This window comes from Streptomyces sp. NPDC001985, from assembly GCF_040296845.1.
Taxonomy (GTDB): Bacteria; Actinomycetota; Actinomycetes; order Streptomycetales; family Streptomycetaceae; genus Streptomyces.
This window is the reverse complement of sequence record NZ_JBEOYB010000043.1, coordinates 1-56158: the sequence shown is the minus strand read 5'-3', so window position 1 is coordinate 56158 and position 56158 is coordinate 1. Positions and strand designations below refer to the sequence as shown.

Here is a 56158-nt window from a genome sequence, read left to right as displayed (position 1 = left end):
ACCGCTCGATCCCGAGCCGCTCGCGCAGCCGCTCCATGTCCGCGATCAGATGGGGTGTGGTGTTGTGCCGCATATCGGTGGCGGGGTCGCTCGCGTGCGGAGTGCTGCGCCCGCACCCGCGCTGGTCGAAGAGGACGATCCGGTACTTCGCCGGATCGAACAGCCTCCGCATACCGGCCCGGCACCCGGACCCGGGCCCGCCGTGCACGACGAGCGCGGGCTTGCCCTCGGGGTTGCCGCAGACCTCCCAGTAGACGTGGTTGCCGTCGCCGACATCGAGCATGCCCTGGAGATGGGGCTCGATGTGGGGGTGCGTCTCGGTCATGAGGCGTACCGGGGAGGGGTGTTGGGGGTGGCGGTGGTGCCGGCGGGTGTCATGGGCCCATCATGGCCGACCGGACGCACCCGGGCAGGCGGATTTCCGGAGAGGGAATCACCCTCTCCGGACCGTGGACTCCCCCGGGGAACGCCGGAATGGCCCGGCGCTTCCCGGGGAATACCCGTCCACCTTTCGGCGCGGATCACTTGCTCACACGACGAGTACGTCAATATGAAGAACTCGGTGGATTGATCGGGGGATCAGAGCACCTCGCCCCGGCTGCGGGCATTCGCATAAGCGTTCACCGCGCTGATCCTTTCGGTGGGAGTGGCGATCCGTACGGCCTCCGGCTCGCAATCCCATTCCAGCCCGCCGCCGAGCGGCCTGAGCTGCACATAAGGCCCTTCCGTGTCCATGACCACCCCCACCCGGCCGGTATGGGTGTCGACGGCGTACGCGCCGATGGCCACGGCGGACACCGCGTTCACCGGTCGGCTCCGCTTTCGTCCCTCCGCAGGGCGGACGTGAGCCTGCGCACCACATCGATGGAGGCCCGCCCCAGCTCAACCAGGGGGCAGGGAGCCTCCCGGGCATAGGACGAGGCTTCGACGCACAGGGACGGGAGAGTGATTCCGCTTCGTTCCAGGGCGCCGCGCAATTCCGCCACGGCGTCTTCCGCGTCGGTCATGCATTCCCGTGCGTGGCGCATTTCCCTGCCTGACATGGCACACCTTCTTCCGGCCGGGCCGATTTCACACTTCGTATTGCGACAGTGACAGCGGGGCCGCTACCTTCGCCAGAGGCCGGCGCTCTACAACGCGTCGGCTGCGGAAGGGAGTTACGCCATGGCCAAAGGTCAACAACAGGCCGCGTGGGAGTTCTTCGGTACGGAGCTGAAACGGCGCCGGGAGGACGCGGGCCTGACGCAGGCGGAGGTGGGGATGGCGGTGTTTGTATCCGGGGGATACATCGGCCAGTTCGAACAGGCGATCAGGAAGCCGCAGCTGGATGTGGCGATGCGGCTCGATGATTTACTACAAACCGGAGGTCTTTTCGAGCGGCTGTGGAGGAAGTTGATCGACAGCTCGCCGCATGCGAGTTACTTCACGGCAGCGGCGGAGCTGGAGGCGCTGGCAACCCACATCTCCGAGTGGGAGCCGGGCTTGGTGCCGGGCCTGATGCAGACCGCCGAGTACACCCGCGCACTGGTCCTCGCGGACAACCCCTTCGCACCGGAGGAGGAGGTCGAGTCCAAGGTAGCCCTGCGCATGGAACGGGCACAACTGCTCCAGGGCCCGTCCAACCCCGAGTACTGGGCGATCCTGCACGAGGGAGCACTGCATGTACCGATGGGCGGACCCGAGGCCATGGCCCGGCAGCTCGACCACCTCGCGGACCTCATGGGCAGCCGCAAGGCGGTGATACAGGTCATCCCCTTCAGCGCCGGGGCCTACCCGCTCATGGGCATGAATGTGCGGCTCATGGAGTTCGAGGACACACCGCCAACGGTCTATACAGAGGCGGTGTATTCGGGGAACCTGCTGGACGATCCGGCTGTGGTGAAGCGCGCACAGCGGGCATACGATCTGCTCAGGGCCGCCGCTCTGTCTCCGGAGGCGTCCCTCGCCCTGATCGAGTCGGTAGCAGAGGACCACAGACGATGCGCGAGTACGACCTGAGCACGGCTCAGTGGCGTAAGAGCAGCTTCAGCGACGCAAACAACGGCAACTGCGTCGAGGTCGGTTACGACTTCCCCGGCGCGGCCCCCTGGCGCAAGAGTACGTACAGCGACACCAACAACGGCGACTGCGTCGAGGTGCTCGACGACATCCCCGGAGTCGTCCCCGTCCGCGACAGCAAAACCCCGTCCGGCCCTGTCCTCGTCATCCCCGCCCCCGCCTGGCAGAGCTTCATCACCCACGTGCGGGCCTGACCACCACCACCCACACGGGCCCGACTCCGTCGAGTCGGGCCCGTCCCTTTCACGTACCGTCGATCCGCTCCTGGACCTCCGGCGGCAGGCTCTTCTCGGAGCCGGCGGAGGTGAACTCCTCGCGGAGGAGGCGGGCCAGGGTGATCAGTTGGGGGGTGGTGCGGTCCGTGCGCCAGATCAGGGCCAGTTGGGAGGACTCCTCCAGCCCTTCCACCGGGACGTACCGCACATCACCCCGGACCGCGCGGTCCGCCAGCGGGCGGCAGACCAGCATCGAGTGGGCACCGGAGGCGACCAGGGCCAGCCCCTCCTGGACCGTGGTGATGCCGGCGGTGGAGCGGATGGGGGTGCCCTCGGGGGTGGTGCGGGGGACGCGGGCGGTCATCCAGTAGTCGGGGGCGTCGCCGACCGGGTGGACGAGGTCCAGGGCGGCCAGGGTCTCGACGGGGACGCGGCCGGCCGCTGCCAGGGGATGGGAGGCGGCGACGGCCAGCAGGCGGTCCTGGGGCGGGAAGCGGTAGCCGGTGGTGAGGGCGGGCTCGTCGACGGGGAGTTCGACCACGGCCGCGTCGATACGGCCGTCCAGCACCCCCGAGAAGGGCGAGCCGAGCGGGATCTCGCTCAGCGCCATCGTGACCTCGTGGTCCGCGCGGAGCCGCCGGAACGCCTCGGTGATCTCCTCGTAGACGCTGCCGTGGAAGCCGATGCTCAGCCGGCTCAGGGTGCCGCTGCCCGCGCGCTCCCGGGCCCGGCCGATCACCGTGGACAGGGACTCGTACGCCGGGCGCACCTCGTCGACGAACTGCGCGCCGAAGCGGCTGAGCGCCACCCGCCGGCTGGTGCGGTCCACGAGACGCACCCCCACATGGCGCTCCAGGGCGGTGATGAGCTGGCTCACCCGGCTCTGGGAGAGGCCGAGGCGCTCGGCCGTCCGGCCGAAGTGCAGCTCGTCGGAGAGGACGAGCAGACACTCGATCTGCTGGATGTGCACCTGGTTCATCGCGGCCTTCCCGGCGCTGCGGATCGATTACCTCAGCTCATCGAACCGTGAGCGGATCGCCGTTGTTCCCGCCCCGGCCCGCTGGTTGTTTGGGGGCATGGTTTCGCACACGACCCCACCGAAGACCGGCACCGATCCGGCCCGCACCACACCGTGGCAGTGGGTGACGGTCGTGGTGCTGGCGCTCAGCACCTTTGTGATCGTCACCTCCGAGATGCTGCCGGTGGGGGTGCTGACCCCGATGGCCGACGGCCTCGGCACATCGACCGGCGCCGCCGGGTCCAGCCTGACCATCACCGGTCTGGCGACCGCCGTCACCGCCCCGGCGGTGCCGCGGCTGCTGGGGGCGTTCGACCGGCGGGCGGTGCTCGCCGTGGCGATGGTGGTGGTGGCCGCGGGCAACGCGCTGACGGTCCTGGCGGACGGCTTCGCCCTGCTGGTGGTCGCGCGGATCGTGCTGGGGGCCGGGATGGGGGCGGTGTGGGGGCTGGCGTCCGCTGTCGCGGGGCGGCTCGTGGCGCCGCGCGGGGCGGCGCTGGCGGTCTCGGCCGTTGTGAGCGGGGTGGCGGCGGCCTCGGTCGTCGGGGTGCCGCTGGGCACCCTGGTCAGCAACGCCTTCGGGTGGCGCGCCGGGTTCACCGCCCTCTCCGCCGCCGCGCTGCTCCTCGCCGCCGCGCTGGCGCTGGCGCTCCCCCCGCTCCCCCGGCCGGCCGCCCCGGCGGACGGCCCGGACGCCGGGGCCGCCCGGGAGCCGCTGTCGCGGATCGCGCCGGTGACCACCGGCCTGGTGCTGATCCTCCTCCTGGTGACGGCGCACTTCGCCGCGTACACCTATGTGCGGCCGATGCTGGAGGAGCGCACCGGGCTGGCCCCGGGGCCGATCGCCCTGGTCCTGCTGGTCTACGGCGTCTTCGGACTGATCGGCAACTTCGCCACCGGCGCCCTGGCGGCCCGCCGCGCCCGGTCCACGGTGCTGGGCCTGGCGGCGGGCATCACGGCGGCCGTCGCCCTGCTCGCGCTCTTCAGCCCGCTGACCGTGCCCACCGTCGTCTCCATGGCCCTGTGGGGTCTGGCGTACGGCGGGATGTCGGTGGGCGGCCAGCTCTGGATGTCCCAGTCGGCGCCGCACCGGATCGAGCAGGTGACCGGGGTGTACGTGGGGGTCTTCACCGGCTCCATCGCCCTGGGGGCGTTCCTCGGCGGGGCCGTCGTGGAGACGGGCGGGATCACCGTGCTGCTCTGGGGCGCCGCCGGGCTCGCGGCCGTGGCCCTCGCCGTGGGACTGGCCGGCCAGGGGCCCCGGCCCCGGCACTCGTCCCCGTAGCGGGACCGCCGGAGGCGTGCACCGGACCCAGGAGTCGTCCGTCTCGATGCTGATGCGGCGCCGTGACGCCCGGGTGGATGTCACCTGCGACCCGGAGGAACCGACCCGGGTGCGCGGCGGACGGGCCGTGGGACACCTGGCGGCGGGGGTCGTCCTCGGGCTCCTGGGGCTGGGCGGGGTACTGCCGTCGGTGGCCGTGTTCGTGAGCGTCACGGTCGGGGCGCTGCTGCCCGGCTGAGGGGCCCGGCCCCCGCCGGAGGGCGATGCCCGCTGCCCGCCAACACCCGCCTCACACCCCGCAGTTGCGTTGCCCTTGTCACACCCTCCCCGCTCAACCTCTGCGCGCGTCACACCGTCCCCCCGTGCGTAGACGGACTGGACGAGGAGGACAGCGCATGCGCAGAACGCTCACGGGGATGGTGTCCCTGGCCGTGCTGATGGGCACGGTGACGGCGGCCGGGGCCACCGCCGCCGAGATACCGGAGCGGGCGGCGGGGCAGGAGAGCCGGGCGGCGGATCTCAGGGACCGGCTGCTGGCGATCCCGGGGATGACCGTCATCAGCGAGGAACAGGTGGGGAAGCACCGGTACTTCGAGCTGGGCTACGAGCAGCCCGTCGACCACCGGAACCCCTCCAAGGGCACCTTCCAGCAGCGCCTCACCCTGCTGCACAAGGACGTGAACCGGCCCACCGTCTTCCACACCTCGGGCTACTTCCTGTGGGGCAGCCCGGAGCGGTCCGAGCCGGCGCGGATCATCGACGGCAACGAAGTGAACATGGAGCACCGCTTCTTCCCGCCGTCGCGGCCCTCGCCCGCCGACTGGTCGAAGCTGACGATCAAGCAGGCGGCGGACGACCAGCACCGGCTGTTCACCGCGCTCAAGTCGGTCTACACCAAGAAGTGGATCTCCACGGGCGCCTCCAAGGGCGGGATGACCGCGACCTACTACGAGCGCTTCCACCCGAACGACATGGACGGCGTGGTCGCCTATGTGGCGCCCAACGACGTCCACAACAAGCAGGACACGGCGTACGACCGCTTCTTCCGGAAGGTCGGCACCGAGAAGTGCCGCGGCCTTCTCGCGGGGATGCAGCGGGAGGGGCTGATCCGGCGGGCCGCGCTGGAGAAGCGGTACGAGAGGGAGGCGGCCGAGGCCGGGGAGACCTTCACCGCGTTCGGCGGCGGCGCCAAGCAGGCGTACGAGAGCGGGATCGTGGGCATGGACTGGGGGTTCTGGCAGTACGCCGGGATCGACCTGTGCGACTACATCCCCGCCAAGCCCGCGAAGCTGTCATCCGACCAGCTCTACGACGCGCTGAACGAGCTGGGCGGCATCGGCGGGGGCGACTCCTCCCTTCAGGACTTCGTGCCGTACTACTACCAGGCCGGGACCGAGCTGGGGTCGCCCTCGCTGAAGACCCCGCCGCATCTGCGGGGGCTGGTGCGCTACCCCGAGATGGGGCCGCGCGACTTCGTGCCCAAGAGCATTCCGATGACCTTCAAGCCGAAGGCGATGGCCGATGTGGACCGCTTCGTGCGGGACAGCGCGCGGCGGATGCTCTTCGTCAACGGCGAGTACGACCCGTGGGCGGCGGAGCCGTTCCGGCTGGGCCGGGGCGCGAAGGACAGCTATGTCATGACCGCGCCCAAGGCCAGTCATATGGCCGATATCAGCATGCTGGGGGCCAAGGACAGGGCGCTCGCCACCGCGAAGATCCAGGAGTGGGCCGGGGTGGCCACGGCGGCCGTGCGGAAGGAGCCGTCGCGGGCCGAACCCCTGGCGGCGTACAGCGCTCAGCTCGACCGGAAGGACACCCGGAAGGAGCGGTCACTGCGGCCGTGACCGGCTGAGAGGGGTGGGGGCGGGCACGGGCCGCGCCCCCACCCCGGGCCCGGAGAGCACCTGAAGAGCCCCGGGAGGTCTCGCGCGGATCAGGGCGAGGGGGTACGGGCCGCCGAGAGCAGCCGGTCGGTCTCGGCGGGCCGGAGCCGCAGGGCCGCCCCCACCGTCGCCAGGACCTCGCGCTCGGCGGGGCTGTAGGGCGCGTCCGCGAGGGCGATCCGGGCCCCCTGGAGCAGGATCGACTCCCGGCCCGCCGACGCCAGATGCGGCGCCAGCGGCTCCAGCGCCTCGTGCAGCTCGATCGCGAGGGCGGCGCCGTAGGGGCCGACATCGGCGACGAAGCGGCCGGTGTCGGCCGCGAGCGCCTCGATCAGCCCGGTGAGCTGGTCCTCGGTGCAGTCGTGCAGGCCGGCCGCGCGGACGGTGGCGACCGCCGTCTCCCGCACCTGGCGCGAGGAGGTGCCGCCGGAGGCGAGCACCGCGAGGGTGACCGTGTGCACGGCGTCCCGGAGCATCGCCGAGAAACGGGCGGTGGTGGGGTGGTCCAGCGCGTCCATGCCGAAGTGGCCGTGGCACGCGGCGCACTCGACCACCGGTCCGGCGTCCCCGCGCGGCAGCAGCGGAACACCGAGCAGGGTGAAACGGCGGCGGCCCGTGCGGCGGCGGTAGTTCCGGTCGCCTCCGCAGTCGGGGCAGAAGAACTCCCCGTCCCCTACCGTGTTCCACGAGGTATGAATGCCACAGACCAGCAGCTTTCGGCCAAACAATCCCCGGTCTGCGCGCACCGCGCACCTCCGTAACGCTCCGGCAACTTTCCCGCGTTGACGTGATGTTAGCCACACCGCAACCGTGCCGTCAGCACCCGGGCGGCAGTACGCCGACACATGGCCGATTCCCCGCCCTGCGATCCGCACACGAAACCCCGCGAACCGCCCGGCTCACGGGGCCGTGTCCACCAGGAAAGTCCGGGGAGGGACCCGCTCCCGCGCGATGGCCGGGGACAGCCGTGCCCCCGGCACATCCATCGGGGAATGTGCCGGGGGCACGGCGCAAACAGAACCCGGTTCAGCGACTGGCGCGGTTGACGGCGGAGACAACCGCCTTGAGCGACGCGCGGGTGGTGTTGGCGTCGATGCCGATGCCCCACAGGACCTTGCCGTCGATGGCGCACTCGATGTAGGAGGCGGCCTGGGCCGACGCGCCCTCACTCATGGTGTGCTCGGTGTAGTCCAGCAGCCGGGCGTCCACACCCACCGCGTTCAGCGCGGCGAAGAACGCGGAGATCGGTCCGTTGCCCGACCCGGACAGCACGGTCTCCGCCCCGTCCACCACCGCCTCGACGGTCAGGGTGTCGATGCCGTCGGTGTCGGTGGTCGACTGGCCCGAGCGGAGCTGGACCCGGCCCCACGGGTTGTCCGGGTTGGGCAGGTACTCGTCCTGGAAGACCGACCAGATCGCCGCCGGGGTGACCTCGCCGCCCTCGGTGTCGGTCTTGTGCTGGATGATCCGCGAGAACTCGATCTGCATCCGGCGCGGCAGGTCCAGCTTGTGGTCGTTCTTCAGGACGTAGGCGATTCCGCCCTTGCCGGACTGGGAGTTGACCCGGATGACCGCCTCGTAGGAGCGGCCCACGTCCTTGGGGTCGATCGGCAGGTAGGGGACGTTCCATTCGAGGTCGTCGACGGACTTCCCGGCCGCCGCCGCCTCGCTCTCCATCGCGTCGAAGCCCTTCTTGATGGCGTCCTGGTGGGAGCCGGAGAAGGCCGTGTAGACCAGATCGCCCGCGTAGGGATGGCGCGGGTGGACCTCCATCTGGTTGCAGTACTCACTGGTGCGGCGGATCTCGTCGATCTGCGAGAAGTCGATCTGCGGGTCCACGCCCTGGGAGAACAGGTTCATGCCCAGCGTCACCAGGTCGACATTGCCCGTGCGCTCGCCCTGCCCGAACAGGCACCCCTCGATCCGGTCCGCGCCCGCCATCAGCGCCAGCTCGGCCGCCGCCACCGCCGTGCCCCGGTCGTTGTGCGGGTGGACGGAGAGGCAGACGTACTCCCGGCGGGAGAGGTTCCGGCTCATCCACTCGAACCGGTCCGCGTGCGTGGAGGGCGTCGAGCGCTCCACGGTCGCCGGCAGATTCAGGATGATCTCCCGGCCCGCCTCCGGCTGCCATACGTCCATCACGCCCTCGCAGACCTCCAGGGCGAAGTCCAGCTCGGTGTCGGTGAAGATCTCGGGGCTGTACTGGTAGCCGAAGACCGTCTCCGGGCCGAGGATCTTCTCCGCGTACTCCACCACCAGCCGGGTGCCGTCCACGGCGATCTGCCGCACCTGCTCGCGCGACCCCCGGAAGACGACCCGGCGGAAGGTGGGCGCGGTGGCGTTGTACAGGTGCACGGTGGCGCGGTGGGCGCCGCGCAGCGACTCCACCGTCCGCTCGATCAGCTCCTCGCGCGCCTGGGTCAGCACCGAGATCGTCACGTCCTCGGGGATCGCGCCGTCCTCGATGATCGAGCGGACGAACGCGAAGTCCGTCTCGCCGGAGGAGGGGAAGCCGACCTCGATCTCCTTGTAGCCCATCCGGACCAGCAGATCGAACATCTCCCGCTTGCGGGCGGGGGACATCGGGTCGATCAGGGCCTGGTTGCCGTCCCGCAGATCCGTGGACAGCCAGCGCGGGGCGGCCGTGATCCGGTTCTCCGGCCAGGTGCGGTCCGGGATGTCGACGGCCTCGTACCCGCCGTACTTGTGCACCGGCATGCCGGACGGCTTCTGGGTGTGCGTCGCGTTGGTGATCGGCGTCGGGCGGCCGACGGAATTCTCGGACATCTGCGCAGGGCTCCTCGGGGGTCCAGAAGTGTGGACGGCCGACGATTTCGAAGCAGCACCAGATCCCGCGGGGAGGGAGTCGGCCTACGACTACAGGCCCTCGCCGCGGCAGCTAAGGAGAAGCAGCCCGAAACGCATGATGCGCGGAAGCGTAACCGAGAAATCGGGGATGCACCGCTCCGTATCAGTATGCGGGATGTCCGTGTTCCGGCTGTGCGGGATACTTCACTCCATTTCACTAATCATCGTCGCAACTAGTGACAGTGGAGTAACTCAGTGCCACATTGCCGGACATGGCAGACACGCACGCAGTTTCCCACCCACGCCACCCCGTCTTCTGCACGATCATCCCGCCGCACCTCCTGGACACCCTGGCCCGGAGCGCGGACGAGCTGCTCGCGGCGGTCGCGCAGCGCACTCTGGAGCTGGACGCCGCCAACCGCACCCGGCGCCGGATCACCACGGTCCGGGGGCTGACCGGCTCCGTGGTCTCCGCGCTCACCGGGGCCGCCCCCGAGGAGCCGGACCGCACCATCCACGACTGTGAGCACCGCACCCGGCTGCCCGGGAAGAAGGTCCGCGCCGAGGGCTCCCCGCCCGGACAGGACTCCACCGTCAACCGTGTGTACGCGGGCCTGGGCGCCACCTTCGAGCTGTTGCAGAAGAGCTACGGCCGCAGCTCGCTGGACGGCGAGGGGCTGCCGCTGATCGCGAGCGTCCACTACGACCAGAACTACTCCAACGCCTTCTGGGACGGCGAGCAGATGGTGTTCGGCGACGGGGACGGGGAGATCTTCCTCGACTTCTCCCTCCCGGTCGACGTCATCGCGCACGAGCTGGCCCACGGCCTCACCCAGTACACGGCGAAGCTGGAGTACTTCAGCCAGTCGGGCGCGCTCAACGAGTCCGTGTCCGATGTCATCGGCTCGCTGGTCAAGCAGTCGACGCTGGGCCAGACCGCCGACGAGGCCGACTGGCTGATCGGCGCCGGGCTGCTGGCCCCGCGCGTCCAGGGGGTGGCGCTGCGGAGCATGAAGGCGCCCGGGACGGCGTACGACGACGATGTGCTCGGCAAGGACCCGCAGCCCGCGACGATGGACGACTATGTCCGCACCGGGCAGGACAACGGCGGCGTCCACATCAACTCCGGCATCCCCAACCACGCCTTCTATCTGCTGGCGACCGAGCTGGGCGGGAAGTCGTGGGAGCGCGCCGGGCAGATCTGGTTCGACACCCTGACCGGGGGCGAGCTGTCGCCGGACGCCCGGTTCGCCGAGTTCGCGCGGCTCACCGTGGAGGCGGCACGGGCCCGTTACGGCGAGGGCGAGGAGCACCAGGCGGTGCTGAAGGCGTGGTCGACGGTGAAGGTGCCGACCGACTGAGAGCCCCGGCTGAGAGCCCTGACCGACCGCCCCCGGGTGACCGCCCCGAGGCGCCGGTGACCGGCACCCGGGGCGACCGGCGCCGGGGCGTCGGTCCGGCCGTGGCCGTGCTACCGCGCCGGACCGATCCGTACTAGAACGGAACGCATGCGCATCCAGGTACGACGTACGGGCGGCTTCGCCGGGATCGAGCGGTTCGCCGAGGTGGACACCGCGGACCGCGACGACCCCGGCAGCTGGGTCGCCCTCGCCGGGCAGGCCCTGACCGAGGGCCGTGACACGCCCCCGGTGGGCGTGCCCGACGGATTCAGCTACCAGATCACGGTCGACGGGCGGACGGTCTACTGCGCCGACCCCCGGCTGACACCGGAGCAGCGCGAGCTGATCTCCCGGGTGCTGAAGGAGGGGTCATGACCGATCCCGGCTGGTGAGACCGGCGCCGGCGGCGGGGCCCGGCGCCCGGCCCGGTATCCGTACCGCTCAGAAGCCGAGCCTGCGGAGCTGCTTCGGGTCCCGCTGCCAGTCCTTCGCGACCTTGACGTGCAGATCCAGATAGACCGGGGTGCCGAGCAGCGCCTCGATGTGCTTGCGGGACTTGGTCCCGACCTCCTTCAGGCGCTTGCCCTGGGGGCCGATGATGATGCCCTTCTGGCTGGGGCGCTCGATGTACACATACGCGTGGATGTCCAGCAGCGGCCTGTCCGCCGGGCGGTCCTCGCGCGGGATCATCTCCTCGACGACGACCGCGATCGAGTGCGGCAGCTCGTCCCGGACGCCCTCCAGGGCGGCCTCGCGGATCAGCTCGGCGACCATGACCTGCTCCGGCTCGTCCGTGAGGTCGCCCTCCGGGTAGAGCGCGGGGCCCTCGGGGAGCAGCGGCACCAGCAGATCGGCCACGAGCCGCACCTGCTTGTCGCCGACGACCGAGACCGGGATGATCTGGGCCCACTCGATGCCCAGCTCCCGGCCGAGCTGGTCGATGGCGATGAGCTGCTCGGCGAGGGTCTTGGAGTCCACCAGGTCGGTCTTGGTGACGATCGCGACCTTGGGGGTCTTGCGGACCTCGGCCAGCTCCTTGGCGATATAGCGGTCGCCGGGGCCGAGCTTCTGGTCGGCGGGCAGGCAGAAGCCGATGACATCGACCTCGGCCCAGGTGGCGCGGACCACGTCGTTGAGCCGCTCGCCGAGGAGGGTGCGCGGCTTGTGGAGCCCGGGGGTGTCGACCAGGATCAGCTGCGCCTCGGGGCGGTGGACGATGCCGCGCACGGTGTGCCGGGTCGTCTGCGGCCTGCTGGAGGTGATCGCCACCTTCTGCCCGACCAGAGCGTTCGTGAGCGTGGACTTGCCCGCGTTGGGACGGCCGACGAAGCAGGCGAAGCCCGCCCGGTGGGACGCGGGCTCGGAGGAGGGGGTACGAACACTCATGCCGCCCATTGTCGCTGATGCCGGACGCCCCCGTGGCCTCAGGCCCGGCCGGGTGCGCCGCCGGGCCCGGCGGGAGCCCGGGTGCCGGTCCCGGCGAAGGCCCGGCCCCGGTGCCGTATCCGCAGCCGGACCCCCGTACCGGCCGCGGCGGCGAGCAGGGCGGCGGCGAGCAGCCAGGGCAGGGCGAGGAAGGAGACCCCGGCGGACTCCCGCACCTCCCGCGCGGTCGCCGTCAGCTCGATCCGGCCCCAGTCGAGCTGGGGCGAGTCCGGCCACCGCTCGGTGAGCCGGATGCGCTGGCGGGGCAGCAGCTCGGAGGGGACCTTCGTGAGGTTCCGGCGGAGCAGCTCGCGGCCGAAGAGCCCCTCGGCCCTGAGGGCGACCCTGGGGTTGAGGGTGACATTGCCCCGGTTGTGCAGGGTGTACGAGATGAGGGCGCCGGCCTCGCGGGTGCCGGGGATCAGGGGCCGGTCCTGGGTGAGGGAGACGGACTCGACGGAGAGCGCGGGCACGGTCGGCCCGTTCACCCGGAGGTGGACCCGGGCGCCGACCGCCTGCCGGACGCCGACGGCGACCCCGCCGTCCGCGCCCCGGGTCCGGGCCACCCGCTCGTCGAGGGCGACCAGCGCGCCGGGGTGGTCGCCCGGTTCGGCGGACTCGGGGACGGTGAGGGTGTACGGGACGGTGACCGAGGAGCGGGCGGGCACGGTGACCGTGTCGCGGTGGGGTCTGGCCCAGGCGCCGACGCCGCGCTGCCGCTCGCCCGGGGAGCGCACGGCGAAGCCGCCGTCGCGCGCGGTGTTGTAGGCGTCGGCCGCGTAGAGCCGGAAGGTCAGCGGCGCGGTGGTGCTGTTGCCGACGGTGACCCTGTCGGTGATGGTCTGGCCCGGGTCGGCCACGAGGTGGAAGTACGGGCGGCTGCCCGGCTCCGCCGCCTGCGGGAAGACCGACCACTGCCCGTTGTCGGCGGCGCGGGCCGGGCCCGCGCCGAGGAGCGGTGCCAGGAGGAGGGCGGGGAGCAGGGCGTACAGCGCGGGCTTGGAGGGCATGGGTGCGGACCCCGGTCGTTCGGCGGGGCGGACCGGGCGGGACCCGGTCCGCCGGGCGGTCGGGTGAGGGCGGTCAGGTGAGGGTGAGCGTGAGCACGCCGGAGTACTCGCCGGGGGCGGTGAACGCCGGGACCTTCAGCGACATCCGGGCGTCGACGGTGAACTCGCCGCCGGTGCGGGTGCCGTTCGGCGCGGACGCGAGGGTCGCGCCCTCGCTGCCCACGGCGCCCTCGGAGCCGGCCGCGCAGGTGCTGGGGCTGCCCTCCTTGGTGGTGCAGGCGGGGACCCACCGGAGCTTTCCGGCGTCGATGGTGCCGGGGCCGGTGAAGTCGGTGACCTTGCCGGTCAGCGACCAGCCGGCGGCGCCGCCCCGGTAGTCCTTGACGGTGACCGTCCGGAGATCGCCGTCGGCCCCGCCGCCGGTGCCGTAGTCGACGGAGGAGAGGGCGACGCTCTCCCCGGCCTGGGACATGGAGAGGGTTCCGGCGGTGACGGACGCGGTGAGCTTCTGGCTGTTCCCGGGGACCGGGGTGTCGTCGGTGACGGTGTACGCCACCGGGCCCGCGCCCTTCGATGAGGACCAGGAGGCGCCCTCGTACGCCACGATCCCGGTGGTCGCCCGGTCGTTCACCTTCAGCCGGCCGGTGAAGCCCCCATCGGCGCCGGAGGTGAAGGTCAGCTTGTCGGCGGTCTGGGCGGCGCCGGCGCGGCCGGCCAGGGTGATGCCGGTGAGCGCGGTGAACCCGGTACCGGTGACGGTGACCCGGTCGCCGGGCCTGCCGGAGGAGGTGGCGAGGGTGATCGCCCGCTCGTTGGCCCCGGGCCCTCCGGTCGCGGTGACCGTCTCGGAGACGGGGGCGGGCGGGTTGCTCACGGTGCAGGGGGTGTCCAGCTCCATGATGTAGCTGGTGTGGATGTTGTAGTCGCCGGGCGAGAGGGTGATCGCGCCGGCGGCGGTGACCTTGAAGGTGCCGGTCATCGAGAACGACGGGAACTCGCCCTTGCCGGGGACGGGCGGGTTCTTCTTCGGCCCGGTGACGGAGAGCTTTCCGCTCTGGGCGCCGCCGATGGCCACTTCCCCGGTGGGGGTCATGATGTCGGCGGGCAGGGCCAGGTCGACGGGGTTGCCGGCGGCGGGCTTGGTCACCTGGTAGGTGACGGTGACGGTGTCGCCGACCTTCGGGGCGGACGTGTCGACGCTGATCCGGGCGGTGGTGGTGCCGTTGACCGGCGGGATGCCGGCGATCGGCGGCGGGACGCAGCGGGTGGCGAAGTCGACGGCCTTCGACGCGGTGGTCCGGTCGGTGGTCCGGTCGGTGGCCTGGGCGGTGGACTGGGCGGTGGACTGGGCGGTGGTCCGGTCGGTGGCCTGGGCGTTCGCGGGTGCGGTGAGGGCCGCCGTACCGGCGATGAGCGCGACCGCGCCGAGGGCCGCGGTCCAGCGCCGGGGCCCGCGCCGGCGGCGGGGAGATGGCCTTCGTACGGCTGGATTCCTGCTTGCCGATGCCATGAGGGTGCCCCCTTCGGAGGTGTGCTGGGGGCCATTGACGGGGGGTGGCGCGGAGAAGTCAATGGAGCCGAAATCCCCTGACTGATGACCCATCGGACAGTGGCAGGATCGGGGCGGCGGTCCGGCGCGGAGAGCGCCACCGCCCGGGGCGGTGGCGCCGGTCGCGCGTGGGGCGGTCGGGGTCAGAAGACGAACGGGCCCGGGGTCTGGGAGGTCAGGGCGTCACAGTTGACCGGGACGCCGAAGATGGTCATCGACAGGGCCGTACCGGCGAAGTACGAGTCGAGGACGTTGCCGGAGGCGACGGTGCCGTTGAGCGGACCGATCGTCACCGCGGAGTTGGCGGGGAGCGCCGGGTTCCGCTTGCCGGTGAACTTGACGGTCCCGCCGCCCCGTTTGGCGAGGGTGAGGGTGGCGTTGATCTGGTTGGCGCCGACGGCGATCGGGGTGGTGACCGCCGAGTTGATGGTGATGGTGGCCGAGGTGCCGCTCTGGGTCGCGGACAGGGTCGCCGTGCCGCCGCCCCAGGAGCCGCAGTCGTAGTTGGCCTGGGCCGAACCCGGGGTGACGGCCGCGGCGGCCGGGGCGAGGGCCAGGGAGGCGGCGGCGAGCGCTCCCGCCGCCAGGGCCGTGCCGATCAGTGCTCTGCTGCCTCGCATGGGGGATTCCCCTTCCCGTTTCGGGGATCGTGGTGGAGACCCGCGCCGGGCCCGGGACCCGGGCACCGCCGCAGCCGGTCCGGGTCAGGGGCACCCGGGCGGACGGGCGGGCAGGGCGGGGCACGGCGGAGGCCGGTGACGAAGGCGCGCGTGGACCGTCGGGAGAACTCCGCGGGCGGGGTGCGCACGCCACACGGACGGAGGAACGCGGACGGCTCGGCACGGGACCGCGACTCGGGTCCGGGTCCGGGCCGCCCAGTGGAGCTGACGGTCCGTCGGTTGAGCTGAACTGCTGTTCATTGAGGCGCACGCGAGCGGCGATGGCAAGACACAGGGGCGTGATTCTTCGGCGGGGCCGTGGATCGGTACGGCCCCGCCCCGGCGGGAGGGGGGCGGCGCGCGGGGCGGGAGAAGGGCGGCGCGCGGGGCGGGAGGAGGGCGGCGCGCGGCGGACGAGGTGCGGCGCCCCCGGGGATCAGCCGGCCGTGACCGCCGACTTCAGGACGCCGTCGGGGCCCGCGAGCAGCACCGGGGTGGCGGGGCCGCCCAGGTCCCGTACGGCAGCGCGGTCGGCGTCGGACGCGGAGTCGGCGTCCGAGACGACGACGGCGGCCTCCAGGGACCGCGCGCCGCTGGCCACGGCCATGGCCACGGCGGTCTGGAGGGCGCTGAGCGCCAGGGACTCCAGGGCGACGGTGCCGGCCACATAGGTGCGTCCGGTCTCGTCCCGTACGGCCGCGCCCTCGGGGACACCGTTGCGGGCCCGGGCGCTGCGCGCCAGCGTGATGATCTTGCGGTCCTCGGGACCGAGGTCGCCGGGGTCGGTGCTCTGCGTCATGCCCCGAGCATAGGACGCCCCCGCGCGGCCGTCGGCGAGGACCCCGGTCCCCCGCCGACGGGGGCCCTGGGAGGGGCGGGACCTGCGGGCGGGCCGGGCTCACGGGCGGGAGGGCCCGAGGCCGACAGGCTCAGGGCAGGCAGGGTCCGAGGCGGCAGCGCTCAGGGGCGGGCGGGGCCTGCGGGCCGGGCGGGGCGGGCGGGGCCTGCGGGCCGGGCGGGCGCGCCGGGTTTGTCCGGGTCGCCCGTCACCCGGGCGAACCCAGCCCTGCCGGCGAGCTGAGGCACAGAATCCAGCCTCGCTGGGGGCACCTCCCGGAGGTAGCTCTGGGGGAGATTGAGGCTCGGGGGGCGCGGGGGCGCGGGGGCGCGGGGGCCGGCCCCCGACCGTGGCCCGCACCGTGCGGGCAGAGCCTGCCGGGGCGGCCGGGTTCAGGTGTCGGCCCGGCTCACGGGCGGTCCAGGCGGAGGCGGGCCGCCTTCGGGAGGCCCGCCACCACCAGGTCGTAGGAGTCCTCGATCAGCTCCCGGACCATCGCGTCCGGGAGCAGCCCGACGGTCACCGTGTTCCAGTGGCGCTTGTTCATGTGCCAGCCGGGGGCGATGGCGGCCGGATGGTCCGCGCGGAGCCGGACCGCGATCTCCGGCTCGCACTTCAGATTGACCGTCAGGGGATCGGCGTCGAGGGCGCAGAGCGCGAACATCTTCCCGGCGACCTTGAAGACCGAGGTCTCCGGACCGAAGGGAAACTCCTCCGCCGCGTCGTTGAACTCCAGGCAGAACGCCCTCAGCCGCCGCGCCCTCATGCCGCGTGCTCCCCCTCCGGACGGGAATCGACGGGCTCCGCGAGCACCGTGACGATCTTGTTCCGGCGGCCGGCCGGGGACTCGGCGGTCAGCCGCAGCGCCCGTCCGTCCGGAAGGTCGACCACGGCGCTCGCCCCGGAGATGGGCACCCTGCCCAGGGCCTTGGCGAGCAGCCCGCCGACGGTCTCCACGTCCTCGTCGTCCAGCTCGTCCAGGCCGTACAGCTCGCCCAGATCGCCGATGTCGAGCCGCGCGGTCACCCGGTAGCGGCCCCCGCCCAGCTCCTCGACGGGGGGCAGCTCACGGTCGTACTCATCGGTGATCTCGCCGACGATCTCCTCCAGGATGTCCTCGATGGTGACGATCCCGGCCGTGCCGCCGTACTCGTCGATGACCACGGCGACATGGTTCCGCTTCTGCTGCATCTCACGGAGCAGATCCCCGGCGTTCTTGGTGTCGGGGACGAAGACGGCGGGGCGCATCGCCGTGGAGATCAGATCGTTCTCGGCGTCACGGTTGACATGGGTCTTCCGCGCCAGGTCCTTCAGATAGACGATGCCGACGACATCGTCCTCGTTCTCCCCGGTGACGGGGATGCGGGAGAAACCCGAGCGCAGGGCGAGGGTGAGCGCCTGACGGACGGTCTTGTACCGCTCGATGGAGATCAGGTCGGTGCGCGGCACCATCAGCTCGCGGACGAGGGTGTCGCCCAGCTCGAAGACCGAGTGCACCATCCGGCGCTCGTCGTCCTCGATCAGGGACTCCTGCTCGGCCAGGTCCACCAGCGCCCGCAGCTCCGCCTCACTGGCGAAGGGGCCCTTGCGGAACCCCTTCCCCGGGGTGAGCGCGTTGCCGATCAGGATCAGCAGCTGGGGAATGGGGCCCATGATCCGGGCCAGCGGCAGCAGCACATAGGCCGCCGCGGTGGCGGTGTTCAGCGGATGCTGACGGCCGATCGTGCGCGGGGAGACCCCGACGGCGACATAGGAGACCAGGACCATGACGCCGATGGCGACGGCCAGCGCCTCCCAGGTCTCGGGGAACTCCTGGAGGCAGGCGTAGGTGACCAGCACCCCCGCCGCCATCTCGCAGGCCACCCGCACCAGCAGGGCGACATTGAGATAGCGGGTGGGGTCGGCGGCGACCTGCTCCAGCCGGGCCGCGCCGCGCCTGCCCGCCCGTACCGCCTCGGCGGCGCGGAAGCTGGAGACCCGCGCGATGCCCGCCTCGGCGCACGCCGCCAGCCAGGCGACCACGACCAGCAGGACCGCGCCGAGAACCAGGGGGGCGCTCATGAGAGGGTCGGCGCCGGCGAGGGACCGGTGAGGCCCGTCTCCGCCCGCCAGCCGTCGATGATCGCCGCCTGGAGGCCGAACATCTCGGCCTTCTCGTCCGGCTCCTCGTGGTCGTACCCCAGCAGATGGAGCACGCCGTGGACGGTGAGGAGCTGGAGCTCCTCGTCCATGGAGTGCTGGGTCGGGGCCTGCTCGCCCTGCTGCCGGGCCACCTCGGGACAGAGCACGATGTCGCCGAGGAGCCCCTGCGGGGGCTCCTCGTCGTCCTTGACCGGGGGACGCAGTTCGTCCATCGGGAAGGACATGACATCGGTGGGGCCCGGCAGATCCATCCACTGGATGTGGAGCTGCTCCATGGCTTCGGCGTCCACGACGATCACCGACAGCTCGGAGAGCGGATGGATGCGCATCCGGGCGAGGGCGTAGCGGGCGACATCGAGGATCGCCCGCTCGTCGACCTCGGTTCCGGACTCGTTGTTGACGTCGATCGACATGGTGTGCTGTACCGCTACTTCCCGGTTCCGGTCCCATGGCCGTGGCGGGCACCGCTGCGGGTGCCGCCCGCGCCGCTGTGCTGGGCGCCCTGGCCGTCGTACTTCTCGTACGCGTCGACAATACGGCCGACGAGCTTGTGCCGTACGACGTCATGGGACGTGAGACGCGAGAAGTGGACGTCCTCGACGCCGTCCAGGATGTCCTGGACCTGGCGCAGACCGCTCTTGGTGCCGTTGGGCAGGTCGACCTGGGTGACATCGCCGGTGATGACGATCTTCGAGTCGAAGCCCAGCCGGGTCAGGAACATCTTCATCTGCTCGGCGCTGGTGTTCTGCGCCTCGTCGAGAATGATGAAGGCGTCGTTGAGGGTCCGGCCGCGCATGTACGCCAGGGGCGCGACCTCGATGGTGCCCGCGGCCATCAGCCGGGGGATCGAGTCGGGGTCGAGCATGTCGTGCAGCGCGTCGTAGAGCGGGCGGAGATAGGGGTCGATCTTCTCGTAGAGCGTGCCGGGGAGGAAGCCGAGGCGCTCGCCCGCCTCGACGGCGGGGCGGGTCAGGATGATCCGGTTGACCTGCTTGGACTGGAGGGCCTGGACCGCCTTGGCCATCGCGAGATAGGTCTTGCCGGTGCCCGCGGGGCCGATGCCGAAGACGATGGTGTGCTTGTCGATGGCGTCGACATAGCGCTTCTGGTTGAGGGTCTTGGGGCGGATGGTGCGGCCGCGGCTGGAGAGGATGTTCTGGGTGAGCACCTCGGCGGGGGTCTCGGCGGTGCCGTCGGCGCCCGCCTCCCCGCTCGCCCGGAGCATGGCGATCGAGCGTTCCACTGCGTCCTCCGTCATCGGCTGTCCGGTGCGGAGCACCAGCATCATCTGATCGAACAGTCGCTGGACGAGCGCGACTTCCGCCGCGTCACCGACAGCGCTGACCTGATTGCCCCGGACATGGATGTCGGCCGCCGGGAAGGCCTTCTCGATCACGCGCAACAGGGCGTCACCCGAGCCGAGGACGGTCACCATGGGGTGCTTGGCGGGGACCGCGAACTCGGCTCGTGCCTGCCCCGTCGCCGGGGGGCCCGCCGCGCCCTGGGGCTGCGGGGGGAGGGTGTGGGCTGTGGGTGTGTGAGTCATGGGCCGGCTCTGTGGCCTGCACATACCTCCCGTTGCAGGGTTCTCGCCGCTCGACAACCTCTGGACATCAAGCGTACGACGCCGCACCGACAACGACCGAGGGCTTTTCGCCGCCCGTGCCCCCGGGTCCGGGGCGGGGAGGGTCAGGCCGGGCTGCGGAAGCCGATGGTCGGGACGGCGCGGCGCAGCGGCCACGGGCGCGCCGGGGCGGGGAGCAGCCGCTCCAGGAAGGCGTACCGGCCGAGCGCGCCGCCGGTCTGGCCGCGCACCCCCTGGACCTGGCGCCACCAGGAGGCGATCTCCATCCAGCCGGGGGCGGAGAGCGAGCCGCCGAACTCCTGCACGGAGAGCGCGGCGGTGAGCCCGGCGAAGGCGAGGCGGTCGGCGAGGGGCCAGCCGGCGAGCGTCCCGGTGACGAAGCCGGCGACGAAGACGTCCCCGGCCCCGGTCGGGTCGAGCGCCTCCACGGCGATGGCCGGGACCCGCGCGCTCTCGCCGGTGGCGCCGTCCACGGCGCAGGCGCCCTCGGCGCCGAGGGTGACGACGGCGACCGGGACCCGCTCGGCGAGGGCGTGGGCGGCGGCGAGCGGGGTGCGGGTGCGGGTGTAGCGCATGGCCTCCTCGGCGTTGGGGAGGAAGGCCTCGCAGTGCTCCAGGTCGTCGAGGTCGGCGGGGTCCCAGCGGCCGGTCTCGTCCCAGCCGACATCCGCGAAGACCCGGGTGCCGGTGCGGGCGGCCTGGGCGATCCACTCGTCGCGCCGGCCGGGGGTGAGGGAGGCGACGGCGGCGCGGGCGGGCGGGGGCCGGTCCGGGGCGGGCTCGGGCGGCGGGGCCTCGTGGCCGTGGGAGACCATGGTGCGCTCGCCCTCGTACGCCATGGAGACGGTGACCGGGGAGTGCCAGCCGGGGACGGTGCGTGAGAGGGAGAGGTCGATGCCCTCGCCCTGTTCGAGGGCGTCCCAGCAGTAGTCGCCGTAGTGGTCGTCGCCGAAGGCGGCGGCGAGTGAGGTGCGCAGCCCGAGCCGGGCCAGGGCGGTGGCCATGTTGGCGACCCCGCCGGGGCTGGAGCCCATGCCGCGGGCCCAGGACTCGGTGCCGCGGACGGGGGCGGAGTCGAGGCCGGTGAGGATGATGTCGAGGAAGACGGTGCCGGTGAGGTAGACGTCGCAGCCGGGGTCGGTGGGGGTGCGGAGGTGGGAGAGGGGGTCGAGGCAGGGGGGCCTGCGGTCGGGGGGTGGTGCGGGGTGGTGATGGGGGGTGTGCCTTGTGCTCACTGGGCCGCCGCTTCTGTGCGTGGTGCGATCCGGCCAGTCTGCCAAACCCGCCCGCGCGCCGAGAGCCCGCACATCCCCGCCCCGCCCGCTACCACCGCCTCGCCCGGCAAACCCGGCCCGCCCGCTACCTCCAGCCCGTCCGGCGCTTGAGGACGGACCCCGCACCACGGGTGGCCCGAGCAAACCCAGCGGGTCCGGCACACCCAGCCCGTCCGGCGCTTGAGGACGGACCCTGTGCCACAGGACCCCGCACCCTGCGGGCCACGGTCGGGGGCCAGCCCCCGAACCCCCGCGCCTCAATCGCCGGAGGGGCTGGAGTGGTGCGGCTCAAACGCCGGAGGGAGGGGTGGTGCTGCCTCAGGTCGCCGGAAGGGCCGAGGGGTGCTGCCTCGGGTCGCCGACCGGCTGGATTTCGTGCCTCGGGTCGCTCAGGTTGGGCGAGGGGTGAGGGGGAGGCGGGCGTACTGGCGGCAGGTGCGGGCGGTGGAGGCCAGCAGTGCGTGGGACGCGGCGGCCAGGGCGCCGGCCAGAGCCGTCAGGGGCCAGTTCCGGTCCAGCACCGCCACCGCGACGAACCCCAGCGCACCCACCCCCATCGCCATCGCCGCCCCCGTCCCGCTCCAGGCCACCACCAGGGGCAGCCGGGACGGGACGCGCAGCCGCCGGCCCGGGCTGCCGGTCGCGGCCAGCGCCCCCGCCGCGAGCAGCGCCGCCGCGACCGAGACCCCCGCCAGATGGAGCCCCAGCACCCCCCACCCGTCGTCCACGGCCCCCCTCAGCAACAGCAGGCACACCACCAGCAGCGGCACCGTGAGCCCCGCCGCGCGTGCCGTGTGCCGGGCCTGGGCGATGGTCAGTTCGCGCTGCCAGCTCGGCGCCAGCTCCTCCGGCGTCCCGAACTCCCGCACCGCCCGCCGGGCGGCCTCCTCGCGGGACAGCCCGCCGCGCGCGTACGCCTCGACCGTGTCCGTCAGCCCTTCCCTGATCTCCTCGATCAGCCGGGACTTGACCCGGGCCGGCCCGTGAACGGCCGCCGCCAGCTCCGCCACGTACCGCTCCACGGGGTCGGACGAGGGCCGTCCGGCGCTCACAGCGCCCGCGCCGGGTTCAGGACCGAGCCGATCGCGTCCGTGAACTCCTGCCAGGCCGTGCGCTCGGACGCCAGGCTCCCCCGCCCCGCGTCGGTGAGTTCATAGACCCGGCGGCGCCGCTCCCCCGTCGTCTCCCAGCTGCCGCGCAGCAGCCCCAGCCGCTCCAGCCGGTTGAGCGCCGGGTAGATCGTGCCCGTGCGCAGCTCCAGCACACCGCCGCTGCGCCGCTGTACGGCGGTGATGATCGCGTAGCCGTGCAGCGGGCCCGGTTCGAGCACGGCCAGGAGCAGGCCGTCCAGGTGGCCGCGTACCGCATCTGTCCTCATGGATTGGCAGCCTATCCATAGGAAGCCTTGGCATGCTATCTATTGGCAGCCAACCTATTCAGCCTCCGGAGGGTCGTCCCGGTGACCACGTTCCTGCTGTCCGTCCACGTCCTCGCGGCGATCCTGACCATCGGTCCGGTCGCGGTGGCGGCCTCCCTCTTCCCCCGTTACGCACGGGCACAGCCGGAGGAGCCGGGCGAACGGACGCCGCCCGCCACGGCCGCGCTGCTGCACCGGATATGCCGGGGCTACACCATCGCCGGGCTGAGCGTCCCGGTCTTCGGGGTCGCCACCGGCGCCGCGCTCGGGGTCCTCACCGACGTGTGGCTGCTGGTGTCGATCGTGCTCACCGCGATCGCCGCGGGCATCCTGGCGCTGGCCATCCTCCCCGGCCAGGAGCGGGTGCTCGCCGGCGGGGAGGGGACGGCGCGGACGGCGGCCCGGCTGTCCGGGCTCACCGGGATCTTCAATCTCCTCTGGGCGGTCGTGGTGGTCCTGATGATCGCCCGGCCGGGCTCCACGACGGGGGCCTGAGCCCCGCGCTCACCAGCGCGGGCCCCGGGGCGCCGCCCACCCCGGCTCCGCGCGGCGCATCGCGCGGGCGTCGTCCCGGTCGCGCAGGGCGCCGTCGTCCTCCACCCAGCGCCGGTGCAGCGCCGCCAGCCGCTCCCGGTCCAGCTCGACCCCCAGCCCCGGCAGATCGCCGACCGTGAGCCGCCCCTCCCGGAAGGTGTGGCGTTCGGTGATCACGTCCTCCGTCTGCCACGGGTAGTGGCTGTCGCAGGCGTAGTCCAGTCGCGGCACCACCGCCGCCGCGTGGGTCATCGCGGCCAGGCTGATCCCCAGATGCGTATTGGAGTGCATGGACAGCCCCACCCCCCAGGTGCGGCAGATCGCCGCCAGCTCACGGGTGTTGCGCAGCCCGCCCCAGTAGTGGTGGTCGCAGAGCACCACCTGCACGGCGCCGAGCGCGAACGCCTCCGGGATCTCCGCGAAGGTCGTCACGCACATATTGGTGGCCAGCGGCACCGGTGTCCCGGCCGCCACCCGCGCCATCCGCCGCACCGACCCGGCCGGGTCCTCCAGATACTCCACCACGCCCCGGAGTTCCCCGGCCACCCGCAGCGAGGTCTCCACGGACCAGGCCCCATTGGGGTCGAGCCGCAGCGGGGCGCCGGGGAAGGCCGCCGCGAGGGCCCGTACGGCCGCGATCTCCTCGTCGGGCGGGAAGACGCCGCCCTTGAGCTTGAACGAGCCGAAGCCGTGTTCGGAGGCGAAGCGCCGGGCCTGCGCGACGATCCCGGCGGGGTCGAGCGCCGCGCCCCAGTCGTCGGGCTCCCCCGCGCCCTCCGGGTGCCCGGCCCAGCGGTAGAAGAGATACGCGCTGTACTCGACGGTGTCCCGGACCTTCCCGCCCAGCAGCGCGTGCACGGGCAGGTCCAGCACCTTGCCGAGGACATCGAGCAGCGCGACCTCGAAGGCGGAGACCACCGAGAGGCGCAGCTTCTCCGAGGTGCGCACCCCGCGCAGCCCGCGCGCGTCCACCCCGTCCCCGTCCCCGTCCCCGTCCGTGGCTTCTCCCCCATCCGCGCCCGCGGCCCCCGGGGAGAGCGCGCCCGGGGAGACGGCACCGGGGTCCCCGCACACCAGCTCCGCGAGCCGGTGGAGTCCGTTCACATCGGTGACCCGGTGACCGGGCAGGGCGCGCGCCAGCGGCGCGGCCAGCGCGAGGTACTCCGTGTCCCCGTAGGTCTCACCCACACCGGTGGTCCCGTCCGCCATCACCACCTCGACGATCAGACGAGGGGTGTACGGCTGGTGGACACCCTGCGTATTGAGGAGAGGGGGGTCGGCGACGAGGACCGGGGTGAGCCGCACCTCGCCGATCGTCAGATCCTGGGTCATGCCATGCTCCTGCCGGTCTCAGACATGGACGGCGTGCACAGACAGGAATGGAGACTAGGGAGATGGGCATGCCCCGGTCAATGGGACCGGGGCACACGGGACCGGGGCACACGGGACCGTACCCGCGCGACCCGCCCGGGTGGGCCACCCGCACGGGCCGCCTACTCGGGCCGCTCCGAGGCGAAGTCGTACGCGTCGACCTCCGCGATCAGCCGCGCCCGCCGCTCCTCGTCGTCCTCCAGGAACGACACCAGGAAGGAGTTGCGCGCCAGTTCCCGCAGCCGCTCCTCCTCCAGTGACAGCGCCTCGCGCACCGCGTGGAAGGTGTCGCCGACATAGCCGCCGAAGTAGGCCGGATCGTCCGAGTTGACCGTGCAGACCAGACCCGCGTCCATCATCGCGCGCAGCGGGTGGTCCTCCAGGGTGTCGATCGCCCGCAGCCGTACGTTGGAGAGCGGGCAGAGCGTCAGCGGCACCCGCTCGCGGGCCAGCCGCTCGACCAGCTCGTGGTCGTCCATACAGCGCAGGCCGTGGTCGATCCGCTCGACCCCGAGCACGTCCAGGGCCTCGGTGATGTAGGAGGCGGGACCCTCCTCGCCCGCGTGGGCGACCTTGCGCAGACCGAGCGCGCCGGCCGCCTCGTACACCTCACGGAACTTCGCGGGCGGATTGCCCACCTCCGCCGAGTCCAGGCCCACGGCCGTGATCCGGTGCAGATGGGGCCGCGCCTCCTCCAGGGTGGCCAGCGCCGATTCGGCGCTCAGATCCCGCAGGAAGCACATGATGAGCCGGGTGGAGATTCCGTGCCGCTCCTCGCTCGCGTCCAGCGCGCGGGCCAGGCCGCCGATCACCGTGGCGATGGGGACGCCCCGCGAGGTGTGCGCCTGCGGGTCGAAGAAGATCTCCGCGTGCCGGACGCCCTGGGCGGCCGCCCGGGCGAGATACGCGTCGGTGAGGTCCGCGAAGTCGTCCTCGGTGCGCAGCACCGCCATCAGACCGTAGTAGAGGTCCAGAAAGGACTGGAGATCCTCGAAGTCATAGGCGCGGCGGAGCGCCTCGGTGTCCGCGAAGGGCAGGTCGACGCCGTTGCGCGCGGCGAGCGCGAAGGCCAGCTCGGGCTCCAGGGTCCCTTCGATGTGCAGGTGCAGTTCGGCTTTGGGAAGTGGCACGGGTCCAGCTTTGCTCATGGGTGACGTGGGGGGAGGGGGACGCGCAGAAGGTCGGACGCCACGGTCAGCTCGGCGTCGAACCCGGCCGCGCGGGCCTGCCGCTCGAATTCTCCCGCATCGGGGTAGCGCTGCGAGAAGTGGGTGAGGACGAGGTGGCGCACCCCCGCGTCGCGCGCCACCCGGGCCGCCTGCCCGGCGGTCAGATGGCCGTGGTCGGCCGCCAGCCCGGCGTCCTCGTCGAGGAAGGTGGACTCGATGACCAGCAGATCGCACCCGTCCGCGAGGGTGTGCACCCCGTCGCAGAGCCGGGTGTCCATGACGAAGGCGAACCGCTGCCCCCGGCGCTCCTCGCTGACCTCCTCCAGGGTGACGCCCCGCAGCTCCCCGGTGCGCTGGAGCAGCCCCACATCGGGTCCCGCGATGCCGTGCGCGGCGAGCCGCTCGGGGAGCATCCGGCGCCCGTCGGGCTCGGTGAGGCGGTAGCCGTAGGACTCGACGGGGTGCGAGAGCCGGTGGGCTTCGAGGGTGTACGCGGGAGTGCGCGCCAGGACCCCGTCGGCGGCGACGGGGGCCTCGGTGAGCCGGACGGTCTCGCGGTAGGCGGTGGCGTACCGCAGCCGCTCGAAGAAGTGCTGCCCGCTCGCCGGGTAGTGGGCGGTGATCTCGTGCGGGACCCGGTCGAGATTGATCCGCTGGATGACGCCGGCCAGCCCGAGGGAGTGGTCACCGTGGAAGTGGGTGACGCAGATCCGGTTGAGGTCGTGGGCCGCCACCCCGGCGCGCAGCATCTGGCGCTGGGTGCCCTCCCCCGGGTCGAAGAGGATGCCCTCGGCGCCCCAGCGCAGCAGATAGCCGTTGTGGTTGCGGTGCCGGGTGGGCACCTGGCTGGCGGTGCCGAGGACCACCAGTTCTCGTACGGACACGGTGTGCGGCGCTCGCTATCCGGGGGGCCATTCGAGGCCGCGGCCACCGAGGATGTGGGCGTGCGCGTGGAACACGGTCTGTCCGGCGCCGGAACCGGTGTTGAAGACGATCCGGTACCCCTTGGCGACGGTGCCCTCCAGCTCGGCGACCTCGCCCGCCTCCCGCAGGACGTCGGCGGCCAGCTCGGGCTCGGCGGCGGCCAGTGAAGCGGCGTCGGGGTAGTGGGCCTTGGGGATCACCAGGACATGGGTGGGGGCCTGGGGGTTGATGTCGCGGAACGCGACGACGGTCTCCGTCTCGCGCACCACGGTGGCGGGCACATCGCCGGCGACGATTTTGCAGAACAGGCAGTCAGCCTGGGGTTCTCCCGCCATGCCGGGGTTCCTCCTCGCGTTGATCGGCCAGTGGTTGATCAGCCAGTATCCGAGCATGCTACCGAGGGCACGGCTCCCGGGGGCCCGAGGGCTCCCGGGGGCCGTGCACCGGGCCCTAGGGAAGGGACGGAGGCGATTTCGGCGGGTTCTCCGCGAGGACGGCCAGCGCCATGCGGACGGCCTCGTCGAGCTGGGGATCGCGCCCGGCGGCGTGGTCCTGGGGGGTCGTCACCACCTCGACGTCCGGGTCGACCCCGTGGTTCTCCACCCCCCAGGCGTACCCCTCCAGCCAGAACGCGTACTTGGGCTGGGTCACCAGCGTCCCGTCGACCAGGGAGTAGCGGCTGTCGATGCCGATCACCCCGCCCCAGGTCCGGGTCCCGACCACCGGGCCGATGCCGAGGGCCTTGATCGCCGCGTTCACGATGTCGCCGTCGGAGCCGGAGAACTCATTGGCCACCGCCACCACCGGGCCCCTCGGGGCATCCTGCGGATAGCTGTACGGGCGCATGCCGCGCGGCAGGTCCCAGCCGACGATCCGGCGGGCCAGCTTCTCGATGATCAGCTGGGAGGTGTGGCCGCCGCGGTTCTCCCGGACGTCGACGACGAGTCCGTCCCGCACCACCTCGACCCGCAGATCCCGGTGGATCTGCGCCCAGCCGGCGCCCTGCATGTCGGGCACGTGCAGATAGCCCAGCCGCCCGCCCGACTTCTCGTGGACGTACGCCCTGCGGTCCGCGACCCAGGCGTGGTAGCGCAGCGGCTCCTCGTCCGCGAGCGGCACCACCACCGCGTACCGGGGATCGCCGCCGCCCGCGGGGGCCACCGTCAGCTCGACGGGTTTGCCGACCGCGCCCACCAGCAGCGGGCCGGGACCGGCGACGGGGTCCACGGGGTGGCCGTCGACGGCGAGGATCGCGTCACCGGCGCGGACGGCGACCCCGGGGGCGGCGAGCGGGGAGTGGGCCTGGGGGTCGGAGGTCTCCGACGGCAGCACCCGGTCGACGCGCCAGGTGCCGTCCTGCGCACGGGAGAGGTCGGCGCCGAGGAGCCCCTGCCGGGTCGAGCGGCTCCCGTACCAGCCGCGCGGGGTGACATAGGCGTGCGAGGTGCCCAGCTCCCCCTGCACCTCCCACAACAGGTCCACCAGGTCGTCGTGGGTGGCGACGCGCGCCAGCACCGGGCGGTAGCGCTCCAGTACGCCGTCCCAGTCGACGCCCCCGAGGTCGGCGCGCCAGAAGTTGTCCCGCATCAGCCGGCCGGCCTCGTCGTACATCTGCCGCCACTCGGCGGCCGGGTCGAGCAGCCGGCGCACCCGGGAGAGATCGACGGTGATGTTGGTGTCGCTGTCCTCGTCGCGCGAGGCACGGCGGTCGCTGGGGACGACCTTCAGCGCGCCGTCGGTGAGGAGCAGCACCCGCTTGCCGTCGCCGCTGACGGAGTACGTCCGCACATCGGACGCGAGTTCCTCGCTGTGGAGCTGGGCCAGGTCGTACCGCTCCAGCGCGGTCCTGGGGCCCGGGTCGTCCGGGGTCGCCCGGGTCGCGCCCAGCACCCCCCGTACCGGGTGGCGCAGCCAGAGCAGGCCGTCCTTGGCGGCGCGCAGGGTGGAGTAGCGCGCGGCCTCGACGGGGAACGGCACTATCCGGTCGGCCAGTCCGTCGAGATCGATACGGGTGACGGGGGTCCCGTTGTCGCCGTTCTCCTGCTTGCCCTCGGTCTCCCGCTCCTTCTCCTTGTCCTTCTCCTTGTCGGCGTCGAAGGGGCGGCCGTGCCGCTGCGGCCCGAAAGGGGAGGGGGTGGTCGCGGCCAGGGTGATCAGATGCGGGCGGCAGCCGCCGACGAAGGCGAGATCGAAGACATGGGTGTCGTAGACGGGGTCGAAGGCGCGCTCGGAGAGGAAGGCCAGATGCTTGCCGTCGAGGGTGAAGGCCGGCTGGTAGTCGCGGAAGCGGAGCGGGGTCGCCTCGGAGACGGTCAGATCGGCGGTGCCGGCGAGTTTCAGCTGCCGCAGCGGGGAGGGTCCGGCGTGCGACCAGACGAGCCAGGCGGAGTCGGGCGAGAAGGTCAGCCCGGTGGCCTCGCCGTCCTCGCTGCGGTCGACCTCGCGCACCTCGCCCGAGTCGCGCTCCACCAGGAGGACGCGGCCGTCGTGCGAGGCGACGGCGGCTCGGGAGCCGTCCGGGGAGACGGCGAGCCCGAGGACCCGGCCGAGCCGGCCCGCGCCCAGCCGGCGCGGGGTGGCGCCGGCGGCGGTGCCGGTCGCCGGGGCGAACTCCAGGGCGTCCTCGCCCTCCGCGTCGGTGACCCAGACCACCTGCTGCTCGCTCCCGGTCCGGAAGGTGCGGGGCAGCCGGGCCCGGACCCCCGGCTCCACCGCCAGCGCCCGCGCGGGGCCCTCGCGGTGGGTGATCCAGTGGATGCCGCCCCGGATCTCGACGGCGCTGCCGCGCCCGGTGTGGTCGGGTGCGGCGGAGCCGAGATGGTGGTCGGCGTGGATGAGCCGGGGACGCAGATCGGTGCGCTGGCCGCCGAGGCGGATGTCGAGACGGCGGGGTTCGGCGCCGTCGAGGTCGTCGAGGAGCCACAGCTCGCCGGCGGACGAGTAGACGACACGGGTGCCGTCGGTGGCGGCCTGGCGGGCGTAGAAGCCGTCCACCGGGGTGTGGCGGCGCAGGGCGGAGCCGTCGGGGAGGGAGGAGTAGAGGGCGCCGACGCCCTCGTGGTCGGAGAGGAAGGCGATCCGGTCGCCCACCCAGAGGGGGTACTCCAGGTTGCCGTCCAGGTCCTGGTGGAGGCGGGTGAAGTCGCCCGTGTCGCCGTGGTCGATCCACAGCTTCCCCGCGGTGCCGCCCCGGTAGCGCTTCCAGGCGGCGGCCTCGCGGCCCATGGTCGCGGAGAGCAGCAGCACGCCGGGGCCGCGTTCGCTCCGGGCGACGCCGCCCACCGGCCCGTACGGCAGCTCCGTCCCCGGGCCGCCGTCGAGCGGGAGGGCCCGCGCCCAGGTGCGGCGCAGCGAGGGCTGGGCGTGCGTGGTGAGCACGAGGATCTCGCCGTCGGCGGTCCAGCCGCGCACGGCGGTGCGGTGGCTGCCCCAGTGGGTGAGCCGGGTCCCGGGCCCGCCGTCGACGGCCGCGAGATGCACCTCGGGCGCGCCGTCGCGGCGGGAGGTCCAGGCGATGTGCGAGCCGTCGGGGGAGATGCGGGGGTGGTCGACGGGCACGTCGTCGGCGCTGACGCGCCAGGCTCGGCCGCCGTGGAGGGGGGCGACCCAGATGTCGTCCTCCGCGGTGAAGGCGATCAACTCGCCGTGAATATGGGGGTACCGGAGGTAGGCAGGCTGCGTCACGCTGTCACCCTAGGCAGGCGGGGGTCGCGGGGGGAGCCCTTTGCGAGATCAGCCTGCCCGTCGCCCGGCCCCCGGGACGGCCCCTGTGCCACAGGCAACCCGCACAGCGCGGCCCACGGTCGGGGGCCGGCCCCCGAACCCCCGCTCCTCAAACGCCGGAGGGGCTGGAGTGGTGCGGCTCAGCCCGCCGGAGAGGCTGGAGTCGTGCGGCTCATCACAGACAGCCCGCGTCCCGCGCGCACCCGTCAGGGAGGAGTCACGGTTCTGGTGACCGTCACCGTCACCGTGGGCGTGGGCTCGGGAGCCCGGCGGGACGGGCGCGGCTGGGTGCAGTCCCCGAGGAACTCCGCGTCGAAGGCCGCCTTCCCGCCGACCCGCGCAGCCAGATCCCCCCGCACACAAACCCCCGCCCGTTCCTCCGTCACCCTCCCCCGCAACGTGATCGACTCCCCGCCCGCCGTCTCCCCCTCACAGTCGACCGTCGCGTACCCCGCCCCCGCCGGAGGCGCACTCCCCGGTGCCGAGGTACAGCTCAGCCACCTCACCTCCACCCCGAGGCGCTTGAACGTGCTGGTCGCCGTCCGGTCGGTGGTGAACGCGACGGCCGCGGCGTTGAGCCTGCCGTCCCCCGTCGGCTCGCACCCGGTCAGCGCGGCGACCGCCGCGGCGGCGAGAGCGAGGGCGAGGGCGGCCGGGAGCCGGCGGCCGGGTCTGATGGTGGTGCCGTTCATGCACGGCAGCGTGACACCGAGCGGCGGCCGGTAAAAGAGTGGTTGCGGACACAAATCCCCCGTACGGTCCGCGAGATGAGCAGAAAGCTGATCCGGCCCCGCAGGCTCGTCCTCGACGCGGACACGGTCTACATGTGGACCGTGCGGCACCGGCACTCGGCCGAGGGCGGACGCCCGTACAACTGCCGTACGGTCCTGTGCTTACGCCGCGAGGGCACCACCCCACGGCTGGAGATCGCCTTCCGGGAGACCGGCGAACCCTCCGGCCCGGGCCAACGGCTCAACCTCCACGAGCCGGGCATCGTACGGCGGTTCGTCGACGAGGCCCTGGCGCGGGGGCTGCTCCCCGCCCCGCCGGGGACCACCGAGGTGGACGGCGGGCCCCTGTTCGACGCGGTGATCGCCGCCTCCGCCGCTGCGCGCGGCGGACGGCCGGATCACGCTGCGCCAAGCGGGTGAACGGCCCCTCCCAGGGGTCCGGGCCGTCTCTTTCGGATCTTGCCGGGCTCGCGAGCCCCGGCACCGGACCCCGCTCACCGATCCGGCCCGATCCGGCCCGATCCGGCCCGATCCGAAAGAAACTCCCTAGCCCCAGCGCCCGGTGCGCCCGAGCAGCAGCGCCACCCCCGCCGTACCCGCCGTGGAGGTGCGGAGCACCGTGCGCCCGAGCCGGTGCGGCCCGGCTCCCGCCGCCGCGAACACCGCTAGCTCCTCCGGCGAGACCCCGCCCTCGGGCCCCACCACCAGCACCATCGACCCCTCCGCCGGGAGTTCCGCCGTGGCGAGCGGCTCGGCGCCCTCCTCGTGCAGTACGGCGGCGAAGTCGGCCGCCGCGAGCACCTCGGCGACCTGCTTGGTCGTGGCCGCCTCCGCGACCTCGGGGAAGCGCAGCCGGCGGGACTGCTTCCCCGCCTCGCGCGCGGTCGCCCGCCACTTGGCGAGGGACTTGGCGCCGCGCTCGCCCCTCCACTGGGTGATGCAGCGCGCAGCCGACCAGGGCACGATGGCGTCGACGCCGGTCTCGGTCATGGTCTCCACGGCGAGTTCCCCCCGGTCGCCCTTGGGGAGCGCCTGCACCACGGTGATACGCGGCCGGGGCTCGGGCTCCTCCAGCAGGCTCCGCGCCTCCACGACCAGCCGGTCCTTGCCCTCGGTCCGGAGGACGACACCGGCCGCGCCCCGGCCGAGGCCGTCGGTGAGCACGATGTCCTCGCCGGGCTGGAGCCGCCGCACGGAGACCGCGTGGCGCCCCTCGGGCCCGTCCAGGGTGATCGGCCGGCCGGGTCCGGCGCCGTCCAGCGAGTCGACGAGGAAGACGGGCGCGGTCATCAGGAGCCCTCCGGGGCGAACGCGGTGCGGGCGGAGTCCATTTCGCCGGCGAGCACCCCGACGAGTTCCCCGGCGGGCAGGGTGCGGGCCAGCCGGTGGCCCTGCCCCGCCCACAGGGACATCCCCTGGGCGTCCCCCGCCTTCGCGGCGGCCTTGCGGAGCCCGCTGGTCAGATGGTGGACCTCTGGGTAGGCGGCCGGGGCGTAGGGTCCGTGCTCGCGCATGAAACGGTTTACCAGGCCCCGGGCGGGCCGCCCGGAGAAGGCCCGGGTCAGCTCGGTGCGGGTGAAGAGCGGGTTGGTCATGGCCTGTTTGTGCAGGGTGTGCGCGCCGGACTCGGGGCAGACCAGGAACGCGGTGCCGAGCTGGGCGGCGGTCGCCCCGGCGGCGAGCGCGGCGGCGATCTGGGCGCCGCGCATCAGCCCGCCGGTGGCGATGACGGGCAGGTCGACGGCGTCGCGGATCAGCGTGATGAGGGTGAGCAGCCCTATCCCGGCGCCGGCGGTGGCGGGGTCGTCGCGGTGGGTGCCCTGGTGTCCGCCCGCCTCGACGCCCTGTACGCAGAGCGCGTCGGCTCCGGCCTGCTCGGCGGCGCGGGCCTCTTCGGGGGTGGTGACGGTGACGACGGTGAGGGTGCCGGCCCGGCCGAAGGATTCGAGCACCTCGGGGGCGGGGCAGCCGAAGGTGAAGGAGACGACGGGCACCGGGTCGTCGAGGAGGATGGCGAGTTTGGCCTCGTAGCCGTCGTCACCGCCGGAGTCGGGGTCGCCGAGCGGGGTCTCGTACCAGGTGGTCTCACCGGCGAGCTGGTGCTGATAGACCTCGATGGCGGCGGGGTCGGTGGTGCCGCGCTGCGGCATGAAGAGGTTGACCCCGAAGGGGCGTGGGGTGAGCCCGCGGATCTGTTTGATCTCCTGGTACATGCCGCCCGCGGTCTTGTACCCGGCGGCGAGGAACCCGAGACCGCCCGCCTCGGACACGGCGGCGGCGAGCTGGGGGCACGACGCGCCGCCGGCCATGGGCGCCTGCACGATGGGATACCGGCAGAGACCGGTCAGTGCGGAGGACATGCTTGCATCGTGCCATGCGCCTCCCGGCCCACCGAATCGGCCTCGCCCGGCCCGTGGAAGGCTCCCGGCCCCCTGCGCGACCCCCGTGCCGGGGCCTCTCGCACCCTGATGCTCCACGGCGCGCCGGTCCCCGGTCGCGCGGGGAGTTCCGTCCTGGCGCTCCCCCAGGGCTGCCCCCGGACAAGCCGGACCGGCTCAACGCACCGGCCTCACAGACACCCCGGGTGTGCGCAGAAACCGGCCCCCGGGAAGCCGGAACTCCCCAGACAGCCACCGGACAGCACCGAGACACCCCGAAGTCACCCCGCCACCCAGGCATCGCCCGCCGCAGCTCCGGCACCGGCCCCCGGACGAGCCGGACCGGCTCGGACACCCGCCCCGGACGAGCCGGACCGGCTCGGGCCCCCCGGCACACCGGGCGGCCGGCTCCGGCCCCTCCCCGGGCAGGCACCCGGCAGCCGAAATCACCCGGACCAGCAGCCGGGCGGACGGCCCGGGAAGCAGCCGGACCACCCGGACCACCCGAGCCGCCGGCAGGCACTACCGGCCGTTGAAAGCGTCCTTCAGGCGCGAGAACAACCCCTGCTGCCCGGGCTGGAACTGCCCGAGAGGCCGCTCCTCGCCCCGCAGCTTCGCCAGCTCCCGCAGCAGCCTCTCCTGCTCCGCGTCCAGCTTCTGCGGGGTCATCACCTCGACGTGCACGATCAGGTCGCCGCGCCCGCCGCCCCGCAGATGGGTGATGCCCCGGCCGTGCAGCGGAATCGACTGGCCGGACTGGGTACCCGGCCGGATGTCGACCTCCTCCACGCCGTCGAGCGTCTCCAGCGGCACCTTGGTGCCGAGCGCGCCCGCCGTCATGGGGACCGTCACGGTCACATGGAGATCGTCCCCGCGCCGCTGGAACACCGGGTGGGGCAGCTCGTGGATCTCGACGTAGAGATCGCCGGCGGGTCCGCCACCGGGCCCCACCTCCCCCTCGCCCGCGAGCTGGATGCGGGTGCCGTTGTCGACACCGGCGGGGATCTTCACGGTCAGGGTCCGGCGGGACCGCACCCGGCCGTCGCCCGCGCACTCCGGGCACGGGGTCGGGACGACGGTCCCGAAGCCCTGGCACTGGGGGCACGGCCGCGAGGTCATGACCTGGCCGAGGAAGGACCGGGTCACCTGCGAGACCTCACCGCGGCCCCGGCACATGTCACAGGTCTGCGCCGAGGTGCCCGGCGCCGCTCCCTCACCGCTGCAGGTCGTACAGACCGTGGCGGTGTCGACCTGGATCTCCTTGGTGGTGCCGAAGGCGGCCTCACTCAGATCGATCTCCAGGCGGATCATCGCGTCCTGGCCGCGCCGCGTCCGCGAGCGGGGCCCGCGCTGCGACGCCGTCCCGAAGAACGCGTCCATGATGTCCGAGAAGTTGCCGAAGCCACCGGCGCCGAAGCCTCCCGCGCCCGCGCCTCCGGCCTGCGACAGCGGATCGCCGCCGAGGTCGTAGACCTGCTTCTTCTGCGGGTCCGAGAGCACCTCGTAAGCGGCGTTGATCTCCTTGAACCGCTCCTGGGTCTTCGGATCGGGGTTGACATCCGGATGCAGCTCGCGGGCGAGCCGACGGAATGCCTTCTTGATCTCGTCCTGCGATGCGTCGCGGCGCACGCCGAGTACGGCGTAGTAGTCCGTGGCCACTTACGACTCCGCCAGGATCTGTCCGACGTAACGTGCCACTGCGCGTACCGCTCCCATCGTTCCGGGGTAGTCCATGCGGGTCGGTCCGACCACGCCGAGTTTGGCGACTGCCTCGTCGCCCGAACCGTAGCCGACGGCGACCACGGACGTTGAGTTGAGCCCTTCATGGGCGTTCTCATGACCGATGCGGACAGTCATGCCCATTCCGCCCGACTCCTTCGCCTCACCGAGCAGCTTGAGGAGCACCACATGCTCCTCCAGCGCCTCCAGCACCGGCCGGATGGTGAGCGGGAAGTCGTGTCCGAAGCGGGTGAGGTTGGCGGTGCCGCCGATCACCAGCCGCTCCTCGGTCTCCTCCACCAGCGTCTCCAGCAGAGTGGAGAGCACCGTGGAGACCACGCCCCGGTCCTCCGGGTCGAAGGACTCGGGAAGGTCCTGGACCAGCTGCGGTACATCGGCGAAACGGCGGCCGACGACCCGGCTGTTGAGCCGGGCCCGCAGATCGGCGAGCGGGACCTCCCCGAAGGGCGAGGGACAGTCGATCATGCGCTGCTCGACCCGTCCGGTGTCCGTGATCAGGACGAGCATCAGCCGCGCGGGCGCGAGGGAGAGCAGCTCGACATGGCGGACGGTGGAGCGGGTGAGCGAGGGGTACTGGACGACGGCGACCTGGCGGGTCAGCTGCGCCAGCAGCCGTACCGTGCGGCCGACGACGTCGTCGAGGTCGACGGCGCCGTCCAGAAAGCTCTGGATGGCGCGCCGCTCGGCCGACGACAGGGGCTTGACCCCGGCCAGCCGGTCCACGAAGAGCCGGTAGCCCTTGTCCGTGGGAATGCGTCCGGCGCTGGTGTGGGGCTGGGCGATGAAGCCCTCCTCCTCCAGCACGGCCATGTCGTTGCGGACCGTCGCCGGGGAGACACCGAGGCGGTGGCGCTCCGTGAGCGCCTTGGAGCCGACGGGCTCCTCGGTGCCGACATAGTCCTGGACGATGGCGCGCAACACTTCGAGTCTGCGTTCGCTGAGCATCGCGCACACCTCCAGCGGTGTTCCCTCGGTGGTTCTTCGGTCGTCCACGGTCGTCTTCGGTCGTCTTCGGTCACTGCTCAGTCACTGACTGGCACTCATGAGGCACGAGTGCCAGCTCCGCCCCGAGCCAGTGTACGGCCGTGGGGTACGCCCCTAGCAAGGGCGACCGACCACGGTACCGCGCACTCGCGCTGGTCGTTGCCAGTAGCGTCGCGGTATGGACGTCAGTTGGGAAGAGCACGGGTGGGAGCGGTTGGACGGCCGGGTGGGCCGGCGCCGGCTCCCCGGATGGGACGCGACCGTCGGTCTGATCGCCGGCCCGGAGGGCGTACTGCTGTACGACACGGGCTCCACGGTGCGCGAGGGGGCGGAGATCCGGCTCCAGGCGCGGACGCTGCTGCCGGGCCGCCGCGTGACGCATGTCGCACTGAGCCATCCGCATTTCGACCATGTGATGGGCACCTCGGCCTTCGCGGGTGTGGAGGTGTACGGAGCCGGGGGCGTCGACACGCTCCTGCGGCGGGAGCGCGAGGTGCTGTGCGCGGACGCGGTACGCCATGGGGTCGCCCCGGACGCGGCGGCGGACGCGGCCGATCTGCTGGTGGTGCCGGGCCGGACGGTCGCCGGGGAGCTGGCGCTCGACCTGGGCGGCGGGCTGCGGGTGCTGCTGGTGAACGCGGGGCCCGGGCACACCGGCCACGACCTGGCCGCCCTGGTCCCGGGGCCGGCGGGGGCGCCGCCGGTGGTCTTCTGCGGTGACCTGGTGGAGGAGTCGGGCGAGCCGCAGGCGGGACCGGACGCGGTGGCGGCCGGGTGGCCGGCGGCGCTGGACCGGCTGCTGGCGCTCGGCGGCCCGGACGCGGTGTACGTACCGGGGCACGGCGCGGTGGTGGACGCCGCGTTCGTGCGTGCCCAGCGCGATGCGCTGGCGGAGCGGTTCGCAGTGTCGTAGCGTCGCCGGATGCGCAGCTACAGCCCCGATCTGACCCCGCCCTGGAAGAAGCCGGCCCCCGTCGCGGAGGTGCCCGCCGACCCCGATCTGGTGGTGGAGGAGGTCACCACGGGGTTCTGCGGGGCCGTGGTGGGCTGCGAGGCGGGGACGGTGACCCTGGAGGACCGTTTCGGCAAGCACCGGGTCTTCCCGCTGGCCCCGCGCGGGTTTCTGCTGGAGGGCAGGGTGGTGACGCTGGTCCGCCCCGCCCGGGGGCCCGTCGCGGCGACGCGCACGGCCTCGGGGTCGGTCGCCGTCCCGGGCGCGCGGGCGCGGGTGGCGCGGGCGGGCCGGATCTATGTCGAGGGCCGGCACGACGCGGAGCTGGTGGAGCGGGTCTGGGGCGACGATCTGCGGATCGAGGGAGTGGTGGTGGAGTATCTGGAGGGCGTCGACGACCTCCCCGCCATCGTCCGGGAGTTCGACCCGGGGCCGGACGCCCGGCTGGGGGTGCTGGTGGACCATCTGGTCCCCGGCTCGAAGGAGTCGCGGATCGCCTCGGCGGTGACCGGTGACCATGTGCTGGTGACGGGACATCCGTTCATCGACATCTGGGAGGCGGTGAAGCCGTCATCGGTGGGCATCGCCGCCTGGCCCCGGGTGCCGCGCGGGCAGGACTGGAAGACCGGGGTGTGCCGGGCGCTGGGGTGGCCGGAGAACACCGGGGCGGCCTGGCAGCACATCCTGGCGCGGGTGGGCTCGTACCGCGATCTGGAACCGGCGCTGCTGGGGCGGGTGGAGGAGCTGATCGACTTCGTCACCGCGGAGTGAGGGCCGCCGCGTCCCCGATCGCCTGCGCCTGCGCCTGCGTCCGCGCCTGCGTCCGCGCCTTCCCGGCCGGCCGGCCGGGTCCGCCACGGGCTCGGGCGCCCGCAATCCACGGGTTGCGGACTGAATATGTGAAGAAGTCTCCTTTCAGTCAGTAATACGACTTTGAGCCGTTCATCACTCCTGTCGTGTAGGAGCGGCCGACCATGGACAACTCCTCACTGCGACAGCGCGCGCACCCTCCGTAGCACCCCGCTGGCAATTCCGTGGTCCGGCCGCCGCCCCCGCCCCCGCTCCTGCACCCTGAACCGCAGACTGAGGAGGACAGCCATGGCATTCGACCCCGGCCTCGCGAGCATCCGCGCCGCCCGCAACGCGGACGGCCGTCTCGAAGTGTTCGCCACCGGTTCGGACAGCGCCCTGTGGCACATCTGGCAGACCGCGCCCGGCGGCGCCTGGACCGGCGACTGGGTCAGCCGGGACGGCACGCTGACCACCGCCCCCACGGTCTTCCGCAACGCGGACGGGCGCCTGGAGGTCTTCGCGGGCGGCGCCGACGGACGCGTCTGGCACACCTGGCAGACCTCCCCCAACGGGAGCTGGGCCAAGGAGTGGCGGCACCTGCGCGACCAGCGGATGCTCGGCCGGCACCTCGCCGTGTTCCAGAACGCCGACGGGCGGCTCGAAGTCTTCGTCCGGGGCGCGGACAACGCGCTCTGGCACATCTGGCAGACCGCTCCCAGCGGCACCTGGCACGACCGCTGGGTCTCCCGGGGCGGGGTGCTGCGCGGCTGTCCGGCCGTCTTCCAGAACGAGGACGGCCGGCTGGAGGTCTTCGTGCGCGGCAGCGACGACGCCCTGTGGCACACCTGGCAGACCTCCCCCAACGGGGAGTGGTATCCCACCTGGTCGTCGCGCGGCGGCGATCTGCGGGCCGACCCGGCGGTGTTCCCGAACAAGGACGGCAGGCTGGAGGTCTTCGCGAAGGCCCCGGACAACACCCTGCGCCATATCTGGCAGTCCGAGCCCAATGGCGCCTGGCACCCGGTGTGGGCCAATCGCGGCGGCCCGCGCATCGGGGTGCCCGCCGTCTTCCAGGAGGCCGACGGGCGTCTCGTCCTCTTCGCCCGGGGCTCCGACCTGGGCGGCTGGCGGGCTGAGCAGCAGGTGGCGAACGGAACCTGGGGCGACTGGCAGTCCCAGGGCGGGCTGCTCGCGACCGATCCCGTGGTGGGCCGCCACGCCGACGGCCGGCTGGAGTCGCTCCATCTGAGCTTCGACAACGCGCTGTGGCACAAATGGCAGACATCCGCCAACAACGGGTGGACCGCCAGTTGGGCGACCCGGGGCGGGAGCCTCTCGGCGCTCTGACACCGCCCGAGCCCGGCCGCCCCGCCCCGGCCCGGCCCCGGTCCGGCGCGGGCGGGCGCGGGCGGCCGGGCTCGGGCGGCAGGAGCACGTGGGCAGGCGGGGAGGCGGGGAGGCGGGCTGCCTCAGTCCACCAGGTCGCGCACCACCGCGTCCGCGAGCAGCCGGCCCCGCAGGGTCAGGACCCCGCGCCCCGCTCCGTACGCCTCCCGGTCCAGCAGTCCGCCGTCCAGGGCACGGCGGGACGCCGCGAGCCCGGCGGTACGCAGCAGCGAGAGCGGCACGCCCTCGCGGAGCCGCAGCTCCAGCAGAATCCGCTCCACCCGCCGGTCCTCGTCCGGCAGCAGCTCACGGCCCGCGCCGGGCGAGCGGCCCTGTGCCAGCGCCGCCGCGTAGGCGCCGGGGTGCTTCACATTCCACCAGCGCACCCCGCCGACATGGCTGTGGGCGCCGGGGCCCGCGCCCCACCAGTCCGCGCCGCGCCAGTACAGCTCGTTGTGGAGACAGCGCCCGGCGTCCGACGTGGCCCAGTTGGAGACCTCGTACCAGTCGTACCCCGCGTCCGCGAGGACGGAGTCCGCGATCAGATAGCGGTCGGCGTGCACATCGTCGTCCGTCATCGGCACCTCGCCCCGTCTGATCCGGCGGGCCAGCCGGGTGCCCTCCTCGACGATCAGGGCGTACGCCGAGATGTGGTCGGGCCCGGCGCCCACGGCGGCGGCGAGCGTGGCGCGCCAGTCGTCGTCGCTCTCGCCCGGGGTGCCGTAGATCAGATCGAGGTTCACATGGCCGAAACCGGCCGCCCGCGCCTCGGCGACACAGGCCTCGGGCCTGCCGGGCGTATGGGTGCGGTCGAGCACCTTCAGCACGTGCTGCCGGGCGCTCTGCATCCCGAAGGAGATCCGGTTGAAGCCCCCGGCGCGCAGCTCGGCCAGATACTCGGGACCCACCGACTCCGGATTGGCCTCGGTGGTGATCTCCGCGCCGTCCGCGAGCCCGAACTCCTCCCGTACGGCGCCGAGCATCGCGACCAGGTCGGCGGCGGCCAGCAGCGTGGGCGTACCGCCGCCGATGAACACCGTCTCGGCCCGGCGCGGGTCGTCGCCGAGGACCTTGCGGGCGAGCCGGACCTCGTCGGCGAGGGTCGCGGCGTAATTGTCCCGGGAGGCCAGCACACCGCCCGTGCCGCGCAGCTCGGTGGCGGTGTAGGTGTTGAAGTCGCAGTACCCGCAGCGCGTGGCGCAGTACGGGACGTGCAGATAGAAGGCGAGCGGCCGGTCGCCGGCCCCGGCGAGGGCGGACGCGGGGAGCGACCCGTCCTCGGGCACGGGCTCGCCGTCGGGCAGTACGGAAGGCATGTCCTCCATTGTCCGTCACCCGGCCGCCTCACCTCGCCCGCGCCCGTTCCGGCACCGGGCACGGTGAGCGGTGCCGTGCCCGGTGACGGGCGGCCCCGGGGTTCCCCGGGGAGCTGTGGGAGGGGTCCGCGGCGGGGTCACGCCTCCCGGGAGCCCTCGTACATCTCCTCGATGAGGTGCTTGAACTCACGCTCGACGACCGGGCGCTTCAGCTTGAGGCTCGGGGTGAGATCGCCGTGCTCGACATCGAGGTCGCGGGGCAGCAGCCGGAACTTCTTGATCGTCTGCCAGCGCTGGAGGCCGCCGTTGAGCCGGTCCACATATCCCTGGACCAGCTCCCGGGTGGCGGGGGCCGCGACCACGTCGGCGTAGGACCGGCCGGCCAGGCCGTGCTCCTTCGCCCAGTTCAGGAGGGTCGGCTCGTCGAGTGAGATCAGCGCGGTACAGAAATTGCGGGCCGCGCCCACCACGACGATGTTGGAGACGAACGGGCAGATCGCCTTGAACTGGATCTCCACCTCGGTGGGCGCGATGTACTTTCCGCCGGAGGTCTTGATCAGGTCCTTCTTGCGGTCGGTGATCCGCAGATAGCCGTCCGGGGAGAGTTCGCCGATGTCCCCGGTGTGCAGCCAGCCGTCGGGTTCGAGGACCTCCGCCGTCTTCTCGGGCAGCCCGTGGTACCCCTCCATGATCCCGGGGCCGCGGAGCATCACCTCGCCGTCCTCCGCGATCCGCACCTCGGTGCCGGGCAGCGGCTTGCCGACCGTGCCCGTGCGGTACGCCTCGCCCGGGTTGACGAAGGAGGCGGCGCTGGACTCGGTGAGTCCGTACCCCTCCAGGACATGGATTCCGGCGCCGGCGAAGAAGTAGCCGATCTCCGGCGAGAGCGCGGCGGAACCGGAGACGGCGGCGCGCAGCCGCCCGCCGAAGGCGTCCCTGAGCTTGGCGTACACCAGCGCGTCGGCGACCTTGTGCTTGGTGGTCAGGACGAAGGGCGCGGAGGCGGTCCCGGTGCGGCGGAAGTTGTCCTGGCTGATCCTCGCGTACTCCCGGGCCACTCCGGCCGCCCACTGGAAGATCTTGTACTTGGCGGGCCCGCCGGCCCGGGCCTTGGCCGCGACGCCGTTGTAGACCTTCTCGAAGATCCGGGGCACGGAGGCCATATAGGTCGGCTGGACCACCGGGAGATTCTCGATGATCTTGTCGATCCGGCCGTCGACGGCGGTGACATGGCCCAGCTCGATCTGCCCCGAGGTCAGCACCTTGCCGAAGACATGGGCGAGCGGCAGCCAGAGGTACTGCACATCGTCCTTGGTGACCAGGCCGGTCGCGGCGATCGCCTTCGCCATGTACGACCAGTTGTCGTGGGGCAGCCGGACGCCCTTGGGCCGTCCGGTGGTGCCGGAGGTGTAGATCAGGGTGGCCAGCTGGTCGGCGGTGATCGCCGCGATCCGCTCGGCGACGGCGTCCGGGGTCTGCTTCAGCAGGGCCTTGCCACGGGTCTCCAGCTCCGCGAGGGAGAGCACCCAGCCCTCGGGGTCGCCCGGTTCCGCTTCCACACCGGCGGGGTCGATGACGACGACATGCCGCAGCTCGGGCAGGTCCGCGCGCCGCTCGCGGGCCTTGGCGAGCTGGGTCGCGTCCTCCGCGATCAGGATGCGGCTCCCGGAGTCGGCGAGGATGTACGCCGACTCCTCGGCGTTGGTCGACGGATAGACGGTCGTGGTGGCGCCGCCGCCGCACATGACCCCCAGGTCGGCGAGAATCCACTCCACCCGGGTGGCGGACAGCAGCGCGACCCGGTCCTCGGGCGCCAGCCCGAGGCCGATCAGGCCGGCGGCGATGGCGTCGACCCGTTCGGCGGCCTCGCCCCAGCTCAGCGACTTCCACTCGTCGGGGCCCCGGCCGGAGGCGGACGGCACCGGGTAGCGGTACGCCTCGGCGTCCGGGGTGGCCGCGACACGCTCGGTGAAGAGGGTCGCGACCGACGGCGGCCGGTTCTCGATCAGGGTCTGTGTGTCGCTCACGACATCCTCCGGGCCTGCGGCAGCACTGCACGACGGGCTGGTTCTTTAACTGGCGAGTAACCATCGAGCCGTGATCAGACTAGAGGCCACTCTGCCAGTGCGTAAGGGGATACGGGCTGCCGCTTCATAACGAAGGACGGCGCCCCCCGGCCGCTCGCGGATACGGGGAAGCGCCCGCCGAAAGCTCCGGCGGGCGCTTCCCCGTCTGTGCGCGCACGGGCGCGGGCCGGCTACTTCTTGCCCTTGCCGCTGCTCTCGTCGCTGGAGAGGACGGCGATGAAGGCGTCCTGGGGAACCTCCACACTGCCGACCATCTTCATCCGCTTCTTGCCTTCCTTCTGCTTCTCCAGCAGCTTCCGCTTACGGGAGATGTCACCGCCGTAGCACTTGGCGAGGACGTCCTTGCGGATGGCGCGGATGGTCTCGCGGGCGATGACCCGGGAGCCGATCGCGGCCTGGATCGGCACCTCGAACGCCTGGCGCGGGATCAGCTCGCGCAGCTTCGCCACCAGCCGCACGCCGTACGCGTACGCCGCGTCCTTGTGGGTGATCGCGGAGAAGGCGTCGACCTTGTCGCCGTGGAGCAGGATGTCCACCTTGACCAGGCTGGACGACTGCTCGCCCGTGGGCTCGTAGTCGAGGGAGGCATAGCCGCGGGTCTTGGACTTCAGCTGGTCGAAGAAGTCGAAGACGATCTCGGCGAGGGGCAGGGTGTAGCGGATCTCCACCCGGTCCTCGGAGAGGTAGTCCATGCCCAGGAGGGTGCCGCGGCGGGTCTGGCACAGCTCCATGATCGCGCCGATGAACTCGCTGGGCGCGAGGATGGTGGCCCGCACCACCGGCTCGTACACCTCCGAGATCTTGCCCTCGGGGAACTCGCTCGGGTTGGTGACCGTGTGCTCGGCGCCGTCCTCCATGAGGACGCGGTAGACCACGTTCGGCGCGGTGGCGATCAGGTCGAGGCCGAACTCGCGCTCCAGGCGCTCCCGGATGACATCCAGGTGCAGCAGGCCGAGGAAGCCGACGCGGAAGCCGAAGCCGAGGGCCGCGGAGGTCTCCGGCTCGTACACCAGGGCGGCGTCGTTGAGCTGGAGCTTGTCGAGGGCGTCGCGCAGCTCGGGGTAGTCCGAGCCGTCCAGCGGGTAGAGGCCGGAGAACACCATCGGCTTGGGGTCCTTGTAGCCGCCCAGGGCCTCGGTGGCGCCCTTGTGCTGCTGGGTGATGGTGTCGCCGACCTTGGACTGGCGGACGTCCTTCACACCGGTGATCAGATAGCCGACCTCGCCGACGCCCAGACCGTCGGCCGGGAGCATCTCGGGCGAGTTGGTGCCGATCTCCAGCAGCTCGTGGGTGGCGCCGGTGGACATCATCCGGATGCGCTCGCGCTTGCCCAGCTTGCCGTCGATGACCCGGACATAGGTGACGACGCCCCGGTAGGAGTCATAGACCGAGTCGAAGATCATCGCGCGGGCGGGCGCGTCGGCGACGCCGACCGGGGCGGGGACCTCGCGCACCACCCGGTCGAGCAGCGCCTCGACACCGACGCCCGTCTTCGCGGAGACCCTCAGCACATCGTCCGGGTCGCAGCCGACGAGGTTGGCCAGCTCCTCGGCGAACTTCTCCGGCTGGGCGGCCGGGAGGTCGATCTTGTTGAGGACCGGGACGATGGCGAGGTTGTTCTCCATCGCCAGATAGAGGTTGGCCAGGGTCTGCGCCTCGATGCCCTGGGCCGCGTCCACCAGCAGGATCGTGCCCTCGCAGGCGGCGAGCGAGCGGGACACCTCGTAGGTGAAGTCCACATGGCCCGGGGTATCGATCATGTTCAGGATGTGGGTCCTGCCCTGGCCTTCGCCCTCACTGGGCGCCCAGGGCAGCCGGACCGCCTGGGACTTGATCGTGATGCCGCGCTCGCGCTCGATGTCCATCCGGTCGAGATACTGAGCACGCATCTGCCGCTGGTCGACCACACCGGTCAGCTGAAGCATCCGGTCGGCGAGCGTGGACTTGCCGTGGTCGATGTGCGCGATGATGCAGAAATTGCGGATCAGCGCCGGGTCTGTACGGCTCGGCTCGGGCACGTTGGAAGGAGTCGCGGGCACGCAGGGTCCTGATTCTTGAGACGCGGGGCGTCTCGTCTCGGGCGATGTCGGATCGATACGTAGCCCCCATCGTCCCACGGGTGAGGGACTGCGACCGGTTTGGGCCGCCGGGAGAGCTGCTGGTAGCCTGGCTAGCTGTGTCTCTTCCCATGGTGCAGACCACGGGACACGAGGCGCTCATCGAAGATCAATCGAACCTGAGAAGGCTCTTTCGTGGCGAACATCAAGTCCCAGATCAAGCGGAACAAGACGAACGAGAAGGCGCGCCTGCGCAACAAGGCCGTCAAGTCGTCGCTGAAGACCGCTGTCCGCAAGGCCCGTGAGGCCGCCGCTTCGGGCGACGTCGAGAAGGCCACCGCGGCCACTCGCGAGGCCGCTCGCAAGCTCGACAAGGCTGTCTCGAAGGGTGTCATCCACAAGAACGCCGCCGCCAACAAGAAGTCGGCGCTGGCTGCCAAGGTTGCCTCCCTCCAGGGCTGAGCCCACTCGCTGTAACCCGGGGGCGACCCCGGACCGGCGGCACTCCCTGAGGGTGCCCCGCCGGAAGACTTGATAGCCGGACGGACCCGAGCGGGCCCTCTCTCTCCGCTCCCCGCCCCGGCACCCCTCAGGACTCGCACTTGGACCTGCGTTCGCCACGCGGGTGCGAGTCCGAACCGCAGGACCTCGCCAGGGCCCCGGACCCCTCTCGCTCCTTCCCCAGGACAGAGGCTCCCCCGGGGCCTTCGGCATGCCCACCCCAGAAGACGGCCCCACCCCGGCCGAACCGACGATCGGCGCACACCTCAGCCCCGCCGGCGATTGAGGCACGGGAAGCGCAATTCAGCCCCGCCGGCCATCGAGGCACGGGAAGCCCAATCAGCCCGGCCGACCACCGAGGCGCGGGAAGCCCAATCAGCCCCGCCGGCGATTGAGGCGCGGGGGTTCGGGGGCAGAGCCCCCGACCGAAGCCCCCCGGGGCGGAGGCCCAAGCACCAGGGACCTCCCCCGAACCCCGGGCTCAAACTCGGACTCAACCTCAGCGCCGCGAACGCGCAGCCCTCGCCACAGTCACCACAGCTTTCTCCAGGGCATACTCCGCATCATCCCCACCCCCCTTCACCCCCGCATCCGCCTCCGCCACCGCCCGCAGCGCCACCCCCACCCCGTCCGGTGTCCACCCCCGCATCTGCTGCCGCACCCGGTCGATCTTCCAGGGCGGCATGCCCAGCTCACGGGCCAGATCCGCCGGTCTGCCGCCGCCCCTGGCCGAGGAGAGCTTCCCGATCGCCCGCACCCCCTGCGCCAGCGCACTGGTGATCAGCACTGGCGCGACCCCGGTCGACAGCGACCAGCGCAGCGCCTCCAGCGCCTCCGCCGCCCGGCCCTCCACCGCCCGGTCGGCGACGGTGAAGCTGGAAGCCTCCGCACGGCCCGTGTAGTACCGCCCCACGACGGCCTCGTCGATCGTGCCCTCGACATCCGCGGCGAGCTGGGACACCGCGCTGGCCAGCTCCCGCAGATCGCTGCCGATGGAGTCCACCAGCGCCTGGCACGCCTCCGGTGTCGCGGACCGGCCCAGCGCCCGGAACTCCGAGCGCACGAACGTGAGCCGCTCGGCGGGCTTGGTGGTCTTGGGGCAGGCGATCTCACGGGCCCCGGCCTTGCGGGCCGCGTCCACCAGCCCCTTGCCCTTCGCGCCCCCGGGGTGGAGCAGGACGAGGGTGATCTCCTCCACCGGCGCGGTGAGATACCCCTTGATGTCCTTGATCGTGTCGGCGGAGAGATCCTGCGCGTTCCGCACGATGACGACCTTGCGCTCGGCGAAGAGCGAGGGGCTCGTCAGCTCGGCGAGGGTGCCCGGCTGGAGCTGGTCGGCGGTGAGGTCGCGCACATCCGTGTCGGCGTCGGCGGCGCGGGCCGCCGCCACCACCTGCTGCACCGCGCGGTCGAGAAGGAGATCCTCCTGCCCCACGGCGAGGGTGACGGGGGCGAGCGGATCGTCGGTGGAATTCTTCCTGGTGGCCATCGCGTCCAGCATCCCATGGGCCACCGACACCCGGTCCGGTGCCGGAGAATGAACGGGTGAGCGATGGACGACATGTACTGGTGCTGCCCGACCGCGACGCAGCCGAGGAGGTGGCGGGGGAGCTGGCGGACCGCTTCGGCGTGGCCGAGGAACCCCAGCTCGTACGGGACGCGCTGGCCGGCGAGGACGACGCCGAGGACGCCCAGTGGCTGGTCGTGGTGGAGGACCCCGGCGCCCGGCTGGACCCGGCGGGCCTGGACGCCTTCGCCGCCGAGTACGAGGGGTGGCTGGAGGCCCCCTGACGGCGGGCCGGGCTCAGCTCCGCGCGACATCCCTGAGGAAGACGAGCCCGTCGATCTCCGCCAGGTGCGCCGGGTCGAGCCCGAAGTAGCCGAACCAGGGGGAGTCGCGGGGCGCGGGCGGGGTGTCGCGGAGGGCGGCGGCCAGCCGGGGCGCGTCGACGAGACAGCGGTCCTCCGGGAGCGCGTACAGCAGCCCTTCGACGGAGTCCGGCGGCGGCGCGCCCACCCCCCGGTGCCGGATCGTGCCGAGGGCCGTGGCCACGAAGGCGTACTCCTCACCGAGGCGGGCGCTCACCAGCGCGCCGGCGCCCCACCACTCCAGCGGCGCCCCGCCCATCCGCATCGAGCTCCTGGTCCGCTGGAGATGGGTGTTGTGGGCGTGGACCAGCGCCGGTCCCCCTTCCGCGACGGCGAGGAGGTTGTGGGCCATCATCCGGTCCCGGACGCCCACCAGCCGCGTCATGCGCGCCGGTGAGGTGTCGGCCATCCAGTGGTGGTAGCGGAGCAGGCCGGTGGCGGTGCGCCCGTACAGGCGCGCCCGGTCCCAGTCGTCCCGCGAGGTCGCCGCGATGAGGTCCGGCGTCCGTTCGTCGAGCAGCGACACCAGATCGTCGGCGATCAGCCGCAGCCGGCCCGCCTCGGGCGACCGTCCCACGGAGCGGGACGGGTCCGTCATCGCGGCGGGCTCGGTCCACCGGTCGTCGGCGCCGAGCAGCCGGTCGAGTGTCTCCGCCGTGCAGGGGAGCAGATCCGCGTCCACCAGGGCCGCGAGGCGGTGGTGGAGTGCGGTGAGGGCCTGCCGGGGGCTCTCGGCGCCGGTGATCTCCAGCGGGCCGTCGAAGCCGGCGAAGCGGAGCCGCTCGGAGGCGGGCCGGCCGTCGTTGTACGCCCTCATCCACCGCACGAGTGCGCGGTTGGCGGCGGACGCCCCGAGCCCATGGCTGAACCCGTGCTCCATGGCCTCGTCGAGGGTGCCCGTGCCCGTGGTGACGTAGTCGTCCACCATCAGGCCCGCCAGACAGCCGCTCTCGATCGCGATCGCGCGGTAGCCCTCCTCCGCGACGAGCTGCCGGAAGATCTCGTTGCGCAGATCGAGCAGGGTGTCCTCGCCATGGGTGGGCTCGCCCAGGGCGAGCAGCCTCGGCCGGGCGGGCAGCAGCCCCCTGAGGGAGGCGGCGTCGACGGTGTGGAGGGTTTCCCGGATGCCAGTAGCCATGACCTCAACGGTATCGTTGAAGACTCGGTTGAGACTTTTTCGGGATACTCTCGGAGCTGTGGGAAGAAACCCTCAAAGCACTGGTCACCTCAGGCCGATTGATCTGGCGCGCCGCCACGGACTGTCCACGCAGGCCGTGCGGAACTACGAGGAGGCCGGCGTCCTCCCGGCCGCCGACCGCACACCCCACGGCTACCGCGTCTACACCCCGGCGCACACACGGGCTCTGGCGGCGTTTCTCGCCCTGCTGCCCGGCCACGGCCATCCGACGGCGGCATCGGTCATGCGGGCCGTGAACCGGGGCGCGACCGATGAGGCGCTCCGCCTCATCGACGAGAGCCATGCCCAGCTCCTCGACGACCGGCGCACCCTCCGGGCCGTGGAGAGCGCCCTCCGCGATCTGGAGTCCGCCGCGCCGTCCGAGCCCGACGCGGCGCTCCCGGGGCCCGGCGGCACCTTCATCGGGCCGCTGGCGGAGGGACTCGGCATCCGGCCGGCGACCCTGCGCGCCTGGGAGCGCTCCGGGCTGGTGCACCCGCGCCGCGACCCGCTGACCGGGTACCGCGTCTACGACGAGGCCGCTGTACGGGACGCCCGGCTGACCCACCAGCTCAGACGGGGCGGCTATCCGCTGGAGCGGATCGCCCCGCTGATCACCCAGGTGCGGACCGCCGGCGGACTGGAGCCTCTGGAGTCGGCCCTGCGCGACTGGCACGGCAGGCTCTCCGCCCGCGGGCGCGCGATGCTGACCGGAGCCGCCGAGCTGGACGCGTACCTCCGCGAGCTGCCCTGACCCCGTGCGCGAGGCCCGGGCCCGCCCTCGGGGCCGGAGCGTCAACGCCCTTATCACGCGGCCCCCTTGGCTCCATCCCCTCCCATCTGCTGGGCTGGGCCCATGGACACCGCCGCAGGCCGCACACCGGCCGTCTACGACCGCATCGGAACCGGCTACAGCGACATCCGGGTCCCCGACCCCCGTCTGCACGCCCTGATCAGCCGGGCCCTGGAGGGCGCCCGCACCATCGTGAACGTCGGCGCCGGGGCCGGCTCCTACGAACCCGAGCACGCCAAGATCACCGCGGTCGACCCCTCCCAGGTCATGCTGGACCAGCACCCGGCGGCCAGAAAGGTGCGGGCCGGCGCGGAGGCGCTCCCGTTCCCCGACGGGTCCTTCGACGCGGCGATGGCCGTCCTGACCGTCCACCACTGGCCCGATCCGCACCGGGGCCTCGGCGAGCTGCGCCGGGTCGCCCGCAGACAGGTGGTCTTCACCTGGGACCCGGGCCATCCTCAGGAGCTGTGGCTGATCGAGGAGTACCTCCCGGAGATCCGTGACATGGACCACGCCCGCTTCACGCCCGTGGCCGAGGTCGCCGACGCGCTCGGAGCGCACACGGTGCTGCCCTTCCCCATCCCCCGCGACTTCACCGACGGCTTCCAGAGCGCCCACTGGCAGCGGCCCGAGCGCTATCTCGACCCGGCCGTCCGACAGGCCAGCTCCACCTTCGCCCAACTGCCGCCCTCCGTCGTGGAACCGGCGATCGAACGGCTCCGCGCCGACCTCGACTCCGGCCTCTGGCACCGCCGCCACGCCGATCTCCTCGACCGGGAGAGCATGGACTACGGCTACCGCCTGGTGATCGCGGGCTAGGTCGTCACTTTCGGATCGTGCCAGGGCTCGCGAGCCCTGGCACCGCGCCCCGCCGCGATGTCGTCAGTCGCCGACCCTCCGCGTGGACTCCCTCCTCTGCCCTGCGATCGCCCTGCGATCCACGGCACCGCGCCCGGCTCGCCGATCCGGCCCGGTCCGAAAGAAGCTCCCCGGGCGGACCACGGGGACCGCCGCGGGCGCCCGAGGCCCGAGGGCACCCGGCCCGCCCGCCTCCCGCCCGGGCGCCCCGCCGGCCGCGCCCGGTGACCACGGCCCCCCGGCGCAGGCCCGCCCGCAGGGAGCGGCCGGCGCCGGTCACGGCGATCGGCCCGTCCCGGTCGGTGCGGAGCACCACCGCTCCCCCGGCTCCGAGCGCGCCCACGGTGTGCGGGGACGGATGGCCGTACGGGTTGTCCCGGCCCGTGGAGATCAGTGCCAGTCGCGGGCGCGCGGCGGCCAGCAGAGCCGGGTGCTGATGCGCCGACCCGTGGTGGGCGACCTTGAGGACATCCACCGGCGGCAGTTCCGGATGGGCCAGCAGCAGCCCGCGCTGGGCCGGTGGTTCGAGGTCGCCGAGCAGCAGGAGGACCGGCCCCGCCTCCACCCGCACCAGCAGGGTGACGCTGGCGTCGTTGGGTTCCGTCGGCGGGACCGCGGCGGACGCCCGGCCCGGGGCACGGTCCGGGGCGCGGTCCGGGGCGCGGTCCGGCCAGAGCACCTGCCACGACAGCCGTCCGAGCCGGCGCCGCTCCCCCGGGGCCGCGCGCACCAGCGGCACCCCGGCTTCCGCCGCCGCCGCGCGGACGAACGCGCTCTGCGCCCTCGGCTCGTCGAGCGTCGTGGTCTGCACCGCCCCCACGGTCCGGCCCCGCAGCACCCCGGACAGGCCCCCGATGTGGTCGGTGTGGAAGTGGGTGAGGACGATCAGCGGGATACGCGTGACGCCCAGCTCCCGCAGACAGCGGTCGGCCAGATCCGGGTCGGGTCCCACATCCACGACCACCGCCGCGCCGGTGCCGTCGCCCGCCGCGAGGACCGTGGCATCTCCCTGTCCGACATCGCACATGGCGAACGACCAGCCCGGTGGCGGCCAGCCCGTGACGACGCGGGTGAGCGGCGCGGGGCGCAGCACGGCCAGCAGGAGCAGCAGCGCACAGGCCGAGGCCGCCCAGGGGCGGCGCCACAGCCGGCGGGCGATGAGCACCGCGAGCGCGGTGGCGGCGGCGAGCAGCACTCCGCCGCGCCAGCCGCCCGGCCAGTCCACCCACGCCCCCGGCAGCGAGGCCCCGGCACGGGCGACGGCGGCGATCCACCCGGCCGGCCATCCCGCGACGCCGGCGAGCACCTCGGCCGCGGGCATCGCGACCGGGGCGGTGGCGAGCGCGGCGAAACCGAGGACGGTGGCCAGGGCGACGGCCGGCTCGGCGATCAGATTGCAGGGGATCGCCACCAGGCTGACGCGGGTGGCCAGGACGACGACCACGGGCGCGCAGACGGCCTGCGCGGCCCCGGCCGCCGCCAGCGCCTCCGCGAGCCTCGGCGGCACCCCGCGCCGCCGCAGCGCCGCGCTCCAGCCGGGGGCGATGGTCAGCAGCGCGCCGGTGGCGAGGACGGAGAGCACGAAGCCGGGGCTGCGGGCGAGGCCGGGGTCGTGGAGGACCAGCAGCAGAACGGCGGCGGCGAGCGCGGGGAGGAGGGATCTACGCCGGCCGGTGCCGATGGCGAGCAGGGTGATCGCACCGCACGCCGCCGCCCTGAGCACGCTCGGCTCCGGTCGGCACACGACCACGAAGGCGAGGATCAGCCCGCCGCCGAGGAGCGCCGTCCCTCTCAGGGTGATGCCCAGCCGGGGTGCGAGACCGCCGCGCTCGGCGAGCAGGGCCCGGCCCGGGGGTCCCACCAGCAGGATGAGCACCACGCCCAGGTTGCTCCCGGAGACCGCGAGGAGATGGGTGAGGTCCGTGGCCTCGAAGGCTTCCTGGAGGTCCGGGGTGACCCGGGAGGTGTCCCCGACGGTCAGCCCGGGGAGGAGGGCGCGGGCGTCCCGGGGCAGGCCGTCGGACGCCGTGCGCAGCCCCGCCCGGAGGGCTCCCGCGGTGCGCTGCACCGCGCTGGGGCTCTCGATGACCTCCGGCCCGCCGCCCCGCACCCGCAGCACCGCCCCGTACCGGTCGGCGCCGTGCAGCGGTGGCGCGAGGCCGCCCGTCAGCCGGAGCCCGGTGGAGGGCAGCAGCGACTGCCAGCGGGCGAGTACGGGCCGGGGGAGCCCCGGCCGCACCACCACCAGCAGGGGTGTCCTGACGGCGGTGGCCTCCCGGCCCGCTCCGGAGACCTCGGTCGCCTCCGCGTCGAACACCAGGGCCCGTCCCGCCCGCGGACCGCCTTCCGGCCGGGGCCGGGTGAGCCTGGGGTCGGAGGTGACCCGCAGCTCCACGGTGGCGTGGGCGTACCGTTCGGCCAGCGCGGGCAGCGGGCCGCGCCGCAGATCCGCGCTCCACAGCCCGGCGGTCACCGCGCCCGCCGCCGCGCACAGCAGCAGCGCCGCGCAGGCGGTGGCGGTGGCGGTGATCCGGTCCCGGCCGCCCGCACGGGCCGCCCGGCGTGCGCCGGGCCTCAGGACCGAGACGAGGAGCAGCGCCGCGAGAGCCGCGCAGAGGGCCGCGCCGAGCGCCGTCCACCGGCCCGGGGCGCCCACGGCAAGCGCGGAGGCCGCCCAGGCCGCCAGGGCCGGAAAGACCAGCCGCAGATCGGCCGGGCCCTCCTGGCGGGGGTTGGCCGCGCCCAGCCGGTGGCCCGACGCGGTGTGCACGGCCCGGCGGGTCACGGCCGCACCAGCGGCTGGAGGTCGGCGAACCGGCGGTCCCCGATCCCTCTGACCTCGCGGAGCTGCTCGACGGAGCGGAAGCCGCCCTGCTGGGTGCGGTGGTCGATGATGTGGCGGGCGAGGACGGGGCCGACCCCGGGGAGGGTTTCGAGCTGGTCGGCGGTGGCCGCGTTGAGGCTCAGCGGCCCGGTGGACGGGACCGTGGCGGGCCCGGGGGGTGCTGTGTCTGCCCCGGGGGCGCTCGGGGGTGCGGGGGCGCCCACCACCACCTGCTCGCCGTCGATCAGCACCCGGGCCCGGTTGAGGCCGGTGAGATCGGCGCCCGTTCTGACGCCTCCGGCGGCGCGCAGGGCATCGGCGACCCGGGAGCCATTCGGCAGTCTCAGCACGCCGGGCCGCCGCACCTTGCCGCTGACGTCCACGACGACCCGCCCGCTCCCCCGGCGGGCGGCCTCAGGGGCGCGCTCGGGTGCCGCGACCCCCGGCCGGACCACCTCGGGGGCGCGCACGCTCTCCGGGTTCCCCGTCCAGAAGTGCTGGACGGCGAGGAGGGCGGCGGCCACCAGGACGACGGCCAGCGCGGCGAGGGTTCTCGGTTCGAGCCCGCAGCGGAGCCGCACCCAGACCGGCAGCCGCTCCCGCACGGCGAACACGGCCCGCTGCCGGAGGGGGTGGTCCGTGCCGGGAGGCGGGTCGGGGGCCGGGGCGGTGGGCGGTACCTCGCCCCGCCGGCGCGCCGTGGTGCCCCTGCCGGGGCCCGGGCCCGGACCGTGCCGGACGCGGGTACGGAGACGGGGGTGGGCGCGGCTGTCGGATGCCGGGGGGCGGCCGGGGCCGCTGGTCGCGGGGTGCGGGTGAGGGGTCATGAGGAGGACGGTAGGAGGGTTGGGCGGGGCTCGCCGGGAGGGGGGAATTCCGGTGGAGAACCCGCCACTTGTGGATATCCCCATCCCCCAGCCGGGTGACGATCCCCCACCTGGTTGACACCCCCGAGCCAATCCCAGCCCCCCCGCCACTCGGGGATACCCACCGGGCCAACCCGACCCGTCCGCCCTCTTGAGGCCACATCTCGCACCTGACGGGCGACCCGAACACATCAAGCCCGCCCGGCGCTTGAGGCTGGCCCCTGTGCCTGACGGGCGACCCGAACAAATCAAGCCTGTCCGGCGCTTGAGGACGGACCCCGCACCACAGGTGACCCGCATCCCGCGGGCCCGGGTCGGGGGCCAGCCCCCGAACCCCCGCTCCTCAATCGCCGGAGGGGCTGAGTGGGTGCGGCTCAACCACCAGTGAGGCTGGGGTGGTGCGGCTCAAACGCCGGAGGGGTTGGAGTGGTCCGCCTCAAACGCCGGAGGGGCTAGGGGGCGCGGCTCAATCGCCGTGGCTGGTGTTGTGCCTGAGCTTGTCCGGCAGGGCTGAGCAATCCCAGCCCGTCCGGCGCCACCTCCCAGAGGCAGCTCCGGGGGAGCCTGAGGACCGCCCCCGCACCACAGGACCCCGCACCCCGCGGGCCCGTCGGAGCCCCCCGCCGCCCCGAACTCCCCTCTCAGCGGGGCGAGATCACCGTCCCCAGGAGGCCCGGGCCCGTATGCGCACCGATCACCGCCCCCACCTCGCTCACATGCAGCTCCACCACCCCCGGCACCCGTTCCCGCAGCCGGTCCGCCAGGGCCGAGGCGCGTTCGGGGGCGGCGAGGTGGTGGACCGCGATGTCGACGCCGCTCATGCCCGCCCGCTCGACGGCGATCTCCTCCAGGCGGGCGATGGCGCGGGCGGCCGTGCGGACCTTCTCCAGCAACTCGATCCGTCCGCCCTCCAGTTGCAGCAGCGGCTTCACGGCCAGCGCGGACCCCAGGAGCGCCTGCGCGGCGCCGATCCGGCCGCCGCGCCGGAGGTAGTCGAGGGTGTCGACGTAGAAGTAGGCGGAGGTGCCCGCCGCGCGCTTCTCCGCGGCGGCGACCGCCTCGTCGAGAGTGCCGCCGGACTCCACGGTCTCCGCCGCCGCGAGGGCGCAGAAACCGAGGGCCATCGCGACCATCCCGGTGTCCACCACCCGTACCGGAACCGGGGCTTCCCTGGCGGCCAGCACCGCCGCGTCGTAGGTGCCGGAGATCTCGGCCGACAGATGGAGGGAGACGATCGCGGTCGCGCCGGCCCGGGCACGCGCCCGGTAGGTCTCGGCGAAGGTCTCGGGGCTCGGCCGCGATGTGGTGACCGGGCGCCGCTTCTGAAGGGCCTGGGCCAGCGAGCGGGCCGAGATCTCGGTGCCCTCCTCAAGCGCCTCGTCCCCGAGGACGACGGTCAGGGGCACCGCCACGATGCCATGGCGCTCCATCGCCGGCGGCGGCAGGTAGGCCGTTGAATCGGTGACGATCGCGACATGGCGGGACATGAGCGGGAGGTTACCGGTCACGGCCACCGGACGGCAGCCCGGACCTCTGCCTCAGGGAACTCGGCCGCACGCTCGGCTGCCTCACAGTCGCTCGGGGGGAGGATCGGGGTCAGTTCGTGGTCTCGGGGCGGGTGGTCTTCTCCCACGGGTACGCGGTCTGCTGCCGGGGGTCACGCGCGGTGATCGCCTGCGGCTGCTGGGCCGGTGCGCCCGGGGCCGACGCCTCGCCGGACTCCGGCCGGTCGGTGTCGGGCCAGCTCCGCGAGGGTCCCGCCGGGCCGCCGGACGCGCTCTGCGACCGGGTGTCCCGGGGCGCCTCCGCCTCCGGCTCCGACCAGTGCCGCAGCGCTCCCGCCTCCATGTCGATCTGGGTGCTGAGGCTGTCCAGATCGTCGTCGGCGAACCTGCGGGCCCGGTCCCGGGCGGCCCAGCGCAGGGACTCCGCCGAGTGCGTGATCCGCTCGGTGCGCTCGCGCAGCTCGGGCAGCCGGGCGGAGACCGTGGCCCGGTCGGGCTCGCGCTCCAGGCGCTTCAGCTCGTCGTCGAGTTCATGGCCGTGGGCGCTGAGGCGCTCGAAGAGGGCGATCGTCTCGGACAGGGAGGCGTCCTCGGCGACCCCGGCCTGGAGCGCGTCCTGGGTGGCGCGCATGGAGGTGCGCAGCGACAGCCGCAACTGGGCCAGATCGGCGGCGACCCCGCTCTGGCCGAAGGTCTTGGCCCGCAGGGTGGTGTCCTCGACCGTGCGCCGGGCCTGGGTGACGGACTGCTTGGTGCGCTCGACCCCGCGTTTGGCCGCGCCGACCGCCTTGACCGTGACAAATGCTCCCAACGCCACAAAGGCGACCAGAAGCAGTGCCAGTATCGCGATCACGACTTCCATGTCCGCCCCTTCGGCGTCGAGCGCTGTGCGCCGGCTGCGCACGTCGACTGTGTTCCCCTCCACCGTAAACGGAACAGGCAGGCCAAGGGTTCCCCATGACCCCCCAACCTGCCCGTAGGGGAAACCCCGAACCAGGGGGCCGGGGCCTCGGGGTGGCCACGACGTCGGCCGGCTCATCACCATGCTCGACCGT

53 protein-coding genes (1 of these 53 cut by a window edge) are annotated in these 56158 nt (G+C 72.9%); 16 read left to right on the top strand and 37 right to left on the bottom strand.

Going from position 1 to position 56158, the window contains the following annotated elements; translation table 11 throughout:
* The 3 genes from pip to ABT122_RS20415 all read right to left on the bottom strand — a co-directional run.
* A protein-coding gene (gene pip, locus ABT122_RS20425) for a prolyl aminopeptidase (RefSeq protein ID WP_351553878.1) crosses the window boundary here: on the bottom strand, positions 1-325 show its start. The gene continues 638 nt to the left of window position 1, outside the view; the window shows 325 of its 963 coding nt (coding positions 1-325); the start codon lies at positions 323-325; the stop codon falls past the left edge of the window.
* 254 nt (positions 326-579) lie between these two features.
* Positions 580-807, bottom strand: coding sequence for a hypothetical protein (locus ABT122_RS20420; protein WP_351553925.1), 228 nt, complete (start codon positions 805-807; stop codon positions 580-582).
* Entirely contained in the window at positions 804-1007 is a 204-nt protein-coding gene (locus ABT122_RS20415) for a hypothetical protein (RefSeq protein ID WP_351553875.1), read from the bottom strand. Before ABT122_RS20415 ends, ABT122_RS20420 begins: the two co-directional genes overlap by 4 nt.
* Before the next feature lie 157 nt (positions 1008-1164).
* Here ABT122_RS20415 and ABT122_RS20410 point away from each other — a divergent pair, with 157 nt between their 5' ends.
* Both ABT122_RS20410 and ABT122_RS20405 read left to right on the top strand, forming a co-directional pair.
* Positions 1165-1998 (top strand): helix-turn-helix domain-containing protein, encoded by an 834-nt coding sequence (locus tag ABT122_RS20410; protein ID WP_351553872.1) that lies wholly within the window; start codon positions 1165-1167, stop codon positions 1996-1998.
* Positions 1980-2252 (top strand): DUF397 domain-containing protein, encoded by a 273-nt coding sequence (locus tag ABT122_RS20405; RefSeq protein ID WP_351553869.1) that lies wholly within the window; start codon positions 1980-1982, stop codon positions 2250-2252. Before ABT122_RS20410 ends, ABT122_RS20405 begins: the two co-directional genes overlap by 19 nt.
* A gap of 49 nt (positions 2253-2301) precedes the next feature.
* On the opposite strand, the gene ABT122_RS20400 is transcribed toward ABT122_RS20405, so the two are convergent.
* Complete coding sequence (locus ABT122_RS20400) at positions 2302-3252, bottom strand: LysR family transcriptional regulator (protein ID WP_351553866.1); 951 nt, start codon at positions 3250-3252, stop codon at positions 2302-2304.
* On the opposite strand from ABT122_RS20400, the gene ABT122_RS20395 reads away from it, so the two are divergent.
* The 3 genes from ABT122_RS20395 to ABT122_RS20385 all read left to right on the top strand — a co-directional run bounded on the left by ABT122_RS20395 (position 3236) and on the right by ABT122_RS20385 (position 6420).
* Positions 3236-4576: an MFS transporter gene (locus tag ABT122_RS20395; RefSeq protein ID WP_351553863.1), complete on the top strand. Its 1341-nt coding sequence runs from the start codon at positions 3236-3238 to the stop codon at positions 4574-4576. The two genes, ABT122_RS20400 and ABT122_RS20395, sit on opposite strands and share 17 nt — an antisense overlap.
* 16 nt (positions 4577-4592) lie before the next feature.
* A complete protein-coding gene (locus ABT122_RS20390; protein WP_351553860.1) occupies positions 4593-4814 on the top strand; it encodes a hypothetical protein in 222 nt (73 codons plus the stop codon).
* Between the two features lie 157 nt (positions 4815-4971).
* Complete coding sequence (locus ABT122_RS20385; protein WP_351553857.1) at positions 4972-6420, top strand: S28 family serine protease; 1449 nt, start codon at positions 4972-4974, stop codon at positions 6418-6420.
* 89 nt (positions 6421-6509) lie between these two features.
* Here ABT122_RS20385 and ABT122_RS20380 read toward each other — a convergent pair whose 3' ends face one another.
* Both ABT122_RS20380 and leuA read right to left on the bottom strand, forming a co-directional pair.
* A complete protein-coding gene (locus ABT122_RS20380; RefSeq protein ID WP_351553854.1) occupies positions 6510-7205 on the bottom strand; it encodes a TerB family tellurite resistance protein in 696 nt (231 codons plus the stop codon).
* Positions 7206-7485: 280 nt separating this feature from the next.
* The gene (leuA, locus tag ABT122_RS20375) at positions 7486-9246 is read right to left on the bottom strand and encodes a 2-isopropylmalate synthase (protein WP_351553851.1); all 1761 of its coding nucleotides are present in this window, start codon (positions 9244-9246) and stop codon (positions 7486-7488) included.
* 293 nt (positions 9247-9539) lie between these two features.
* Between leuA and ABT122_RS20370 the strand changes: the two genes are divergently transcribed.
* Together ABT122_RS20370 and ABT122_RS20365 are read left to right on the top strand one after the other, a co-directional pair.
* Positions 9540-10628 carry a M4 family metallopeptidase gene (locus ABT122_RS20370; protein WP_351553848.1) on the top strand — a complete coding sequence of 363 codons (1089 nt, stop codon included), beginning with the start codon at positions 9540-9542 and terminating at the stop codon, positions 10626-10628.
* A gap of 147 nt (positions 10629-10775) precedes the next feature.
* Positions 10776-11042: a protealysin inhibitor emfourin gene (locus ABT122_RS20365; RefSeq protein WP_351553845.1), complete on the top strand. Its 267-nt coding sequence runs from the start codon at positions 10776-10778 to the stop codon at positions 11040-11042.
* 66 nt (positions 11043-11108) lie between these two features.
* On the opposite strand, the gene era is transcribed toward ABT122_RS20365, so the two are convergent.
* The 12 genes from era to ABT122_RS20305 all read right to left on the bottom strand — a co-directional run bounded on the left by era (position 11109) and on the right by ABT122_RS20305 (position 22527).
* On the bottom strand, positions 11109-12062 hold the full coding sequence (era, locus tag ABT122_RS20360) for a GTPase Era (protein ID WP_351553843.1): 954 nt from the start codon (positions 12060-12062) through the stop codon (positions 11109-11111).
* Between the two features lie 29 nt (positions 12063-12091).
* Entirely contained in the window at positions 12092-13102 is a 1011-nt protein-coding gene (locus tag ABT122_RS20355) for a WxL protein peptidoglycan domain-containing protein (RefSeq protein WP_351553841.1), read from the bottom strand.
* Between the two features lie 73 nt (positions 13103-13175).
* Positions 13176-14612, bottom strand: coding sequence for a beta-xylosidase (locus tag ABT122_RS20350; protein ID WP_351553839.1), 1437 nt, complete (start codon positions 14610-14612; stop codon positions 13176-13178).
* A 182-nt stretch (positions 14613-14794) separates the two neighbouring features.
* Positions 14795-15271, bottom strand: a complete 477-nt coding sequence (locus ABT122_RS20345; RefSeq protein WP_351553836.1) for a hypothetical protein — start codon at positions 15269-15271, stop codon at positions 14795-14797.
* Between the two features lie 475 nt (positions 15272-15746).
* A complete protein-coding gene (locus ABT122_RS20340; protein ID WP_351553833.1) occupies positions 15747-16109 on the bottom strand; it encodes a cytidine deaminase-like protein in 363 nt (120 codons plus the stop codon).
* A gap of 448 nt (positions 16110-16557) precedes the next feature.
* A complete protein-coding gene (locus ABT122_RS20335) occupies positions 16558-16914 on the bottom strand; it encodes an MmcQ/YjbR family DNA-binding protein (protein WP_351553830.1) in 357 nt (118 codons plus the stop codon).
* Positions 16911-18209, bottom strand: coding sequence for a hemolysin family protein (locus ABT122_RS20330; RefSeq protein ID WP_351553827.1), 1299 nt, complete (start codon positions 18207-18209; stop codon positions 16911-16913). The genes ABT122_RS20335 and ABT122_RS20330 overlap by 4 nt, the downstream gene beginning before the upstream one ends.
* Positions 18206-18703, bottom strand: coding sequence for an rRNA maturation RNase YbeY (gene ybeY, locus ABT122_RS20325; RefSeq protein WP_351553824.1), 498 nt, complete (start codon positions 18701-18703; stop codon positions 18206-18208). The genes ABT122_RS20330 and ybeY overlap by 4 nt, the downstream gene beginning before the upstream one ends.
* A gap of 14 nt (positions 18704-18717) precedes the next feature.
* Entirely contained in the window at positions 18718-19836 is a 1119-nt protein-coding gene (locus ABT122_RS20320) for a PhoH family protein (protein WP_351553821.1), read from the bottom strand.
* Positions 19837-19979: 143 nt separating this feature from the next.
* Positions 19980-21110, bottom strand: coding sequence for a carbohydrate kinase family protein (locus ABT122_RS20315; RefSeq protein ID WP_351553818.1), 1131 nt, complete (start codon positions 21108-21110; stop codon positions 19980-19982).
* 428 nt (positions 21111-21538) lie between these two features.
* Positions 21539-22201, bottom strand: a complete 663-nt coding sequence (locus ABT122_RS20310; RefSeq protein WP_351553815.1) for a permease prefix domain 1-containing protein — start codon at positions 22199-22201, stop codon at positions 21539-21541.
* Complete coding sequence (locus ABT122_RS20305; protein WP_351553812.1) at positions 22198-22527, bottom strand: helix-turn-helix transcriptional regulator; 330 nt, start codon at positions 22525-22527, stop codon at positions 22198-22200. Before ABT122_RS20305 ends, ABT122_RS20310 begins: the two co-directional genes overlap by 4 nt.
* A gap of 81 nt (positions 22528-22608) precedes the next feature.
* On the opposite strand from ABT122_RS20305, the gene ABT122_RS20300 reads away from it, so the two are divergent.
* Positions 22609-23061 (top strand): hypothetical protein, encoded by a 453-nt coding sequence (locus ABT122_RS20300; RefSeq protein ID WP_351553809.1) that lies wholly within the window; start codon positions 22609-22611, stop codon positions 23059-23061.
* 9 nt (positions 23062-23070) lie between these two features.
* Here the strand turns inward: ABT122_RS20300 and ABT122_RS20295 are convergent, their stop codons facing one another.
* From ABT122_RS20295 to ABT122_RS20270, 6 genes are all read right to left on the bottom strand, one after another.
* The gene (locus ABT122_RS20295) at positions 23071-24432 is read right to left on the bottom strand and encodes an enolase C-terminal domain-like protein (protein ID WP_351553806.1); all 1362 of its coding nucleotides are present in this window, start codon (positions 24430-24432) and stop codon (positions 23071-23073) included.
* Between the two features lie 161 nt (positions 24433-24593).
* Entirely contained in the window at positions 24594-25601 is a 1008-nt protein-coding gene (locus ABT122_RS20290; RefSeq protein ID WP_351553803.1) for an adenosine deaminase, read from the bottom strand.
* A 14-nt stretch (positions 25602-25615) separates the two neighbouring features.
* On the bottom strand, positions 25616-26524 hold the full coding sequence (locus ABT122_RS20285) for a ribonuclease Z (protein WP_351553800.1): 909 nt from the start codon (positions 26522-26524) through the stop codon (positions 25616-25618).
* Positions 26525-26539: 15 nt separating this feature from the next.
* Entirely contained in the window at positions 26540-26899 is a 360-nt protein-coding gene (locus tag ABT122_RS20280; protein ID WP_351553922.1) for a histidine triad nucleotide-binding protein, read from the bottom strand.
* 115 nt (positions 26900-27014) lie between these two features.
* A complete protein-coding gene (locus ABT122_RS20275; protein ID WP_351553797.1) occupies positions 27015-30248 on the bottom strand; it encodes a S41 family peptidase in 3234 nt (1077 codons plus the stop codon).
* 245 nt (positions 30249-30493) lie between these two features.
* A complete protein-coding gene (locus tag ABT122_RS20270) occupies positions 30494-30979 on the bottom strand; it encodes a hypothetical protein (protein WP_351553794.1) in 486 nt (161 codons plus the stop codon).
* A gap of 75 nt (positions 30980-31054) precedes the next feature.
* Here ABT122_RS20270 and ABT122_RS20265 point away from each other — a divergent pair, with 75 nt between their 5' ends.
* Complete coding sequence (locus ABT122_RS20265) at positions 31055-31438, top strand: hypothetical protein (protein WP_351553791.1); 384 nt, start codon at positions 31055-31057, stop codon at positions 31436-31438.
* Positions 31439-31564: 126 nt separating this feature from the next.
* Here the strand turns inward: ABT122_RS20265 and ABT122_RS20260 are convergent, their stop codons facing one another.
* The 4 genes from ABT122_RS20260 to hrcA all read right to left on the bottom strand — a co-directional run bounded on the left by ABT122_RS20260 (position 31565) and on the right by hrcA (position 36081).
* Positions 31565-32308 carry a 16S rRNA (uracil(1498)-N(3))-methyltransferase gene (locus tag ABT122_RS20260; protein ID WP_351553788.1) on the bottom strand — a complete coding sequence of 248 codons (744 nt, stop codon included), beginning with the start codon at positions 32306-32308 and terminating at the stop codon, positions 31565-31567.
* Positions 32308-33378, bottom strand: a complete 1071-nt coding sequence (locus ABT122_RS20255; RefSeq protein ID WP_351553785.1) for a nitronate monooxygenase — start codon at positions 33376-33378, stop codon at positions 32308-32310. Before ABT122_RS20255 ends, ABT122_RS20260 begins: the two co-directional genes overlap by 1 nt.
* 540 nt (positions 33379-33918) lie before the next feature.
* Positions 33919-35055, bottom strand: coding sequence for a molecular chaperone DnaJ (gene dnaJ / locus ABT122_RS20250; protein WP_351553782.1), 1137 nt, complete (start codon positions 35053-35055; stop codon positions 33919-33921).
* On the bottom strand, positions 35056-36081 hold the full coding sequence (hrcA, locus tag ABT122_RS20245) for a heat-inducible transcriptional repressor HrcA (protein WP_351553919.1): 1026 nt from the start codon (positions 36079-36081) through the stop codon (positions 35056-35058). It lies immediately after the preceding gene.
* Positions 36082-36298: 217 nt separating this feature from the next.
* Between hrcA and ABT122_RS20240 the strand changes: the two genes are divergently transcribed.
* The 3 genes from ABT122_RS20240 to ABT122_RS20230 all read left to right on the top strand — a co-directional run bounded on the left by ABT122_RS20240 (position 36299) and on the right by ABT122_RS20230 (position 39211).
* Positions 36299-37033 carry an MBL fold metallo-hydrolase gene (locus ABT122_RS20240; RefSeq protein WP_351553779.1) on the top strand — a complete coding sequence of 245 codons (735 nt, stop codon included), beginning with the start codon at positions 36299-36301 and terminating at the stop codon, positions 37031-37033.
* 9 nt (positions 37034-37042) lie between these two features.
* Entirely contained in the window at positions 37043-37843 is an 801-nt protein-coding gene (locus ABT122_RS20235; RefSeq protein ID WP_351553776.1) for a DUF3097 domain-containing protein, read from the top strand.
* A gap of 327 nt (positions 37844-38170) precedes the next feature.
* Positions 38171-39211: a PLL family lectin gene (locus tag ABT122_RS20230; protein WP_351553773.1), complete on the top strand. Its 1041-nt coding sequence runs from the start codon at positions 38171-38173 to the stop codon at positions 39209-39211.
* Positions 39212-39333: 122 nt separating this feature from the next.
* Here the strand turns inward: ABT122_RS20230 and hemW are convergent, their stop codons facing one another.
* From hemW to lepA, 3 genes are all read right to left on the bottom strand, one after another.
* Positions 39334-40566, bottom strand: coding sequence for a radical SAM family heme chaperone HemW (gene hemW / locus ABT122_RS20225; RefSeq protein WP_351553770.1), 1233 nt, complete (start codon positions 40564-40566; stop codon positions 39334-39336).
* Positions 40567-40703: 137 nt separating this feature from the next.
* Positions 40704-42593: an AMP-dependent synthetase/ligase gene (locus tag ABT122_RS20220; protein WP_351553767.1), complete on the bottom strand. Its 1890-nt coding sequence runs from the start codon at positions 42591-42593 to the stop codon at positions 40704-40706.
* A 230-nt stretch (positions 42594-42823) separates the two neighbouring features.
* A complete protein-coding gene (gene lepA / locus ABT122_RS20215) occupies positions 42824-44692 on the bottom strand; it encodes a translation elongation factor 4 (RefSeq protein ID WP_351553764.1) in 1869 nt (622 codons plus the stop codon).
* Between the two features lie 213 nt (positions 44693-44905).
* Between lepA and rpsT the strand changes: the two genes are divergently transcribed.
* A complete protein-coding gene (gene rpsT, locus ABT122_RS20210) occupies positions 44906-45172 on the top strand; it encodes a 30S ribosomal protein S20 (protein ID WP_351553761.1) in 267 nt (88 codons plus the stop codon).
* A gap of 538 nt (positions 45173-45710) precedes the next feature.
* Here the strand turns inward: rpsT and holA are convergent.
* Positions 45711-46700: a DNA polymerase III subunit delta gene (gene holA / locus ABT122_RS20205; protein ID WP_351553758.1), complete on the bottom strand. Its 990-nt coding sequence runs from the start codon at positions 46698-46700 to the stop codon at positions 45711-45713.
* A 56-nt stretch (positions 46701-46756) separates the two neighbouring features.
* Between holA and ABT122_RS20200 the strand changes: the two genes are divergently transcribed.
* Positions 46757-47002 (top strand): hypothetical protein, encoded by a 246-nt coding sequence (locus tag ABT122_RS20200; protein WP_351553755.1) that lies wholly within the window; start codon positions 46757-46759, stop codon positions 47000-47002.
* A gap of 13 nt (positions 47003-47015) precedes the next feature.
* On the opposite strand, the gene ABT122_RS20195 is transcribed toward ABT122_RS20200, so the two are convergent.
* Positions 47016-48218 (bottom strand): erythromycin esterase family protein, encoded by a 1203-nt coding sequence (locus ABT122_RS20195; RefSeq protein ID WP_351553752.1) that lies wholly within the window; start codon positions 48216-48218, stop codon positions 47016-47018.
* A gap of 58 nt (positions 48219-48276) precedes the next feature.
* Here ABT122_RS20195 and ABT122_RS20190 point away from each other — a divergent pair, with 58 nt between their 5' ends.
* Both ABT122_RS20190 and ABT122_RS20185 read left to right on the top strand, forming a co-directional pair.
* On the top strand, positions 48277-49011 hold the full coding sequence (locus ABT122_RS20190; protein ID WP_351553749.1) for a TioE family transcriptional regulator: 735 nt from the start codon (positions 48277-48279) through the stop codon (positions 49009-49011).
* A gap of 102 nt (positions 49012-49113) precedes the next feature.
* Positions 49114-49869, top strand: coding sequence for a class I SAM-dependent methyltransferase (locus tag ABT122_RS20185; RefSeq protein WP_351553746.1), 756 nt, complete (start codon positions 49114-49116; stop codon positions 49867-49869).
* A gap of 4 nt (positions 49870-49873) precedes the next feature.
* On the opposite strand, the gene ABT122_RS20180 is transcribed toward ABT122_RS20185, so the two are convergent.
* The 4 genes from ABT122_RS20180 to ABT122_RS20165 form a co-directional block, all read right to left on the bottom strand.
* On the bottom strand, positions 49874-52693 hold the full coding sequence (locus ABT122_RS20180) for a ComEC/Rec2 family competence protein (protein WP_351553743.1): 2820 nt from the start codon (positions 52691-52693) through the stop codon (positions 49874-49876).
* Positions 52690-53559 carry a ComEA family DNA-binding protein gene (locus tag ABT122_RS20175; protein ID WP_351553740.1) on the bottom strand — a complete coding sequence of 290 codons (870 nt, stop codon included), beginning with the start codon at positions 53557-53559 and terminating at the stop codon, positions 52690-52692. The genes ABT122_RS20180 and ABT122_RS20175 overlap by 4 nt, the downstream gene beginning before the upstream one ends.
* 680 nt (positions 53560-54239) lie before the next feature.
* A complete protein-coding gene (locus ABT122_RS20170) occupies positions 54240-55085 on the bottom strand; it encodes a DegV family protein (RefSeq protein WP_351553737.1) in 846 nt (281 codons plus the stop codon).
* Positions 55086-55194: 109 nt separating this feature from the next.
* Positions 55195-55965 (bottom strand): hypothetical protein, encoded by a 771-nt coding sequence (locus ABT122_RS20165; protein WP_351553734.1) that lies wholly within the window; start codon positions 55963-55965, stop codon positions 55195-55197.
* Positions 55966-56158 lie beyond the last annotated feature (193 nt).

Bases quoted from the DNA above. Each gene is read 5' to 3' on its own strand.
- ABT122_RS20415 (WP_351553875.1), bottom strand. From the start codon at position 1,007: ATGACCGACGCGGAAGACGCCGTGGCGGAATTGCGCGGCGCCCTGGAA.
- ABT122_RS20410 (WP_351553872.1), top strand. From the start codon at position 1,165: ATGGCCAAAGGTCAACAACAGGCCGCGTGGGAGTTCTTCGGTACGGAG.
- ABT122_RS20405 (WP_351553869.1), top strand. From the start codon at position 1,980: ATGCGCGAGTACGACCTGAGCACGGCTCAGTGGCGTAAGAGCAGCTTC.
- ABT122_RS20395 (WP_351553863.1), top strand. From the start codon at position 3,236: ATGTGCACCTGGTTCATCGCGGCCTTCCCGGCGCTGCGGATCGATTAC.
- ABT122_RS20400 (WP_351553866.1), bottom strand. From the start codon at position 3,252: ATGAACCAGGTGCACATCCAGCAGATCGAGTGTCTGCTCGTCCTCTCC.
- ABT122_RS20385 (WP_351553857.1), top strand. From the start codon at position 4,972: ATGCGCAGAACGCTCACGGGGATGGTGTCCCTGGCCGTGCTGATGGGC.
- leuA (WP_351553851.1), bottom strand. From the start codon at position 9,246: ATGTCCGAGAATTCCGTCGGCCGCCCGACGCCGATCACCAACGCGACG.
- ABT122_RS20370 (WP_351553848.1), top strand. From the start codon at position 9,540: ATGGCAGACACGCACGCAGTTTCCCACCCACGCCACCCCGTCTTCTGC.
- ABT122_RS20365 (WP_351553845.1), top strand. From the start codon at position 10,776: ATGCGCATCCAGGTACGACGTACGGGCGGCTTCGCCGGGATCGAGCGG.
- era (WP_351553843.1), bottom strand. From the start codon at position 12,062: ATGGGCGGCATGAGTGTTCGTACCCCCTCCTCCGAGCCCGCGTCCCAC.
- ABT122_RS20355 (WP_351553841.1), bottom strand. From the start codon at position 13,102: ATGCCCTCCAAGCCCGCGCTGTACGCCCTGCTCCCCGCCCTCCTCCTG.
- ABT122_RS20350 (WP_351553839.1), bottom strand. From the start codon at position 14,612: ATGGCATCGGCAAGCAGGAATCCAGCCGTACGAAGGCCATCTCCCCGC.
- ABT122_RS20345 (WP_351553836.1), bottom strand. From the start codon at position 15,271: ATGCGAGGCAGCAGAGCACTGATCGGCACGGCCCTGGCGGCGGGAGCG.
- ABT122_RS20340 (WP_351553833.1), bottom strand. From the start codon at position 16,109: ATGACGCAGAGCACCGACCCCGGCGACCTCGGTCCCGAGGACCGCAAG.
- ABT122_RS20335 (WP_351553830.1), bottom strand. From the start codon at position 16,914: ATGAGGGCGCGGCGGCTGAGGGCGTTCTGCCTGGAGTTCAACGACGCG.
- ABT122_RS20330 (WP_351553827.1), bottom strand. From the start codon at position 18,209: ATGAGCGCCCCCCTGGTTCTCGGCGCGGTCCTGCTGGTCGTGGTCGCC.
- ybeY (WP_351553824.1), bottom strand. From the start codon at position 18,703: ATGTCGATCGACGTCAACAACGAGTCCGGAACCGAGGTCGACGAGCGG.
- ABT122_RS20320 (WP_351553821.1), bottom strand. From the start codon at position 19,836: ATGACTCACACACCCACAGCCCACACCCTCCCCCCGCAGCCCCAGGGC.
- ABT122_RS20305 (WP_351553812.1), bottom strand. From the start codon at position 22,527: ATGAGGACAGATGCGGTACGCGGCCACCTGGACGGCCTGCTCCTGGCC.
- ABT122_RS20295 (WP_351553806.1), bottom strand. From the start codon at position 24,432: ATGACCCAGGATCTGACGATCGGCGAGGTGCGGCTCACCCCGGTCCTC.
- ABT122_RS20280 (WP_351553922.1), bottom strand. From the start codon at position 26,899: ATGGCGGGAGAACCCCAGGCTGACTGCCTGTTCTGCAAAATCGTCGCC.
- ABT122_RS20270 (WP_351553794.1), bottom strand. From the start codon at position 30,979: ATGAACGGCACCACCATCAGACCCGGCCGCCGGCTCCCGGCCGCCCTC.
- ABT122_RS20265 (WP_351553791.1), top strand. From the start codon at position 31,055: ATGAGCAGAAAGCTGATCCGGCCCCGCAGGCTCGTCCTCGACGCGGAC.
- ABT122_RS20260 (WP_351553788.1), bottom strand. From the start codon at position 32,308: ATGACCGCGCCCGTCTTCCTCGTCGACTCGCTGGACGGCGCCGGACCC.
- ABT122_RS20255 (WP_351553785.1), bottom strand. From the start codon at position 33,378: ATGTCCTCCGCACTGACCGGTCTCTGCCGGTATCCCATCGTGCAGGCG.
- hrcA (WP_351553919.1), bottom strand. From the start codon at position 36,081: ATGCTCAGCGAACGCAGACTCGAAGTGTTGCGCGCCATCGTCCAGGAC.
- ABT122_RS20240 (WP_351553779.1), top strand. From the start codon at position 36,299: ATGGACGTCAGTTGGGAAGAGCACGGGTGGGAGCGGTTGGACGGCCGG.
- ABT122_RS20235 (WP_351553776.1), top strand. From the start codon at position 37,043: ATGCGCAGCTACAGCCCCGATCTGACCCCGCCCTGGAAGAAGCCGGCC.
- ABT122_RS20230 (WP_351553773.1), top strand. From the start codon at position 38,171: ATGGCATTCGACCCCGGCCTCGCGAGCATCCGCGCCGCCCGCAACGCG.
- hemW (WP_351553770.1), bottom strand. From the start codon at position 40,566: ATGCCTTCCGTACTGCCCGACGGCGAGCCCGTGCCCGAGGACGGGTCG.
- holA (WP_351553758.1), bottom strand. From the start codon at position 46,700: ATGGCCACCAGGAAGAATTCCACCGACGATCCGCTCGCCCCCGTCACC.
- ABT122_RS20195 (WP_351553752.1), bottom strand. From the start codon at position 48,218: ATGGCTACTGGCATCCGGGAAACCCTCCACACCGTCGACGCCGCCTCC.
- ABT122_RS20185 (WP_351553746.1), top strand. From the start codon at position 49,114: ATGGACACCGCCGCAGGCCGCACACCGGCCGTCTACGACCGCATCGGA.
- ABT122_RS20175 (WP_351553740.1), bottom strand. From the start codon at position 53,559: ATGACCCCTCACCCGCACCCCGCGACCAGCGGCCCCGGCCGCCCCCCG.
- ABT122_RS20170 (WP_351553737.1), bottom strand. From the start codon at position 55,085: ATGTCCCGCCATGTCGCGATCGTCACCGATTCAACGGCCTACCTGCCG.
- ABT122_RS20165 (WP_351553734.1), bottom strand. From the start codon at position 55,965: ATGGAAGTCGTGATCGCGATACTGGCACTGCTTCTGGTCGCCTTTGTG.